The 57671-nt window shown below is 61.5% G+C and carries 44 protein-coding genes and 1 other RNA gene (2 of these 45 cut by a window edge); 18 read left to right on the top strand and 27 right to left on the bottom strand.

Features of this window, described 5'->3' with window-relative positions:
* The 5 genes from nirB to VLA07_RS22930 all read right to left on the bottom strand — a co-directional run.
* A protein-coding gene (gene nirB, locus VLA07_RS22950) for a nitrite reductase large subunit NirB (RefSeq protein ID WP_333991599.1) crosses the window boundary here: on the bottom strand, window positions 1-2065 show its 5' portion. Its footprint begins 389 nt before the window's first position; the window shows 2065 of its 2454 coding nt (coding positions 1-2065); the start codon lies at window positions 2063-2065; the stop codon falls past the left edge of the window.
* Window positions 2066-2484: 419 nt separating this feature from the next.
* The gene (locus VLA07_RS22945) at window positions 2485-4155 is read right to left on the bottom strand and encodes a bifunctional protein-serine/threonine kinase/phosphatase (protein ID WP_333991597.1); all 1671 of its coding nucleotides are present in this window, start codon (window positions 4153-4155) and stop codon (window positions 2485-2487) included.
* A gap of 7 nt (window positions 4156-4162) precedes the next feature.
* Entirely contained in the window at window positions 4163-5374 is a 1212-nt protein-coding gene (locus VLA07_RS22940; RefSeq protein WP_027613284.1) for a nitrate/nitrite transporter, read from the bottom strand.
* Between the two features lie 365 nt (window positions 5375-5739).
* Complete coding sequence (locus tag VLA07_RS22935) at window positions 5740-6315, bottom strand: ANTAR domain-containing response regulator (RefSeq protein ID WP_027613283.1); 576 nt, start codon at window positions 6313-6315, stop codon at window positions 5740-5742.
* A 15-nt stretch (window positions 6316-6330) separates the two neighbouring features.
* The gene (locus VLA07_RS22930; protein WP_333991595.1) at window positions 6331-7542 is read right to left on the bottom strand and encodes a CmpA/NrtA family ABC transporter substrate-binding protein; all 1212 of its coding nucleotides are present in this window, start codon (window positions 7540-7542) and stop codon (window positions 6331-6333) included.
* A gap of 222 nt (window positions 7543-7764) precedes the next feature.
* Here VLA07_RS22930 and VLA07_RS22925 point away from each other — a divergent pair, with 222 nt between their 5' ends.
* Window positions 7765-8784, top strand: coding sequence for a quinone-dependent dihydroorotate dehydrogenase (locus tag VLA07_RS22925; RefSeq protein WP_123587775.1), 1020 nt, complete (start codon window positions 7765-7767; stop codon window positions 8782-8784).
* Between the two features lie 240 nt (window positions 8785-9024).
* Here VLA07_RS22925 and rmf read toward each other — a convergent pair whose 3' ends face one another.
* Window positions 9025-9240, bottom strand: coding sequence for a ribosome modulation factor (gene rmf, locus VLA07_RS22920; protein ID WP_003223300.1), 216 nt, complete (start codon window positions 9238-9240; stop codon window positions 9025-9027).
* Window positions 9241-9772: 532 nt separating this feature from the next.
* Between rmf and rlmKL the strand changes: the two genes are divergently transcribed.
* Window positions 9773-12043: a bifunctional 23S rRNA (guanine(2069)-N(7))-methyltransferase RlmK/23S rRNA (guanine(2445)-N(2))-methyltransferase RlmL gene (gene rlmKL, locus VLA07_RS22915; RefSeq protein ID WP_333991553.1), complete on the top strand. Its 2271-nt coding sequence runs from the start codon at window positions 9773-9775 to the stop codon at window positions 12041-12043.
* Between the two features lie 147 nt (window positions 12044-12190).
* Complete coding sequence (locus VLA07_RS22910; protein ID WP_333991552.1) at window positions 12191-14578, top strand: sensor domain-containing diguanylate cyclase; 2388 nt, start codon at window positions 12191-12193, stop codon at window positions 14576-14578.
* A gap of 158 nt (window positions 14579-14736) precedes the next feature.
* Here VLA07_RS22910 and dacB read toward each other — a convergent pair whose 3' ends face one another.
* Window positions 14737-16197: a D-alanyl-D-alanine carboxypeptidase/D-alanyl-D-alanine endopeptidase gene (gene dacB, locus VLA07_RS22905; protein WP_333991550.1), complete on the bottom strand. Its 1461-nt coding sequence runs from the start codon at window positions 16195-16197 to the stop codon at window positions 14737-14739.
* 235 nt (window positions 16198-16432) lie between these two features.
* Here dacB and VLA07_RS22900 point away from each other — a divergent pair, with 235 nt between their 5' ends.
* Entirely contained in the window at window positions 16433-16777 is a 345-nt protein-coding gene (locus VLA07_RS22900) for a YggL family protein (RefSeq protein WP_003223308.1), read from the top strand.
* 37 nt (window positions 16778-16814) lie between these two features.
* Here VLA07_RS22900 and VLA07_RS22895 read toward each other — a convergent pair whose 3' ends face one another.
* Window positions 16815-18011, bottom strand: coding sequence for a benzoate/H(+) symporter BenE family transporter (locus VLA07_RS22895; RefSeq protein WP_333991545.1), 1197 nt, complete (start codon window positions 18009-18011; stop codon window positions 16815-16817).
* 359 nt (window positions 18012-18370) lie between these two features.
* On the opposite strand from VLA07_RS22895, the gene VLA07_RS22890 reads away from it, so the two are divergent.
* Window positions 18371-19135, top strand: a complete 765-nt coding sequence (locus VLA07_RS22890; RefSeq protein WP_083366480.1) for a GntR family transcriptional regulator — start codon at window positions 18371-18373, stop codon at window positions 19133-19135.
* A 157-nt stretch (window positions 19136-19292) separates the two neighbouring features.
* On the opposite strand, the gene guaD is transcribed toward VLA07_RS22890, so the two are convergent.
* The 4 genes from guaD to xdhA all read right to left on the bottom strand — a co-directional run bounded on the left by guaD (window position 19293) and on the right by xdhA (window position 25434).
* Window positions 19293-20597 carry a guanine deaminase gene (guaD, locus tag VLA07_RS22885; protein ID WP_123533139.1) on the bottom strand — a complete coding sequence of 435 codons (1305 nt, stop codon included), beginning with the start codon at window positions 20595-20597 and terminating at the stop codon, window positions 19293-19295.
* 13 nt (window positions 20598-20610) lie between these two features.
* Window positions 20611-21468 carry a xanthine dehydrogenase accessory protein XdhC gene (gene xdhC / locus VLA07_RS22880; RefSeq protein WP_333991541.1) on the bottom strand — a complete coding sequence of 286 codons (858 nt, stop codon included), beginning with the start codon at window positions 21466-21468 and terminating at the stop codon, window positions 20611-20613.
* 119 nt (window positions 21469-21587) lie between these two features.
* Entirely contained in the window at window positions 21588-23987 is a 2400-nt protein-coding gene (xdhB, locus tag VLA07_RS22875) for a xanthine dehydrogenase molybdopterin binding subunit (RefSeq protein WP_333991539.1), read from the bottom strand.
* Window positions 23980-25434 (bottom strand): xanthine dehydrogenase small subunit, encoded by a 1455-nt coding sequence (xdhA, locus tag VLA07_RS22870; protein ID WP_333991536.1) that lies wholly within the window; start codon window positions 25432-25434, stop codon window positions 23980-23982. Before xdhA ends, xdhB begins: the two co-directional genes overlap by 8 nt.
* Window positions 25435-25702: 268 nt before the next feature.
* Between xdhA and VLA07_RS22865 the strand changes: the two genes are divergently transcribed.
* The 7 genes from VLA07_RS22865 to VLA07_RS22835 all read left to right on the top strand — a co-directional run bounded on the left by VLA07_RS22865 (window position 25703) and on the right by VLA07_RS22835 (window position 37322).
* The gene (locus VLA07_RS22865) at window positions 25703-26362 is read left to right on the top strand and encodes a GntR family transcriptional regulator (protein WP_007961062.1); all 660 of its coding nucleotides are present in this window, start codon (window positions 25703-25705) and stop codon (window positions 26360-26362) included.
* Between the two features lie 2 nt (window positions 26363-26364).
* A complete protein-coding gene (gene smc / locus VLA07_RS22860; RefSeq protein WP_333991532.1) occupies window positions 26365-29853 on the top strand; it encodes a chromosome segregation protein SMC in 3489 nt (1162 codons plus the stop codon).
* A 259-nt stretch (window positions 29854-30112) separates the two neighbouring features.
* A complete protein-coding gene (zipA, locus tag VLA07_RS22855) occupies window positions 30113-30976 on the top strand; it encodes a cell division protein ZipA (RefSeq protein ID WP_027613270.1) in 864 nt (287 codons plus the stop codon).
* Window positions 30977-31159: 183 nt separating this feature from the next.
* Window positions 31160-33517 carry an NAD-dependent DNA ligase LigA gene (ligA, locus tag VLA07_RS22850; protein ID WP_333991530.1) on the top strand — a complete coding sequence of 786 codons (2358 nt, stop codon included), beginning with the start codon at window positions 31160-31162 and terminating at the stop codon, window positions 33515-33517.
* Between the two features lie 252 nt (window positions 33518-33769).
* A complete protein-coding gene (locus tag VLA07_RS22845; protein WP_333991529.1) occupies window positions 33770-34936 on the top strand; it encodes a zinc-binding metallopeptidase family protein in 1167 nt (388 codons plus the stop codon).
* 111 nt (window positions 34937-35047) lie between these two features.
* Window positions 35048-35144: signal recognition particle sRNA small type (ffs, locus tag VLA07_RS22840), an RNA gene on the top strand.
* Window positions 35145-35372: 228 nt separating this feature from the next.
* Window positions 35373-37322 (top strand): hypothetical protein, encoded by a 1950-nt coding sequence (locus VLA07_RS22835; protein WP_333991528.1) that lies wholly within the window; start codon window positions 35373-35375, stop codon window positions 37320-37322.
* 121 nt (window positions 37323-37443) lie between these two features.
* Here the strand turns inward: VLA07_RS22835 and VLA07_RS22830 are convergent, their stop codons facing one another.
* Complete coding sequence (locus VLA07_RS22830) at window positions 37444-38193, bottom strand: substrate-binding periplasmic protein (RefSeq protein ID WP_333991526.1); 750 nt, start codon at window positions 38191-38193, stop codon at window positions 37444-37446.
* Window positions 38194-38336: 143 nt separating this feature from the next.
* On the opposite strand from VLA07_RS22830, the gene dnaX reads away from it, so the two are divergent.
* From dnaX to VLA07_RS22805, 5 genes are all read left to right on the top strand, one after another.
* Window positions 38337-40418, top strand: a complete 2082-nt coding sequence (gene dnaX, locus VLA07_RS22825; protein WP_333991524.1) for a DNA polymerase III subunit gamma/tau — start codon at window positions 38337-38339, stop codon at window positions 40416-40418.
* A 67-nt stretch (window positions 40419-40485) separates the two neighbouring features.
* Complete coding sequence (locus VLA07_RS22820; RefSeq protein ID WP_003223337.1) at window positions 40486-40824, top strand: YbaB/EbfC family nucleoid-associated protein; 339 nt, start codon at window positions 40486-40488, stop codon at window positions 40822-40824.
* Window positions 40825-41088: 264 nt separating this feature from the next.
* Window positions 41089-42123: an NADP-dependent oxidoreductase gene (locus VLA07_RS22815; RefSeq protein WP_135295317.1), complete on the top strand. Its 1035-nt coding sequence runs from the start codon at window positions 41089-41091 to the stop codon at window positions 42121-42123.
* A gap of 66 nt (window positions 42124-42189) precedes the next feature.
* Window positions 42190-42792, top strand: coding sequence for a recombination mediator RecR (gene recR, locus VLA07_RS22810; RefSeq protein WP_003223341.1), 603 nt, complete (start codon window positions 42190-42192; stop codon window positions 42790-42792).
* Between the two features lie 209 nt (window positions 42793-43001).
* Window positions 43002-44150 (top strand): acyl-CoA dehydrogenase family protein, encoded by a 1149-nt coding sequence (locus tag VLA07_RS22805; RefSeq protein ID WP_333991515.1) that lies wholly within the window; start codon window positions 43002-43004, stop codon window positions 44148-44150.
* A gap of 110 nt (window positions 44151-44260) precedes the next feature.
* On the opposite strand, the gene VLA07_RS22800 is transcribed toward VLA07_RS22805, so the two are convergent.
* The 10 genes from VLA07_RS22800 to VLA07_RS22755 all read right to left on the bottom strand — a co-directional run bounded on the left by VLA07_RS22800 (window position 44261) and on the right by VLA07_RS22755 (window position 53787).
* Complete coding sequence (locus VLA07_RS22800) at window positions 44261-44809, bottom strand: adenine phosphoribosyltransferase (RefSeq protein WP_003223345.1); 549 nt, start codon at window positions 44807-44809, stop codon at window positions 44261-44263.
* A 78-nt stretch (window positions 44810-44887) separates the two neighbouring features.
* A complete protein-coding gene (gene fnr, locus VLA07_RS22795; RefSeq protein WP_003223347.1) occupies window positions 44888-45622 on the bottom strand; it encodes a fumarate/nitrate reduction transcriptional regulator Fnr in 735 nt (244 codons plus the stop codon).
* Between the two features lie 159 nt (window positions 45623-45781).
* Window positions 45782-47164: an oxygen-independent coproporphyrinogen III oxidase gene (gene hemN / locus VLA07_RS22790; protein WP_333991512.1), complete on the bottom strand. Its 1383-nt coding sequence runs from the start codon at window positions 47162-47164 to the stop codon at window positions 45782-45784.
* Window positions 47165-47359: 195 nt separating this feature from the next.
* Window positions 47360-48043 (bottom strand): sulfite exporter TauE/SafE family protein, encoded by a 684-nt coding sequence (locus tag VLA07_RS22785; protein ID WP_103368393.1) that lies wholly within the window; start codon window positions 48041-48043, stop codon window positions 47360-47362.
* Window positions 48036-48248: a cbb3-type cytochrome oxidase assembly protein CcoS gene (gene ccoS, locus VLA07_RS22780; protein ID WP_007965536.1), complete on the bottom strand. Its 213-nt coding sequence runs from the start codon at window positions 48246-48248 to the stop codon at window positions 48036-48038. The genes VLA07_RS22785 and ccoS overlap by 8 nt, the downstream gene beginning before the upstream one ends.
* A gap of 22 nt (window positions 48249-48270) precedes the next feature.
* Entirely contained in the window at window positions 48271-50721 is a 2451-nt protein-coding gene (locus VLA07_RS22775) for a heavy metal translocating P-type ATPase (protein WP_333991508.1), read from the bottom strand.
* 212 nt (window positions 50722-50933) lie between these two features.
* Window positions 50934-51473, bottom strand: coding sequence for a FixH family protein (locus tag VLA07_RS22770; protein WP_096797655.1), 540 nt, complete (start codon window positions 51471-51473; stop codon window positions 50934-50936).
* Between the two features lie 11 nt (window positions 51474-51484).
* The gene (gene ccoG, locus VLA07_RS22765; protein WP_098967982.1) at window positions 51485-52900 is read right to left on the bottom strand and encodes a cytochrome c oxidase accessory protein CcoG; all 1416 of its coding nucleotides are present in this window, start codon (window positions 52898-52900) and stop codon (window positions 51485-51487) included.
* Window positions 52901-53122: 222 nt separating this feature from the next.
* Window positions 53123-53533 carry a type II toxin-antitoxin system VapC family toxin gene (locus tag VLA07_RS22760; RefSeq protein ID WP_333991504.1) on the bottom strand — a complete coding sequence of 137 codons (411 nt, stop codon included), beginning with the start codon at window positions 53531-53533 and terminating at the stop codon, window positions 53123-53125.
* On the bottom strand, window positions 53533-53787 hold the full coding sequence (locus VLA07_RS22755) for a type II toxin-antitoxin system Phd/YefM family antitoxin (RefSeq protein WP_047599120.1): 255 nt from the start codon (window positions 53785-53787) through the stop codon (window positions 53533-53535). Before VLA07_RS22755 ends, VLA07_RS22760 begins: the two co-directional genes overlap by 1 nt.
* A 626-nt stretch (window positions 53788-54413) precedes the next feature.
* Here VLA07_RS22755 and VLA07_RS22750 point away from each other — a divergent pair.
* Window positions 54414-55418, top strand: coding sequence for a metallophosphoesterase family protein (locus VLA07_RS22750; protein ID WP_103368397.1), 1005 nt, complete (start codon window positions 54414-54416; stop codon window positions 55416-55418).
* Between the two features lie 55 nt (window positions 55419-55473).
* On the opposite strand, the gene ccoP is transcribed toward VLA07_RS22750, so the two are convergent.
* The 4 genes in view from ccoP to ccoN are tightly spaced (at most 6 nt apart) and all read right to left on the bottom strand, a layout consistent with a single transcriptional unit that may run on beyond the window.
* On the bottom strand, window positions 55474-56457 hold the full coding sequence (gene ccoP / locus VLA07_RS22745; RefSeq protein WP_027613250.1) for a cytochrome-c oxidase, cbb3-type subunit III: 984 nt from the start codon (window positions 56455-56457) through the stop codon (window positions 55474-55476).
* Window positions 56454-56639: a CcoQ/FixQ family Cbb3-type cytochrome c oxidase assembly chaperone gene (locus tag VLA07_RS22740; protein ID WP_003175465.1), complete on the bottom strand. Its 186-nt coding sequence runs from the start codon at window positions 56637-56639 to the stop codon at window positions 56454-56456. Before VLA07_RS22740 ends, ccoP begins: the two co-directional genes overlap by 4 nt.
* 6 nt (window positions 56640-56645) lie before the next feature.
* Window positions 56646-57254, bottom strand: a complete 609-nt coding sequence (gene ccoO / locus VLA07_RS22735; RefSeq protein WP_024164411.1) for a cytochrome-c oxidase, cbb3-type subunit II — start codon at window positions 57252-57254, stop codon at window positions 56646-56648.
* Window positions 57254-57671, bottom strand: the 3' end of a protein-coding gene (gene ccoN / locus VLA07_RS22730; protein ID WP_007969186.1) for a cytochrome-c oxidase, cbb3-type subunit I. 1025 nt of this gene lie beyond the right edge of the window; the window shows 418 of its 1443 coding nt (coding positions 1026-1443); its start codon lies off the right edge, out of view; the stop codon is at window positions 57254-57256. The genes ccoO and ccoN overlap by 1 nt, the downstream gene beginning before the upstream one ends.

Below are 57671 nucleotides of genomic sequence, written 5' to 3'. Positions count from 1 at the left end.
CTTCCGAGCAGTTGCGTGGGCATCCGGAGACAGCGAGTTTCACTTTGTGCGGCGACCACATGTTGAACAGGTCGTGCTCAAGCTCAATGCCCAACTGCGTCGAGTTCTGCGTGCCGAAGCGGCAGAACTCGCTGCCGACGCAGGTTTTCACGGTGCGAATGGATTTGCCGTAGGCGTGGCCGGACGGCATGTCGAGGTCTTTCCAGACGCCCGGCAAGTCCTGCTTCTTGATCCCCAGCAGGTCGATGCGCTGACCGCCGGTGACCTTGACCATCGGTACGTTGTACTTGTCAGCCACGTCGGCAATCCGGCGCAATTCCGAGGGGTTGGTCACGCCGCCCCACATCCGTGGCACCACCGAATAGGTGCCGTCCTTCTGTATGTTGGCGTGGGCGCGTTCGTTGATCAGGCGCGATTGCGGATCGTCCCTGGCTTCGCCGGGCCAGGTGGAAATCAGGTAGTAGTTCAGTGCCGGCCGGCAGGTGGCACAGCCGTTCGGGGTGCGCCAGTTGAGGTAGCTCATGGTGCCGGCGATGGTCAGCAGATGCTGTTCGCGGATCGCCTGGCGGATCTGCCCGTGGTTGAGGTCGCTGCAACCGCAGATGGCTTTTTCGCTTTTCGGTTTGACGTCCGCCGCGCCGCCGACGGTGTTGATCAGGATCTGCTCGACCAGCCCGGCGCAGGAGCCGCAGGAACTGGCAGCCTTGGTGTGCTTCTTCACGTCATCGACGCTGAACAGGCCGTGTTCCTGAATCGCCTTGACGATGGTGCCTTTGCACACGCCGTTGCAGCCGCAGACTTCGGCAGTGTCAGCCATGCTCATGGCTTTGTCCTGGCCCTGATGTCCTACGTCGCCAAGTGCGTTTTCTCCGAACATGAGGTGATCGCGGATCTCGCCGATGGCGTGATTCTCACGAATCTGCCGGAAATACCAACCGCCATCTGCCGTATCGCCGTACAGACAGGCGCCGACCAGCACGTCATCCTTGATCACCAGTTTTTTGTACACGCCGCCGATCGGGTCGGAGAGGGTGATGGTTTCGGTGCCTTCGCCGCCCATGAAATCACCGGCGGAAAACAGGTCGATGCCGGTGACTTTCAATTTGGTCGAGGTCACCGAGCCCTGATAGCGGGCGAAACCCAGTTGTGCGAGGTGATTGGCGCAGACCTTGGCCTGTTCGAACAGCGGCGCCACCAGGCCATAAGCGATGCCGCGATGGCTGGCGCACTCGCCGATGGCATAGATGCGCGGATCGTAGGTTTGCAGGGTGTCGTTGACCAGAATCCCGCGATTGCAGGGGATGCCGGCGCGTTCCGCCAGTTCGGTATTGGGGCGGATGCCGGCGGCCATCACCACCAGATCGGCGGGGATGATCTCGCCGTTCTTGAATTGCACCGAGCCGACCCGGCCGTTGCCTGCGTCGTGCAGGGCCTGCGTCTGTTCGCACAGGCGAAAATGCAGGCCACGGGCTTCGAGCGCCGTTTGCAGCAGTTGGCCGCTGGTCTTGTCCAGTTGTCGCTCCAGCAGCCATTCGCCGATGTGCACCACGGTGACGTGCATGCCGCGCAGCATCAGGCCGTTGGCGGCTTCGAGGCCGAGCAGGCCGCCGCCGATGACCACCGCGTGCTTGTGGGTTTTGGCGGTGTCGATCATCGTTTGGGTGTCGGCGATGTCGCGGTAGCCGATCACACCCTGCAAGTCATTGCCCGGAATCGGCAGGATGAACGGCGTCGAGCCGGTGGCGATCAGCAGGCGATCATATTCAGCCTCGGTGCCGTCATCGGCGATCACCCGGCGTTTGACTCGGTCGATCTGCACCACCTTGCGGTTGAGCAGCAACTTGATGTGGTTTTCCAGGTACCAGTCGAGGTCGTTGAGCACGATCTCTTCGAAGGTCTGTTCACCGGCCAGCACCGGCGACAGCAGGATGCGGTTGTAGTTGGTGTGCGGTTCGGCACCGAAGACCGTGATGTCGTACAGCTCGTTGCTCAGCTTGAGCAGTTCTTCCAGGGTGCGAACCCCAGCCATGCCATTGCCGATCATCACCAGTTTGAGTTTTTTCATCAGGTTCTCCGGGGAGCGGTGGCTGGCCTCTTGTGGGCAGTCAGGCCGTGCTCGACAAATGTTGCGCAAACAAAAAAAGGCGTCCCGCTAGTTGCCTAGCGAGGACGCCTTTGTCCTGGTCCCGTTCTCTCGGGAAGCGCAGCCTTCGTCGTTGAGGGCTGGGCTTTATGTATGGTGAAACGGGTAATGCAGTGGTTGTGCCAAGTGTGGGGGTGGCGGGTTTATTGCGTTTTGTCGGCGTTCATCATGGTTTTTTGCACCTTATCGAAGCGGGCTGCCCATTCGTGGAGCGTTCAAACAGAAGGATTTGTAGTGATTGGACGGACGCCTTCGCGAGCAAGCCCGCTCCCACAGTGGATCGGTGTCGTTCACAAATCCCCTGTGGGAGCGGGCTTGCTCGCGAAGGGCGCGACGCGGTATCAGCGGTGAAACAACACCACCAGCAGCACCAGATTCCCCAGCAAGGCCAACAACGCCACCGTCCGCCAGACCGTCAACGGCTCACGCTCCAGCAAAGGCCTGGGTCGCACACTCAAACTGCGCCGCTCACCTTGTTCCAGCACCAGCAACCATTCCTCAGCCGTTTCAAAGCGCTGTTGCGGATCCGCCGCCACGCCACGCTCCAGACTCTGCGCAATCCATTCCGGCACGTCCGGGCGGTAGCGACCAGCACTCACCGGCAGGCCGAATCGCGGCCGCTGGAACGCTTCGACCTCGCCATAGGGAAAATGCCCGGTCAGCAGGAAAAACAGGGTCACGCCCACCGCGTACAGATCCTGTTGCGCACTCGGTGGCTCGCCGCGAAAGGCTTCCGGGGCGATATAGCTGGGCGTTCCCGGCAGCGTTGACGGGGTGTCTTCGGACAGACCGGGGCAGTACGCCAGACCAAAATCCAGCAGGCGCAACTCGCCATCGTCACCCAGATGCAGGTTTTCCGGCTTGATGTCGCGGTGCAGAATCTGCCGCCGATGCAGCAGGCCTACCGCCCGCAGCAAGCGCTCGGCAATCTCCTGCCACTGCGCAAACGGCAACGGGTTGCTGTTTTGAAACAGCTGCGCCAGGGTCATCCCGGAATATTCGCGCATCACGTAGTACAAATGCTGACGCTGAGTGCCGGCATGGACTTCAGGAAAATGCCGACCGGCGACACGCTTGAGGAACCATTCTTCCGACAGCAAGGCTTGCCCGGCCTTGGGATCATCGGCCAGCCGCGCCGGCAGGGTTTTCAACAACCAGCCCCGAGCTTGGCCATCCAGCACTCGATACAGCAGCGATTGCTGGCTCTGAGCGACAACGCCTTGCACCTGCCAGCCTTCAAACATCTGCCCGGTTTTCAGCGCTGGCGGCAGCGGCCATTGCTGTAAGTGAATCAGCGCATCGCCGATGTTCGCTTCGCCGAGCGCATCCACCCGCACCAGCAACGCACTGGCGTTGTCCTGACTGCCGGCCAGATGCGCGGCATTGACCAGTGTGTGTGCGGCGCGGTCGAGATCCGGCTGATCGCGCAGAATCGCCGCGATTGCGGTATCGCCCAAGGTCGACCAGACGCCATCGCTGAGCAGCACGAAACATTCGCCCTCGCGTAATTCACCGTCGAGAAAATCCAGTACCAGATGCTGATCCAGCCCCAGCGCGCGTTTGAGCACGTGCTGCATGCCCGGCTGCTCCCAGACATGATCCTGCGAAATCCGCTGCAAAGCGTCGGCCTGCCAGCGATAGACCCGGCAATCGCCGACGTGGGCCAGGGTGAAACGCCGACCGCGCAGGACCAGCGCGCTGACCGTGGTCAGCAACGGTTGCCCGCCGCCATTGGCCTGTAACCAGCGATTTTGCGCGAGCAGCAGGCGATCCAGCGCCTGGGCCACGCTCCAGGTTTGCGGTGTGGCGTAGTAATCCATCGCCAGTGCTTGCAGGGTCGAGCGCGCGGCCAAGCCGCCGTCGGCGCATTGGCTGACACCGTCGGCGATGGCGACCAGATAGCCTTTGCTGGCGGCCAGCGCCGGGGCGGGCGTCACCAGGCGCAGGGCGTCCTGATTTTCCGCGCGCGGGCCGGTGGCGCTGGCCTGGGCAAAGCTCAGTTGCAGGGGCATCGACGCCTCAGACTCGCGCAGCGGTGACCGCCGCCGAACCCCAGGTGGTTCTCCAGCGACGCTTGACCCCGTGCAGACCGAACCACGCCAACACGCCGAGGCTGGCGAACAACCACAGCGCCAGTTGATAGCTGCCGGTACTTTGCTTGATCGCGCCCATGCCGGCCGCCAGGGCAAAACCGCCAATGCCGCCGGCCATGCCGATCAGCCCGGTCATCACCCCGATCTCCAGGCGAAAACGTTGCGGCACCAACTGGAACACCGCGCCGTTGCCGGCGCCGAGACCGAGCATGGTGCAGACGAACAACGCCAGTGCGGCGTAGGAACTGGGCAGGTTGAAACCGACAGCGGCGATGCAGATTGCCGCTACGGTGTACATCGCCAGCAAAGTGCGGATGCCGCCGAAGCGATCAGCCAACGCACCACCGAGCGGACGCATCAGGCTGCCACCGAACACGCAGGCAGCGGTGTAGTAACCCGCCGTGACAGGACTCAGGCCGTATTGGTCGTTGAAGTAGCCGGGTAGGGCGCTGGCCAGGCCGATGAAGCCGCCGAAGGTCACGCTGTAGAAAAACATGAACCACCAACTGTCGCGGTCGCCAAGGGCCTTGAAGTAGTCGGCCATGGCTTTGGCCTTGGGCCGCTGCGGGGCGTTTTTTGCCAGCCAGGCGAACAGCACCAGCGTCAGGATCAATGGAATCAGGGCGAAACCGAACACGTTGCTCCAGCCGAACGCCGCAGCCAGCACCGGGGCAATCAGTGCGGCAAACACGGTGCCGGAGTTACCGGCGCCGGCGATGCCCATGGCCTTGCCCTGATGCTGCGGCGGATACCATTGCGAGGCCAGCGGCAGGGCCACAGCAAACGAAGCACCGGCCATGCCGAGGAACAGTCCCAGAATCAGCGCCTGTTCATAACTGTGGATGCCGAGTTTCCACGCGCCGAACAACGCGCAGATCACGATCACCTGACCGATCAGGCCAGCGGTTTTCGGCGACAGACGATCGGCCAGCATGCCCATCACAAAGCGCAGCACCGCACCCGCCAGAATCGGCGTCGCCACCACCAGACCACGTTGTTGCGTGGTCAGGTGCAGGTCGGCGGCGATCTGCACCGCTAACGGGCCGAGCAGGTACCAGACCATGAAGCTCAGGTCGAAATACAGGAACGCTGCGAACAGGGTCGGGGTGTGGCCGGATTTCCAGAAGCTTGAATTCATCGCGCACCTCAGCTGAAAAGAGTCTCGAAAGGAGTCACAGCAGGTGGCGCGCCGCCACGGCCGCACCACCGGCCCCGAGCTGTGGGGCCAAAACGCAAAAACGCCGCTACCTGGTTCGCCGATGTGGGCGAGCGGGGTGAGCGACGTCTTTGTCGTGGGTGGGGCAACCGCCGTTGGTTACCTGTGCTGAATGCTTAGCCAGATTTGTGCCAATAAGTGAAACCGCGTCGCGGCCTTCGCGAGCAAGCCCGCTCCCACAGGGAATGCCTTTCAAAGTGGAACCCCGACCTGCTTCACAGGAGATTGCGTTCCAAATGTGGGAGCGGGCTTGCTCGCGAAGGGGCCGGGAAAGCCAGCGCAGGCCTTCAGCCGAGCAACTCACTCATGGCAATGATCTGCTCCGCCACCTGAATCAGCTTCTGCTGGCGACTCATGGCCTGTCGGCGCATCAGGGTGTAGGCCTCTTCCTCGTTGCAGTCCTTCATTTTCATCAGCAGCCCTTTGGCCAGTTCGATGCGTTTGCGCTCGGCCAATTGCTGGTCGCGGGCCAGCAGTTGCGCGCGCAAGGCCTGATCGCTTTCGAAGCGCGCCATGGCCACATCGAGAATCGGCTGCAGGCGCTGGGCGTGAATGCCCTCGACGATGTAGGCACTGACCCCGGACTTGATCGCCTGGCGCATCACCCCCGGGTCGTGTTCGTCGGTGAACATCACGATCGGCCGGGGCTGGTCGCGGCTGACCAGCACCACTTGCTCCATGACATCGCGGCTCGGTGACTCGGTATCGATCAGAATCACGTCCGGGCGCACCGTTTCGACGCGGGCCGGCAGGTCGATGGTCAGGCCGGATTCATCGATGACCTCGAAGCCGGCCTCGGTCAGCGCGGCCTTCAAGCGGCCGACTTTTTTCGCGGTGTCGTTGATCAGCAGAATGCGCAGCATATTGGCGGTCTCCTGTCAGCGGCGGGCGAGAAGGGGGGCGCTGTCGCTTAGGGCGTGCAACTTGAAGCTGCGGGCGTAAGCGGCCGGATCGCTGCCGTCCCAGACTTTGCCATCGAGCAACTGGCTGCTGCGCATCTCCTTGCCCCAGGCCGCGACACCGACGGCGGTGGCTGCTTCGCGGTAAATGTCCAGTTGCTGAACCTGGCGGGCCACCGCGAGGTAGTCGGGATCCTCGCGTAACAGGCCCCAACGGCGGAATTGGGTCATGAACCACATGCCGTCGGACAGGTACGGCAGATTCACCTCGCCGTTGCCGTGAAAGCGCAAGGCGTGCGGGTCCTGCCAGCGATTGCCGAGGCCATCGGCGTAATCACCGAGAAAACGCGGCTCGATGCAGGACAGCGGAGCGTCGAGATACTCCGGGGCGCTCAGCATCTGCGCGGTGCTGCGGCGGTTTTCCGGGTTTTGCTCGATGAAGCGGCTGGCCTCGAGGATCGCCATCACCAGCGCCCGGGCGGTGTTGGGGTATTGCTCGACGAACGCGCGGGTGCAGCCAAGGACTTTTTCCGGGTGGTCAGGCCAGATGCTCTGGCTGGTAGCGAGGGTGAACCCCAGATCCTGTTGCACGGCGCTGGCCGCCCACGGCTCACCGACGCAGAAGCCATCGATACGCCCGGCTTGCAGGTGAGCGACCATTTGCGGCGGCGGCACCACCACGCTGTCGACGTCCTGCAACGGATGAATGCCCTGACTCGCCAGCCAGTAATACAGCCACATCGCATGGGTGCCGGTGGGAAAGGTCTGGGCGAAGGTCAGTTTTGCGCGGGTTTGGTGCGCCTGCCGATCGAGTGCTTCAGGACTGGTCACGCCCAGTTGCTGCAAACCGTGAGACAGGTTGAGGCTCTGGCCGTTCTGGTTCAGCCCCATCAGCACCGCCATGTCGCTCGGCGCCACGCCACCGATGCCCAGATGCACGGCGTAAATCAGCCCATACAGGCTGTGGGCCACATCCAGTTCGCCGCTGACCAGTTTGTCGCGCAAGGTCGCCCAGGACGCCTGGCGCTTGAGGTTGATCGTCAGGCCGTTGGGCTGGGCGAAGCCCTGTGTCGCGGCAACGACCACCGAAGCGCAATCGCTCAGGGCCATGAAGCCGAGGTTGATCACGCTTTTTTCCGGAGCATCACTGCCGTTGACCCAGGCCAGCGGCCCGACGGATGAATCACTCATATAAAGCCACCCTCAAAAAAAACGCCGTCCCAGGCTTTGCTAAGGCAAAACCTGCGAACGACGCCATTGTCCGTGCCCGCACGCCGCCATTGGCCTGTGGGCTGATACCCTGAAAGTGCAAGGCATATGCCAGTCAGGCTGATTTACCTGTGTGCCTCGCGCCGGGGGACGTTGCCCGGCTATAATCGCCGCCTCTTTTCGCCGCCCGAGTCATCGCCGCCCATGTACACCCTGGCCCGTCAGCTGTTGTTCAAACTTTCCCCGGAAACCTCCCACGATCTGTCGCTGGATCTGATCGGCGCGGGTGGGCGTTTGGGCCTCAACGGCATGCTGTGCAAGAAGCCGGCGAATGTGCCGGTGACGGTCATGGGCCTGGACTTCCCGAACCCGGTGGGGCTGGCGGCCGGTCTGGACAAGAACGGCGCGGCCATCGACGGTTTCTCGCAACTGGGTTTCGGTTTCGTCGAAATCGGCACCGTGACCCCGCGTCCGCAGCCGGGCAACCCGAAACCACGGATCTTCCGTCTGCCGGAAGCCGAGGCGATCATCAATCGCATGGGCTTCAACAACCTCGGTGTGGATAACCTGCTGGCGCGGGTCGCGGCGGCCAAATACAAGGGCGTGCTGGGGATCAACATTGGCAAGAACTTCGACACTCCGGTCGAGCGCGCGGTGGACGACTACCTGATCTGCCTGGACAAGGTGTATGCCCACGCCAGCTATGTCACGGTCAACGTCAGCTCGCCGAACACCCCGGGCCTGCGCAGCCTGCAGTTCGGTGATTCGCTCAAGCAGTTGCTGGCGGACTTGGCCACGCGCCGCGCCGAACTGGCCCTGCGTCACGGCAAGCACGTACCGCTGGCGATCAAGATCGCTCCGGACATGACCGACGAAGAAACGGCGCAGGTGGCTCAGGCGCTGATCGAAACCGGTATGGACGCAGTGATCGCCACCAACACCACTCTGAGTCGCGTTGGCGTCGAAGGCATGGAGCATGGTGACGAGGCGGGCGGTCTGTCCGGCGCCCCGGTGCGTGACAAGAGCACGCATACCGTGAAGGTGTTGGCGGCGGAGCTGGGTGGTCGGTTGCCGATCATTGCGGCCGGTGGCATCACCGAAGGCAAGCATGCGGCGCAGAAGATCACGGCGGGGGCGAGCCTGGTGCAGATTTACTCGGGCTTCATCTATAAGGGCCCGGCGCTGATTCGTGAATCGGTGGACGCGATCGCCGCCTTGCGCTGATCCGATTGTGGGAGCGGGCTTGCTCGCGAAAGCGCTGTTTCAGTCAACATTTGCGGTGGCTGACACGACGCTTTCGCGAGCAAGCCCGCTCCCACAGGTTATGTGTGCAGTTCAAATGATTTGCGGGCATAAAAAAGGGCTCCTCGAAGGAGCCCCTGGGCCGTAGCCCGCCGTCCGGGAAGGACGTGCATGGTAAGTCGCTAGAAATTCAGATTGTCGTGTTGCAATAAGTGCCCTGTGTCAGCCGACGGCGTGAAGTTCGTTGAGTCTGTGGATTCCCGCAGTGCCGGTCATACCGTCCCAGTTGTCGCCGCGTCCTTCTCGCCAGCCGTTGATCCAGGCTTGGCGTACCGACGGTAGAGTAAATGGGCAAAGCTCGCGGGATTTGCCACCAACGCCATATTGATATCCGCGCAAAAATGCTCTTTCCAACGGATCACGCTTAAGTCTTCTCATAGGGTGTTTCCCTCACTTGTTGACTGTTTTCGTCGCGTTGACCTCAACCGAGGTCTGGCAGAAAAAACTCTGCCGTTGGGCGGCTCGCTGCCGGCGTGGCGAGCCAAGGTGTTGACGCCGTTGCGACGTCAACCTGTGGTCAGTTCTAACCAATGAGTCACACCGAGGGAATGATCGTTTTGTCATAAGGACGTAACGAAAATAGTGCTACAGCCATAAGTAACGACGGGTTTCATGAACGTTTTTTCAGCAAACCCCGGTATGATCGGCCCCGCACTGGATGATGGGGTTAATCCTTTAGTGAGAATGACCCACGTTTACGCTGGGGTAATATTCGACGAAGGGTTGCTTTGAGTCATTTTGTTTCATCAACTTTAATACCTGTCCTTGCATCTAAGCTCTTTTAACCCGAGCAGCGGGGATGGAACGGCACACCTTCGTGCCACGCGGGCGCTCTTTTAGAAAAGCGCCTGATTGAAAACCGGATCGGCAATGCGTTGCCGGTTCACTAGCCAAAGGCTCTGGAAATACCATGTCCGACCGTTTCGAACTCTTCCTCACTTGCCCCAAAGGCCTTGAAGGCCTGCTCATCGAGGAAGCCGTCGGGCTTGGCCTTGAAGACGCCCGCGAGCACACCTCCGCCGTGCGTGGCATGGCGACCATGGAAACCGCTTATCGCCTGTGCCTGTGGTCGCGTCTGGCCAACCGGGTGTTGCTGGTGCTCAAGCGCTTCCCGATGAAAGACGCCGAAGACCTGTACCACGGCGTGCTTGACGTCGAGTGGCAGGATCACATGCTCGCCGACGGCACCCTGGCCGTCGAATTCAGTGGCCACGGCTCGGGCATCGACAACACCCACTTCGGCGCGCTGAAAGTCAAGGACGCCATCGTCGACAAACTGCGTACCCAGCAAGGCGACCGTCCGTCGATCGACAAGCTCAACCCGGATCTGCGCATTCACCTGCGCCTGGATCGCGGCGAAGCGATCCTGTCCCTCGACCTTTCCGGCCACAGCCTGCACCAGCGCGGTTACCGCCTGCAGCAGGGCGCGGCGCCGCTGAAGGAAAACCTCGCGGCAGCGATCCTGATCCGTTCCGGCTGGCCGCGCATTGCGGCCGAAGGCGGCGCGCTGGCTGACCCGATGTGCGGTGTCGGTACGTTCCTCGTCGAAGCCGGGATGATCGCCGCCGACATGGCGCCGAACCTGCGCCGCGAGCAGTGGGGCTTCACCGCCTGGCTCGGCCACGTTCCGGCGCTGTGGAAAAAACTCCATGAAGAAGCCGTCGAGCGTGCCGCTGCCGGTCTGGCCAAGCCGCCGCTGTGGATTCGCGGTTACGAAGCCGACCCGCGCCTGATTCAGCCGGGCCGCAATAACGTCGAACGCGCTGGTCTGAGCGAGTGGATCAAGATCTATCAGGGCGAAGTCGCGACCTTCGAGCCGCGTCCGGACCAGAACCAGAAAGGTCTGGTGATCTGCAACCCACCGTACGGCGAGCGTCTGGGCGACGAAGCCAGCCTGCTCTATCTCTACCAGAACCTCGGCGAGCGCCTGCGACAGGCCTGCTTGAACTGGGAAGCGGCGGTATTCACCGGCGCCCCGGATCTGGGCAAGCGCATGGGCATTCGCAGCCACAAACAGTATTCGTTCTGGAACGGCGCGCTGCCGTGCAAACTGCTGCTGATCAAGGTGCTGCCGGACCAGTTCGTCACCGGCGAGCGGCGGACTCCGGAACAGCGTCAGGCCGAGCGCGAGCAAGCAGCCTACGATCAGACCCCGAACGAGCCGCAAGAGCGCAAGTTCAACAAGAACGGCAACCCGATCAAACCGACGCCAGCCCCGGCGCCAGTGGTCGAGCAGCCGCGCCTGAGCGAAGGCGGGCAGATGTTTGCCAACCGCCTGCAGAAAAACCTCAAGGCGATGAGCAAGTGGGTCAAGCGCGAAGGCATCGACTGCTACCGCGTCTACGATGCCGACATGCCGGAATACGCCATGGCCATCGACCTGTACCACGACTGGGTGCACGTGCAGGAATACGCCGCGCCGAAGTCGATCGATCCGGAAAAGGCCTCGGCGCGCATGTTCGATGCCCTGGCGGCGATCCCGCAGGCGCTGAACGTCGACAAGAGCCGCGTGGTGGTCAAACGCCGCGAGCGTCAGAGCGGCACCAAGCAATACGAGCGTCAGGCGGCGCAAGGCAAGTTCAATGAGGTCAGCGAAGGTGGCGTCAAGCTGCTGGTGAACCTCACCGACTACCTCGACACCGGGCTGTTCCTCGATCACCGGCCAATGCGTATGCGCATTCAGAAAGAGGCCGCCGGCAAGCGCTTCCTCAATCTGTTCTGCTACACCGCGACCGCCAGTGTGCACGCGGCCAAGGGCGGCGCGCGCAGTACCACCAGCGTCGACCTGTCGAAGACTTACCTCGACTGGGCGCGGCGCAACCTGTCGCTGAACGGCTTCTCCGACAAGAACCGTCTGGAGCAGGGCGACGTGATGGCGTGGCTGGAAAGCAGCCGCGACGAGTACGACCTGATCTTCATCGACCCGCCGACCTTCTCCAACTCCAAGCGCATGGAAGGCATCTTCGACGTGCAGCGTGATCAGGTGCAGTTGATCGACTTGGCCATGGCACGTCTGGCGCCGGGTGGCGTGCTGTATTTCTCCAACAACTTCCGCAAGTTCCAGCTGGAGGAGAACCTGGCCGAACGTTACGCGGTCGAGGAAATCAGTGCGCAGACCATCGATCCGGATTTTGCGCGTAACACCAAGATCCACCGCGCCTGGAAAATCACGGCTCGTTGACGCTTGGGCGGGTTGGATCCACAGAGCCTTGATTTTTAAAGGCTCTTGGATCCGATCAGCGCTAGCCAAATTAATGGCTAATAGCTATAACTCAACTCATGGCCAATGGGGTTTTCCCCCGAAACAATGGCGTCGTGAGTTGCCCCTATGTCGTTGCACCCCGTGCGCCCAAAGATTCTGGGTTTTATCAGCGAAGACGTCTCGGCCTGGTTGGTCGCGCTGCTGGTATTGCTCGCCGGCGGGATTCTCACGGGGCTGCTCGCCTGGGCCACCCTCAATCAGTTTCACCATCAACTGCGCCAACGCTTCCAGCTGCTGGCCAATGAGCGTTACAGCCGCATCGAAGAACGTTTCCAGGATCAGGAACAGCGTCTCGACGGCCTGCGCCGTTTCTTCGCCAACTCCGATTCGGTCTCACGCAGCGAATTCGACGGCTATGCCAAACCGCTTCTATTACGCACCCAGGCCTATTCCTATGCGCCGCGGATCAGCCGTGCCGAACGCCCGGCGGTCGAACAGGCCGTGCGTAACGAAGGCTTCAGTACCTTCACCTTTCGTGAACTGAACGCTGACGATCAGTTGCAGACCGCCGCTGATCGCCCCGAATACGTACCGGTGATCTACACCCAGAGCCTCAGCCGCTTGCCCACACCGCTGGGTTACGACTTGCTGGCGCAACCGTTGCGCCGGGCGACGCTGGAACGCGCCGACCGCACCGGGCACATGGTGGTGTCGCAGCCATTGCATCTGGTGGGGATTGATCCGGCGTATGCCCGGGGCGTGTTGCTGCTGGCGCCGGTCACTCGTGAAGGGGCACCGAAAGGGCCGCCGCAAGGCTATGTGATGGCGGTGATCAGCATGCAGCAGTTGCTGGCCGACGGACTGCCGGAGGAGCACCAGGATTTCCTCAATGTACGCATTCTCGACCTGTCCACCGATGAACAGCATGAAGTGCTCTACGAGTCCGCCAACCAGGCCGGGGCCAGTGATCTGTCCGCCACACGTCTGTTGCGCATGGCCGACCATGACTATCAAGTGGACATGCAGCCCAGCGAAGCCTTTCTGCAGGCCAACCATTCGTCGATCAGCAGCCTGGTGGTGCTGGGGGCGCTGCTGAGTCTGTTGCTCAGCGCACTGCTTTACGTGCTGGTCAGTCAACGCCAGCGCGCCTTGCGCATGGTCGAACTGCGCACCCAGGAACTGCACGCCCGCGAGCAGGAATTGCGCGGCACCCACGGTCAGTTGCGCGGCGTGCTGAATGCCGCGACCCAAGTGGCAATCATCGCCACCGACCTGCGCGGGGTGATCAACACCTTCAACCCTGGCGCCGAACAGATGCTCGGCTACAGCAGCGCCGATGTGGTCGGGCACATGACCCTGGAAAACCTGCATCTGCCGCGAGAACTGGCCGCGCGTTCGGCGGAGTTGAGTGCGCGTTACGGCAAGAGCATTCCGACCTGCCACGCGATGTTGGTCGAGGGCGGCGAGGTCGGCGGTCATGAGGCGCGCGAATGGACGCTGGTGCGCAGCGACGGCAGTCATCTGCCGGTGAACATGCTCGCCACCCCGGTGCTCGATGAGCAGGGTTTGTGGGTCGGGCATCTGGCGATCTGCATCGACATCACCGAGCGCAAGCGCGTGCACGAAGCGCTGGCGGCGCGCGATGTATTGCTGAAAAAGCTCAGCGCCCACGTGCCCGGCGGCATCTACCAATTCAAGATGGAGTTCGACGGGCGCTTCAGCGTGATCTACGCCAGCGATGGCATCCGCGAGATCTACGAGCTGGAGCCGGACGTGCTGCTGCTCAATGCCGAGGCGATTTTCACCCGCATCCATCCACAAGACGTCTCGCGAGTGCGCAGCTCGATCCGTGCTTCGGCGGACAGCCTCAGCCCATGGCGCGAGGAATACCGTGTGCAGTTGCCCGAGCGCGGCCTGCGCTGGGTGCGCGGCGAGGCGACGCCGGAAGAGCTGCCGGGCGGCGGCGTGCTGTGGCACGGCTACATCTCGGACATTTCCGATTTGAAACGGGTGGAGGAGGAATTGCGGGCGCTATCGGTCACCGACTCGCTGACCGGTATCCACAACCGCCGCTACTTCCAGGAGCGCCTGACTACCGAAATGGCCCGGGTCGAGCGCGGCGGCGGTGAGCTGTCAGTAATCATGCTCGATATCGATCACTTCAAACGCATCAACGACCAGTACGGCCATGCCGTGGGCGATCGGGTGCTGCAGGCGGTGTGCGAGCGCATCGGCCATCGTTTACGGCGGACTGATGTGTTCTGTCGTCTCGGTGGTGAAGAGTTCATGGTGCTGTGCCCGGACATCGACGGCGAGCATGCGTACATGCTGGCGGTGGAGTTGTGGCAAGGCCTGCGCAGTGCGCCGGTGGATGTGGTCGGGGTGGTGACGGCCAGTTTCGGCATCGCCAGCTGGCGCCCGGGGGAAGGCGCGGATGCGCTGCTGCTGCGGGCGGATTCGGGGGTGTATGCGGCGAAGCAGGGCGGGCGCGATCGGGTCGAGCAGATGAGCTGAGCCGTTACACCAATCCCCTGTGGAACCCTGTTTTGTGGCGAGGGAGCTTGCTCCCGCTTGAGTGCGTAGCGCTCACAAAAACATTGGGGCCGCTGCGCAGCCCAGCGGGAGCAAGCTCCCTCGCCACAGAGAGTTGCATCCACAGGTTCGACGGTGGTTTACAGGGCCGAAGCCGTCTGCGGCAGGCGCGGCTGCTTGTACAGATCCAGCAGCACCTGATCCAGCACCGACGACGCGCCGAACGGGGCCTTGTCGTTGAGGATCGCCACCACCGCCCAGGTATTGCCGTTGACGTCGCGGCTGAAGCCGGCGATGGCGCGCACGGTGTTCAGGGTGCCGGTCTTGACGTGGGCCTCGCCGCGCATCGCGGTGGTCTTCAGGCGTTTGCGCATGGTGCCGTCGGTGCCGGCAATCGGCATGGAGCTGATGTACTCGGCGGCGTACGGGCTATGCCAGGCGGCTTGCAGCATGTTGGCCATCTCGCGGGCGCTGACGCGTTCGGCGCGCGACAGCCCGGAGCCGTTTTCCATTACCAGGTGCGGCGCGGTGATGCCTTTTTTCGCCAGCCACTGACGAACCACCCGTTGCGCGGCCTTGGCGTCGTCACCGTCGGCTTCGTTGCGGTACTTCTGACCGAGGCTCAGGAACAACTGCTGGGCCATGGTGTTGTTACTGTATTTGTTGATGTCGCGGATAATTTCCGCCAGATCCGGCGAGTAGGCGCGGGCCAGCAGCTTGGCGCCGCTCGGGGTCGCGGCGAGGCGATCCTTGCCCTGGATGCTGCCGCCCAGTTCTTTCCAGATCGCGCGCACGGCACCGGCGGTGTAGGTCGCGTGGTCAAGCAGCGACAGATAAGTCTGCGAGCTGCAGCCTTCGCCCAACTGACCGGCGACGGTCACGGTGACGCTGCCGTCCGCCTGGGTCACCGGGTTGTAGCGCACACCCCCGGTGCACTGTTTGGAGTTGAGCGCCTTGACCGTGTTTTCGATGCGCACGCTGGCAATCGGCGGCTCCACCGAGATCAGCACCCGGCCTCCATCATTGCGCGCGACGAAGCGCAGGGCCTTGAGGTTGACCAGCAGCGAGTCGGGTTTGACCAGGAATGGCTTGTTCTCGTCGTTGCCGTCGTCGTTGAACTCGGGCAGTTGCGGCTGGATGAAGAAGCCGCGGTCGAGGATCAGGTCGCCGGTGACCTGGGTCACGCCGTTGGCGCGCAGGTCGCGCATCAGCAGCCAGAGTTTTTCCATGTTCAGCTTCGGATCGCCGCCGCCCTTGAGGTACAGGTTGCCGTTGAGAATGCCGCCACTGAGGTCGCCATCGGTGTAGAACTCGGTTTTCCACTGATGGTTGGGGCCGAGCATTTCCAGCGAGGCGTAGGTGGTGACCAGTTTCATGGTCGAGGCCGGGTTGACCGAGACGTCGGCGTTATACACGGTCGGATTGCCCGGGCCGTCGAGCGGAATCATCACCAGCGACAGCGCAGTCGGCTGCAGCTTGCTGGCCTTGAGGGCTTTTTCGACGTTAGGGGTGAGGGCGGTGTTGATGGTGGCAGCGGCAACCGGCAGGGCCAGGGGCAGAAGAAGGCCGGCGAGAAAGAGAGGACGCAACGATTTGATCATATGAAATAAAACCCTGCAGAAGAGGGGAAAAATAACGAGAGCATGGATGAAAAAGCCCTCAGTGGTCATGAAAGTGTCGGCATTATGCCCCAAGGTGTAACAGCTTGTGCCTTGCCCGGGGCGGCCATTTCGTTATTTTTTTTACAGGCGGTCGGCCACCGTACCCAGAGAGTCGGGCAATTGACCGCTTAAACTGGTAAAGTGCCGGCCGTTATTACTTAAGAGGATTGTTCCAATGGCGACTAACCGTTCCCAGCGTCTGCGCAAAAAACTGTGCGTTGATGAATTTCAAGAGCTGGGTTTCGAACTGAACCTGGACTTCAAAGAAGACTTGTCCGAAGAAGCCATTGACGCTTTCCTCGAAGCATTCATCAAAGAAGCCATGGAAGCCAACGGTCTGGGTTATGTTGGCGGCGATGACTTCGGTCTGGTTTGCCTGCAGAAGCGTGGCTCGGTCAACGAAGAGCAGCGCGCTGCCGTTGAAGCCTGGCTGAAAAACCGTAGCGAACTGACTGGCATGACCGTCAGCCCGCTGCTGGACGTCTGGTATCCGGAAAAGCCGATCAACGCGGCCAAGTGATACTGAAAAAAACGGCGACCTGAGGGTCGCCGTTTTTTTATGCCTGGGCTTTGCGCCAATTCAAAATCAGTAACGTCAAAACCCCCGCGACAATCCCCCAGAACGCCGAGCCGATGGAAAACAGCGTCAACCCCGACGCCGTGACCATAAAGGTGATCAGCGCCGCCTCGCGTTCCTTCACTTCGGTCATGGCAATGCTCAGGCCGTTGATGATCGAACCGAACAGCGCCATCGCGGCAATCGACAGCACCAGTTCTTTTGGCAACGCGGCAAACAGCGCCGCCAACGTAGCGCCGAATACGCCGGCAATCCCGTAAAAAATCCCGCACCAGACGGCGGCGGTGTAGCGTTTGTTGCGATCCTCATGGGCGTGCGGCCCGGTACAGATCGCCGCGCTGATGGCCGCGAGGTTGATGCCGTGGGAGCCGAATGGCGCCAGCAACAGCGAGGCGATGCCGGTGCTGGTGATCAGTGGCGAGGCGGGCACGTTGTAGCCGTCGGCGCGCAGTACGGCGATGCCGGGCATGTTCTGCGAAGTCATCGCCACCACGAACAACGGAATGCCGATGCTGGTGGTTGCGGCCAGCGAGAAGTGCGGCGTGGTCCACACCGGCGTTGCCAGTTCCAGATGGAAACCGCTGAAATCCAGCAGGCCCATGAAGCCCGACAGCGCGGTGCCGATCAGCAACGCGGCAAGCACCGCGTAACGCGGCGACAGGCGCTTGACCAGCAGATAGGTGAAAAACATGCCTAGCACCAGCCCGGTGCGATGCTGCGCGGCGACGAAGATTTCGCTGCCGATCTTGAACAGAATCCCCGCCAGCAACGCTGCCGCCAGCGACGCGGGGATCTTTTTCACCAGGCGTTCGAAGCTGCCGGTCAGCCCGCAGATGGTCACCAGCACCGCGCAAGTGATGTAGGCGCCAATGGCCTCGCCGTAGCTGACGCCACCGAGGCTGGTGATCAGCAGGGCCGCGCCGGGTGTCGACCAGGCAATGGTGATCGGTGTGCGATAGCGCAGCGACAGACCGATCGAACACACCGCCATGCCGATGGAAATCGCCCAGATCCACGAGGAAATCTGCCCGCTGCTCAGGCCCGCCGCTTGCCCGGCCTGGAACATCAACACCAGCGAACTGGTGTAGCCGGTCATCATCGCGATGAAACCGGCGACGATCGCCGAGGGCGAAGTGTCGGCGAGGGGGCGCAGGCGGGTGTAGGTGGCGTCGTTCATGACGGCGGTGTTCCTTATACAGATGAAGATCCCCGCAATTACCTGAACCCCTGTGGGAGCGGGCTTGCTCGCGAAAGCGGTGGGTCAGTAAAAGCAGATGTGGTCTGACACACCGCTTTCGCGAGCAAGCCCGCTCCCACAGGGGGATTTGTGTTCTGGCTGCGGATTCTGCGATCAAGCCTAAACTCAAACCTGACGGATCGTTGCAATACAGCCGTGGTCACAAACAGCCGTACAGTCGTGTTGCCACCATTCATTGTGTACAATCGCGCTGTTTTTTACGCGATACTTGCCAGCGACCTACTGTGCCGTATTACAGTCACGGTCTATTCGCCGCAGTTCTCCCGACTCGAGTGCCCATGAACGAACAGTTGCAACCCCTCAAGAAACAACCGCGAGCAGGCAAAGCCGGCCGCAGCGGAACCCAGGACGATATTGTCTACGCGCATATCTTCGAGGCCATCCTCGAACAGCGTCTGGCGCCCGGCACAAAATTGAGCGAAGAAGCGCTGGGGGAAATCTTCGGGGTCAGCCGCACCATCATTCGCCGCGCGCTGTCGCGTCTGGCTCATGAAGGCGTGGTGTTGTTGCGACCGAACCGCGGCGCTGTAGTCGCCAGCCCGAGCGTTGAAGAAGCGCGTCAAGTGTTCATGGCCCGCCGTCTGGTGGAGCGCGCGATTACCGAACTGGCCGTGCAGCACGCCACCGCCGAGCAGATCGCCGAATTGCGTCAGATGGTCAACGACGAGCGCGACAGTTTCTCCCGTGGCGATCGCGGCGCCGGTATCCGTCTGTCGGGCGAATTCCATCTGAAACTGGCCGAAGCGGCGAAGAACGCGCCACTGATCAGCTTCCAGCGCAGCCTGGTCTCGCAGACCTCGCTGATCATCGCCCAGTACGAAAGCGGCAACCGCTCGCATTGCTCCTACGACGAGCACACCCAGTTGATCGACGCCATCGAAGCGCGCAACGGTGAGCTGGCGGTGGACCTGATGATGCATCACATGGATCACATCGACAGCAAGCTCAACCTCGATGAGGAAAGTGCGTCGGATGATCTGCATGCGGTGTTCTCGCATTTGCTGCAGACCAAGAAGCCTGGGCGTCCAAGCGCCAAGCTCTGAGCTGACACCGAGTCGACCCCATCGCGAGCAGGCTCACTCCTGCATTTGAAATGCGTTCACTTGTAGGAGTGAGCCTGCTCGCGATAGCTTTTTGACAGGCAACAAAAAATCCCCCGGGGCTAACACCACCGGGGGATTTTTTATGCCTCGGAAAAACTCAGCGCTGATGCACCAGCGCACCCGCCGCATACGTCTGCTGCACCGTGCGGTCATCCCCGAGCGTCATCAGCACAAACAACGTTTCGGCAATGTTGTTGGCCTGTTTCAGGCGATAGCTGAGCAGCGGCGTGGCGTTGTAATCCAGCACTAGGAAGTCGGCGTCTGAACCCGGCTGCAGGTTGCCGATCTTGTCTTCCAGGCGCAGTGCCCGCGCACCGCCCAGCGTCGCCAGGTACAGCGACTTGAACGGACTCAGCCGCGCACCCTGCAGTTGCATGACTTTGTAGGCTTCGTTCAGCGTTTGCAGCAGCGAGAAACTGGTGCCGCCGCCGACGTCAGTGCCGAGACCGACGTTGAGCTTGTGCTTCTCGGCCATCGGCAGATTGAACAAACCACTGCCGAGGAAGAAGTTCGAGGTCGGGCAGAACGAGATCGCCGAGCCGGTTTCCGCCAGTCGCGCACATTCGTCGTCGCACAGGTGCACGCCGTGGGCGAACACCGAGCGTTCGCCGAGCAGCTTGTAGTGATCGTAAACGTCGAGGTAACCCTTGCGCTCCGGGAACAGTTCCTTGACCCACTCGATTTCCTTGAGGTTTTCGCTGATGTGGGTCTGCATGTACAGATCCGGGTATTCGGTCAACAGTTGGCCGGCGAGGGTCAGTTGCTCCGGGGTGCTGGTAGGAGCGAAACGCGGGGTGACCGCGTAGTGCAGGCGGCCCTTGCCATGCCAGCGTTCGATCAGCGCCTTGCTCTCGACGTAGCTGGACTCGGCGGTGTCGGTCAGATAGTCCGGCGCGTTGCGGTCCATCATCACCTTGCCGGCGATCATCCGCAGGTCGAGCTTCTCGGCGGCTTCGAAGAACGAATTCACCGATTGCGGGTGCACACTGCCGAACACCAGCGCGGTGGTGGTGCCGTTGCGCAGCAGCTCCTTGATAAAGATATCGGCCACGTCGTCGGCGTGGGCCTTGTCACCGAACTGGCTTTCGCACGGGAAGGTGTAGGTGTTGAGCCAGTCCAGCAGTTGCTCGCCGTAGGCCCCGACCATGCCGGTTTGCGGCAGGTGGATGTGGGTGTCGATGAAGCCCGGGGTGATCAGCGCGTCCTGATAGTGGGTGATCTCGATGTCCGCCGGCAGGGTCGGCAGCAATTCACTGGCGTGGCCGAGGGCGCTGATCTTGCCGCCATCGACCACCAGCAGGCCGTCCTCGAAATATTCGTAGGAGGCTTCGATCCCGACTTCGGCGGGGTCGGCGATGCTGTGCAGGATGGCGGCACGGTAGGCTTTGCGAGTCAGAGGCATGAGGGTTCTCTAATCAGTTTGAGGCTTTGAGTTTGGCGGCCTGACTGCGCCGCGAAACCGGCAGCAGTCTGGCAATCGGTTCGGCGCTGGCGCTGTGCTGGCCGAAATTGGCGTTATAGGTGGCGATGATTTCGCCGGCGATGGAGATGGCGATTTCCACAGGCAGTTTGCCTTTGACTTCGCCAATGCCCATCGGGCAGCGCATGCGTTGCACGACGCCGCTGTCGAAACCGCGATCCCGCAGGCGATGTTCGAACTTGGCCCGTTTGGTCTTCGAACCGATCAGGCCGAAGTAGGCGAAGTCGTTGCGCTTGAGGATCGCGGCAGTGAGTTCCAGGTCGAGCTGATGGTTGTGGGTCATGACGATGCAGTAGCTGCCGGCGGGCAGGTCGTCGATTTCATCCACAGGCTCTTCGGCGACGATTTTACGCACGCCGTGGGGGATCTGTTCGGGGAATTCTTCGTCCCGCGAATCGATCCAGCGCACCCGGCAGGGCAGGCTGGCGAGCAGCGGCACCAACGCGCGACCGACATGCCCGGCGCCGAACACGGCAATCTGCGCCTGCACCTGGCCCATCGGTTCGAACAGCAACACGGTGGCGCCGCCGCAGCACTGGCCGAGGCTGGCGCCGAGGCTGAAGCGCTCCAGATGGGTGTCCTGCTTGCCGCTGGCGAGCATCTCGCGGGCGATCTGCATGGCTTTGTATTCCAGATGCCCGCCACCGATGGTGTCGAAGGTCTGTCTTGCGCTGACGACCATTTTCGAGCCGGCATTGCGCGGGGTCGAGCCGAGTTCTTCAATGATCGTCACCAGAACACAGGGTTCGCCCTGGTTCTGCAGGTCGGCGAGGGCGTCGATCCAGTTGTACATAGTTCACCCCTACAACATCGTTGTCTGTTCGGGCCTCATCGCGAGCAGGCTCACTCCTACATTTGGAATGCGTTCCCCTGTAGGAGTGAGCCCTGCTCGCGATAGCCGCGCCTCGGTCTTTAGAGCGGAGCCAGCTCGGTTTCAGCTTCGACCGCTTTCACCGCTTTGAGCTGGCGCATCTGCTCACACCCCCACAACACCCGCTCCGGTGTCGCCGGCGCATCGATCTGCGGCTGATGCTTGTAATCACCGAGGCTCGCCACCGCGTCCTTGATCGCGCACCACGCGGCAATCCCGAGCATGAACGGCGGCTCACCCACAGCCTTGGAATGGAACACCGTGTCTTCCGGGTTCTTGCGGTTTTCCACCAGCTTCACCCGCAGGTCCAGCGGCATGTCCGCCACGGCCGGGATCTTGTAGCTGGCCGGGCCGTTGGTCATCAGCTTGCCCTTGTTGTTCCAGACCAGCTCCTCCATGGTCAGCCAGCCCATGCCCTGGACGAAACCACCCTCGACCTGACCGATGTCGATCGCCGGGTTCAACGAGGCACCGACGTCGTGGAGGATGTCGGTACGGAGCATCTTGTACTCGCCGGTCAGAGTGTCGACGATCACTTCGCAGCAGGCCGCGCCGAAGGCGAAGTAGTAGAACGGCCGACCGCGAGCCTGGCTGCGGTCGTAGTAGATTTTCGGGGTCTTGTAGAAGCCGGTGCTCGACAGCGAGACCTGATTGAAATACGCCAGTTGAATCAGCGCCTCGAAGGTCATGATGTGGTCACGCACGCGCACATGGCCGTTGTGGAATTCCACGTCTTCTTCGCTGACCTTGTAGTGCCGCGCGGCGAATTCCACCAGACGCTGCTTGATGATCTCGGCGGCGTTCTGCGCGGCCTTGCCGTTGAGGTCAGCGCCGCTGGAAGCCGCAGTCGGCGAGGTGTTCGGCACTTTGTCGGTGTTGGTCGCGGTGATCTGCACCCGATCCATTTCCACCTGGAACACTTCGGCCACCACCTGCGCGACTTTGGTGTTGAGACCCTGGCCCATTTCCGTGCCGCCGTGGTTCAGGTGGATGCTGCCGTCGGTGTAGACGTGGATCAGCGCGCCGGCCTGATTGAGGAAACTGGCGGTGAAGGAAATGCCGAACTTCACCGGGGTCAGCGCCAGGCCTTTTTTCAGGATCGGGCTGTTGGCGTTATAGCGACGGATCGCTTCGCGGCGCTCGGCGTACTGGCTGCTTTCTTCCAGTTCGGCAGTCATCTCTTCGAGCATGTTGTGCTCGACGGTCTGGTAGTAGTGGGTGACGTTGCGCTCGGTCTTGCCGTAGTAGTTGGCCTTGCGCACCGCCAGCGGATCGAGGTTGAGGTGACGGGCAATCGCGTCCATCACTTCTTCGATGGCGACCATCCCTTGCGGGCCGCCGAAACCCCGGTAAGCGGTGTTCGACGCGGTGTTGGTCTTGCAGCGGTGACCGTTGATGGTCGCGTCACCGAGGTAGTACGAGTTGTCCGAGTGAAACATCGCCCGGTCAACGATCGACGCCGACAGGTCCGGTGAGCAGCCGCAGTTGCCGGCCAGGTCCATGTTGATCCCGTGCAGACGTCCGCTGCTGTCGAAGCCGACGTCGTACTCGACATAGAACGGGTGGCGCTTGCCGGTCATCAGCATGTCTTCGACCCGTGGCAGGCGCATCTTGGTCGGCTGCCCGGTGAGGTGCGCGATCACCGCGCACAGGCACGCCGGACTGGCAGCCTGGGTTTCCTTGCCGCCGAAACCACCGCCCATGCGGCGCATGTCGACGACGATCTTGTTCATCGACACGTCGAGCACTTCGGCCACCAGTTTCTGCACTTCGGTGGGGTTCTGCGTCGAGCAGTAGACGATCATGCCGCCGTCTTCGGTGGGCATCACCGAGGAGATCTGGGTTTCCAGATAAAAGTGTTCCTGGCCGCCGATGTGCAGCGTGCCTTGAATGCGATGTTCTGCGGTGGCCAAGGCATTGGCCGAATCGCCGCGCTGATGGGTGTGGCTGTCGAGCACGAAGTGGCGTTTGCGCAAGGCTTCGACCACGTCCAGCACCGGCTCGAGATCTTCGTATTCGATGATCGCCGCCATCGCCGCTTTGCGTGCGGTTTCCAGGTCTTTCGCCGCCACGGCCAGTACCGGTTGCCCGACGAACTGCACGTCATCAATCGCCAGCAGCGGATCGCCCGGCAGCAACGGGCCGATGTCTTTCAGGCCCGGCACGTCTTCGTGGGTGATCGCAATGCGCACGCCTTCGAAGGCGTAGCAGGGCTTGGTGTCGATGCTGATGATTTTCGCGTGGGCGCGGTCCGACAGCCGTGCGTAAACGTGCAGTTGATTGGGAAATTCCAGACGATCATCGATGTACTGCGCTTCACCGGACACATGCTTGGCGGCGCTGTCGTGCTTGACGCTGCGGCCGACACCGGTGGTCAGGTCCTTGGCGAACAGTTCCGCCAGTTCGGCTTGAGTCTTCTCTACGGCGTGATGGTTAGACATAAGCGGTCACCCGAGTCTCGATGTGCGGTGTTTGCAGTTCGATGAAGTATTTGCGCAGCAGGTTCTGCGCACTGAGCAGGCGATATTCCTTGCTGGCGCGGAAGTCCGAGAGCGGCGTGAAGTCTTCGGCCAGCGCAGCGCAGGCGCGTTCGATCACGGCGTTGTTGAACGGCTGGCCGAGCAGCACGGCTTCGCAGTGGGCGGCGCGTTTCGGAATCGCGGCCATGCCGCCGAACGCCATGCGCGCATCGCTGATCACGCCGTTTTCCACGCGCAGATTGAATGCGGCGCAGACGGCGGAGATGTCATCGTCCAGACGCTTGGAAACCTTGTAGGCGCGGAAACGCTGTTCGGCGGTGGCGCGCGGGACGACGATTTTTTCGATGAATTCGCTTTCCTGACGGGCGGTGACCTTGTAGTCGATGAAGTAATCTTCCAGGTTCAGCGTGCGCCGGGTTTCGCCTTTGCACAGCACCACCTGCGCGCCGAGGGCGATCAGCAGCGGTGGCGAGTCACCGATCGGCGAGGCGTTGCCGATGTTGCCGCCGAGGGTGCCCTGGTTGCGGATCTGCAGCGAGGCGAAGCGGTGCAGCAGTTCGCCGAAGTCCGGGTATTCGGCGGTCAGCGCTTCGTAGCAGTCGGAGAGGGCGGTGGCGGCGCCGATTTCGATGCGGTCGTCGAAGGTTTCGATGCGCTTCATTTCGGCGACGTTGCCGACGTAGATCATCACCGGCAGGGTGCGATGGAACTGGGTGACTTCCAGCGCCAGATCGGTGCCGCCGGCCAGCAGCCGCGCTTGTGGGTAAGCGTCATACAGATCGGCCAGATCGGCGACGGTCAGCGGCACCAGGCAGCGCTTGTCGCCGCTGTTGAGTTCGCCGATATCGGTCGGGGCAATGGCTTTGAGGCGGGCGATGGTCTCCGCTTCGCGGGCATCGAACTGATCCGGTTGCTTGCCACAGCAGGATTGTTCGGCGGCGGCGAGGATCGGCCGGTAGCCAGTGCAACGGCAGAGGTTGCCGGCCAGCGCTTCATGCGCCTTGGCCTGATCCGGTGCATCGCTGTTCTTTTGCAGGGCAAACAGCGACATGACGAAGCCGGGGGTGCAGAAGCCGCACTGCGAGCCGTGGCACTCGACCATGGCTTGCTGCACGCTGTGCAGTTCGCCCTGGTGCTTGAGGTCTTCGACGCTGATCAGTTGTTTGCCATGCAGCGACGACACAAAGGTCAGGCACGAGTTGAGGCTGCGATAGCGAATGTGTTCGCGGCCGGCGTCATCCGTTTGCAACTCGCCGACCACTACGGTGCAGGCGCCACAGTCGCCGCTGGCGCAGCCTTCTTTGGTGCCGGATTTGCCCACGTGTTCGCGCAGGTAATTGAGCACGGTCAGATTCGGGTCCAGGGCGTGCTCGCTACGGAGTTCCTGGTTAAGTAAAAACTGGATCACGGAAGGCCTCGCAGACTCATTATTGTTGTTAACCGACTTGAGCCGAATTTAGCAGGTCTGACTTTTCGGTCAATGGTTTTCTGACTTAAAGGTCAGGAAAAGCGGCTTTGTCGATTAACGCGTGCTCTATTGAGTATTGACCCTGAGCGGATTCACTGCCTTTTTTGCTTGAATCGTGCCAAAAAGCGCCGTGCGGGCACTCCGCCATGCACCTGCATTTGCGCTACACTGCGCCGCTTGTGCAGATCGAAGAGTTTGAAGGACAACCATGACGTTCAAGGCGCCGGACAGCCTCGCCGAGCAAATTGCTCACCACCTCGCCGAACGCATCATTCGCGGCGAAATGAAGCCGGGAGAGCGCATTCAGGAACAGAAGGTCACGCTGGCCCTCAATGTCAGCCGCGGATCGGTCCGCGAAGCCCTGCTGATCCTCGAACGCCGTCACCTGATCGCGATCCTGCCGCGACGTGGCGCCCATGTCACCGAACTCACCGCGCACAAGGTGCAGAGCCTGTGCACGCTGATGAGCGAGCTGTACATCCTGCTCGGCAATGCAGTCGCCAATGGCTGGCAGACTCAGGCCGACATGGCGCCGTTCGTGCAAATTCAGCAGCGTCTGACCGCCAGCTACGAGCGTCAGGACATCCGCACCTTCGTCGACGACAGCTTCGCCGTGATGCGCGCCGCGTACCCGTTCGCCAACAATCCGTACCTGCAAGAGACCGTCGAGAACCTGCAGCCGGCCATGAGCCGCGCCTACTTCCTCGCCCTCGAACAGCGCAAGGCCGAAATGAGCGAGTTCCTCGAACTGTTCGAGCGCCTGCTGGCCGCTGTGCTCGCCCGTGATTTGCCGCAGATCCGCATCGTGCTGACGGCTTACGCCCAGCGCAGCTGCGATCTGGTGGTCTCCGCCCTGACGGTTGCCTGAGCGTGCGGCTGAAGTGCATCAAACTGGCGGGGTTTAAGTCCTTCGTCGACCCGACCACGGTGAACTTCCCCAGTAACATGGCGGCGGTCGTCGGGCCGAACGGTTGCGGCAAGTCGAACATTATCGACGCCGTACGCTGGGTGATGGGCGAGAGTTCGGCGAAGAACCTGCGTGGCGAGTCGATGACCGACGTCATCTTCAACGGCTCGACCAGCCGCAAACCGGTGAGCCAGGCGAGCATCGAACTGGTGTTCGACAACTCCGACGGCACCCTGGTCGGCGAGTACGCGGCTTACGCCGAGATCTCCATTCGCCGCAAAGTCACCCGCGACAGCCAGAACAGCTATTTCCTCAACGGCGCCAAGTGCCGTCGTCGCGACATTACCGACATCTTCCTCGGCACCGGCCTCGGCCCGCGCAGCTACTCGATCATCGAGCAGGGGATGATCTCCAAGCTGATCGAAGCCAAACCGGAAGACCTGCGCAACTTTATCGAAGAAGCGGCAGGCATTTCCAAGTACAAGGAGCGCCGGCGCGAGACCGAAAACCGCATCCGCCGCACCCACGAAAACCTGGCGCGTCTGACCGACCTGCGTGAAGAGCTTGAGCGTCAGCTCGAACGCTTGCACCGTCAGGCCGAGTCCGCCAAGAAATATCAGGAATACAAGAGCGAAGAGCGCCAGCTCAAGGCGCAACTGTCGGCCCTGCGCTGGCAGGATCTGAACGATCAGGTCGGCCAGCGCGAGTCGATCATCGGCACCCAGGAAGTCAGTTTCGAAGCGCTGGTCGCCGAGCAGCGCAATGCCGATGCGGCTATCGAGCGACTGCGCGACGGGCACCATGAACTGTCCGAGCGCTTCAATCTGGTGCAGGGCCGCTTCTATTCGGTCGGCGGCGACATCGCCCGGGTCGAGCAGAGCATCCAGCACGGCCAGCAGCGCTTGCGCCAGTTGCAGGACGATCTGAAAGAAGCCGAGCGCGCGCGTCTGGAAACCGAATCGCACCTGGGCCACGACCGCACGCTGCTGCTGACCCTTGGCGAAGAGCTGGACATGCTCATTCCCGAGCAGGAAGTCACCAGCGCCGCCGCCGAAGAAGCCGCCGCTGCGCTGGAAGATTCCGAAAGCGTCATGCACGGCTGGCAGGAGCAGTGGGACACGTTCAACCTGACCGCTGCCGAACCCCGGCGCCAGGCCGAAGTGCAGCAGTCGCGGATCCAGCAGCTGGAAACCAGCATGGAGCGTCTGGCTGATCGGCAGAAGCGTCTGGCCGAGGAGCGCGATCTGCTTTCCGCCGACCCGGAAGACGCGGCGATCATGGCGCTCAACGAGCAACTCGCCGAATCCGAAGCGACCCTCGAAGATTTGCAGACCAGCGAAGAAGCGCAGGTCGAAAAACTGGAACAACTGCGTCAGGAATTGCAGCAGGCACTGACCGCGCAGCAGCAGGCGCAGGGCGATTTGCAGCGCCTCAACGGGCGACTGGCGTCGCTGGAAGCCTTGCAGCAAGCCGCGCTCGACCCGGGCACCGGCACCGCCGAATGGCTGAACGAACACAACCTCGCCGAACGGCCGCGTCTGGCCGAAGGCCTGAAGGTTGAGGCGGGTTGGGAGCTGGCAGTGGAAACCGTGCTCGGCGCCGATCTGCAAGCGGTGCTGGTGGACGACTTCAACGGCTTCGATTTGTCCGCGTTCACCCAAGGTGATCTGCGTCTGCTCAGTCCCGCCAGTGATGGTGTGCGAGTGGCGGGCAGTTTGCTGGACAAGGTCGAGGCGCAGATCGATCTGTCGCCGTGGCTCAGCCAGGTCAAACCGGTCGACAGCCTTGAACAGGCGTTGGCCCTGCGCGGCCAGTTGAGTGCCGGGCAGAGCCTGATCAGTCGCGACGGTTACTGGGTAGGCCGACACTTCCTGCGGGTGCGTCGCGCCAGTGAAGCCGAGAGCGGCATGCTCGCCCGTGGCCAGGAAATCGAGACGTTGCAGGCCGAACGCGAAGAGCGTGAAGCCACGGTCGAAGCCATGGAAACCCGTCTGCAAACCCTGCGGGCGCAACAGCGGCAGCAGGAAAACGGCCGCGAACACTTGCGCCGTTTGCTGCAGGACGAAGCCCGCTCCCAAGGTGAATTGAAAGCCCAGTTGTCCGCCGGTAAAGCCAAGGCTGAACAGCTGACGCTGCGCCGCACCCGACTCGATGAGGAGCTGATCGAACTCGGCGAGCAACGCGAACTGGAACACGAACAGATCGGCGAAGCGCGCATGCAATTGCAGGAAGCGCTCGATGCCATGGCGCTGGACACCGAGCATCGCGAGTTGCTGCTGGCCCAGCGTGACAGCCTGCGCGAACGCCTTGATCGCGTGCGCCAGGAAGCCCGTCAGCACAAGGATCACGCCCATCAACTGGCGGTGCGTCTCGGTTCGTTGCGCGCGCAGCACGATTCCACGCGCCAGGCGTTGGAACGTCTGGAGATGCAGGCCGAGCGCCTGACCGAAAAGCGTGAGCAGTTGAGTCTGAATCTGGAGGAGGGCGAGGCACCGCTGGAAGAGCTGCGCCTGAAACTCGAAGAGCTGCTCGACAAACGCATGACCGTCGACGAAGAACTGAAGACTGCGCAGATTGCGCTGGAAGACGCCGACCGCGAACTGCGCGAGGCGGAAAAGCGCCGGACCCAGGCCGAGCAGCAATCGCAACTGATCCGTGGCCAGCTCGAACAACAGCGCATGGAATGGCAAGCGCTGACCGTGCGGCGCAAGGCGTTGCAGGATCAATTGCTCGAAGACGGCTACGATCTCAATGGCGTGCTCGCGACATTGACCCCCGAGGCCAGTGAACGCGCCGCCGAAGAAGAACTCGAACGGATCAATGCGCGGATTCAGCGCCTGGGCGCGATCAACCTCGCGGCCATCGACGAATACACGCAACAATCCGAGCGTAAACGTTATCTGGATGCGCAGGACGCGGATCTGGTCGAAGCACTGGAGACCCTGGAAAACGTCATTCGCAAGATCGACAAGGAAACCCGTAACCGCTTCAAAGATACCTTTGATCAGATCAATGGCGGTTTACAGGCGCTTTTCCCGAAAGTTTTCGGTGGTGGCAGCGCGTATTTGGAACTGACGGGCGAAGATCTACTCGATACAGGGGTGACGATCATGGCGCGGCCGCCAGGAAAGAAGAACAGCACCATCCATTTGCTCTCTGGCGGGGAAAAAGCCCTGACCGCACTGGCACTGGTTTTTGCGATCTTCAAATTGAATCCGGCGCCGTTCTGCATGCTCGATGAAGTTGACGCGCCGCTGGATGACGCTAACGTTGGACGCTACGCACGATTGGTTAAAGAGATGTCGCAGACCGTGCAGTTCATCTATATCACCCACAACAAGATCGCCATGGAAATGGCCGATCAACTGATGGGCGTGACGATGCACGAGCCGGGTTGTTCGCGACTGGTTGCAGTGGATGTCGAGGAGGCGATGGCGATGGTGGACGCCTGAGTCAGCGTGGTGTCGGAAGGGTATGAGTAGTCTGTAGGACTTTTTTACCGACTTCGACTTGCTGGCCAATCGACATATTCGCGCAAGCCAATGTGACAGACGGTGTAAAGTTGTCTTTGGTCGTGCTAGTTTAATGTCAATTTTTCGTATACGTGGGCAAAACGCCTGTCAGAACATAGAGTTGGCGCCACGTTTTAAAGCGGTTTGCACAATGTAAACCCCTTATTTTTCAGCATTTTTTATAGAGGCACGGGATTACATGGAAATCGGTCTGCGCGAGTGGCTGATCGTCATCGGCATCATTGTGATAGCCGGTATTCTTTTCGATGGCTGGCGCCGTATGCGCGGCGGCAAGGGAAAACTGAAATTCCGTCTTGACCGAAGTCTGTCCAACCTGCCGGACGAGGACACCAGTGCTGAGCTGTTGGGCCCGGCCCGCGTGCTGGACACACATAAAGAGCCGCAACTGGACGAACACGATCTGCCGTCGGTGAGCATGCCGGCCCGCGAAGCACGCGAGCCTCGCGAATCCGGTTCGAAACGTGGCAAGCGCGGCAGCAACGGTCCGGCCCAGGGCGACCTGAACCTCGACCTAGACCTGGACGGCGGCCCGAGCTTCAGCAGCCGTGATGATGACTTCGTCGACGACAGCAAGCCTGCGCCAGCGGTGGCCGACAAGGATCAGCCGCAAGCCGAAGAAGTCCTGGTGATCAGCGTGATCTGCCGCGACGCCGCCGGCTTCAAAGGCCCGGCGCTGTTGCAGAATATTCTGGAAAGCGGTCTGCGTTTTGGCGAGATGGATATTTTCCACCGTCACGAAAGCATGGCCGGCAACGGTGAAGTGCTGTTCTCCATGGCCAACGCGGTCAAGCCGGGTATCTTCGATCTGGACGACATCGACCATTTCAGCACCCCGGCGGTGAGCTTCTTCCTCGGCCTGCCAGGCCCGCGTCATCCGAAGCAGGCCTTCGACGTGATGGTGGCGGCAGCACGCAAGCTGTCGCAGGAACTGAACGGCGAGCTGAAAGACGACCAGCGCAGCGTGCTGACCGCGCAAACCATCGAGCACTACCGTCAGCGCATCGTCGAATTCGAACGCCGCGCCCTGACCCAGAAGCGCTAAGGCCAGAGCGCAGTTGTGGCGAGGGAGCTTGCTCCCGCTCGGTGGCGAAGCCGCCGTGATTTTGGGGCTGCTGCGCAGCCCGGCGGGAGCAAGCTCCCTCGCCACAATGTCCATAGCCCTGAGCCACTGTGATTTAGAGATTGAGCAGCCTCGGCTGCTCTTTTGCTTTATGAGAGAACACCCATGACCGCCGCCAAAAACCGCATTCTAGAGCTGCGCGCTGAACTCGATCAGCACAACTACCGTTACCACGTCCTCGACGAACCGAGCATTCCGGACGCCGAGTACGACCGGTTGTTCCACGAGCTCAAGGCGCTGGAAGCGGCCAATCCGGAACTGATCACCAGCGACTCGCCGACCCAGCGTGTCGGCAGTGTGGCGCTGACCGCGTTCACCCAGGTGCGTCACGAAGTGCCGATGCTCAGCCTCGGCAACGCCTTCGAAGAAGCCGACATGCGCGAGTTCGACCGCCGGGTAACCGAAGGTCTGGATCTGCCGGCCGGTGATCTGTTCGGTGGCGGCGCGGCGGTAGAGTACAGCTGCGAGCCGAAACTCGATGGCCTGGCGGTCAGCCTGCTGTATCAGGACGGCGTGCTGGTGCGCGGCGCCACTCGCGGCGACGGCACCACCGGTGAAGACATCAGCGTCAACGTGCGCACCGTGCGCAACATTCCGCTGAAGCTGCATGGCGAAGGCTGGCCGGCGACCCTCGAAGTGCGCGGGGAAGTGTTCATGTCCAAGGCCGGTTTCGAGCGCCTCAACGCCTCGCAACTGGAAGTCGGCGGCAAGACCTTCGCCAACCCGCGCAACGCCGCTGCCGGCAGCCTGCGTCAGCTGGATTCGAAGATCACCGCCAATCGCCCGCTGGAATTCTGCTGCTACGGCATCGGTCAGGTCTCCCACGATATCTCCGATACTCACATCGGCAACCTCAAGCAATTGCAGAAGTGGGGCATGCCGATCAGCCACGAGCTGAAGCTGGCCAAAGGCATCGGCGAGTGCCTGGATTACTACCGCGACATCGGTGAGCGGCGTAACGCGTTGGCCTACGAAATCGACGGCGTGGTGTTCAAGGTCAACAGCATCGCCGATCAGCGCGAGCTGGGCTTCCGTGCCCGCGAACCGCGCTGGGCGATCGCGCACAAATTCCCCGCCATGGAAGAACTCACGGAACTGCTCGACGTGGAATTCCAGGTTGGCCGTACCGGCGCCGTCACTCCGGTGGCACGACTGAAACCGGTCAAGGTCGCCGGCGTCACCGTCGCCAACGCGACCCTGCACAACATGGATGAAGTGGCGCGCCTGGGCCTGATGATCGGCGACACCGTGATCATCCGCCGCGCCGGTGATGTGATCCCGCAGGTGGTGCAAGTGGTCACCGAACGTCGCCCGGAGAATGCCCGTCCTGTAGCGATTCCAGAGAATTGCCCGGTCTGCGGCTCCCATGTCGAGCGCACGCAACTGGTCAAGCGCAGCAAAGGCAAGGAAACCATCAGTGAAGGTGCGGTGTACCGCTGCGTCGGCCGTCTGGCCTGCGGTGCGCAACTGAAGCAGGCGATCATTCATTTCGTCTCGCGCCGGGCGATGGACATCGAGGGCCTTGGCGACAAGAGCGTCGAGCAACTGGTCGATGAAGGTCTGGTCAGCTCGCCGGCCGATCTGTACGCGCTGAAGTTCGATGACATTGTCGATCTGGAAGGCTTTGCCGAGGTCTCCAGCAACAAGCTGCTGGCGGCGATTGAAGACAGCAAGCAACCGGGACTGGCGCGGTTCATTTATGCGCTGGGCATTCCCGATGTCGGTGAGGAAACGGCCAAGGTGTTGGCGCGCTCGCTGGGTTCGCTGGAGCGCGTGCAGCAGGCGTTGCCGCAAGTGCTGACCTACCTGCCGGACATCGGCCTGGAAGTGGCTCACGAGATTCACAGCTTCTTTGAAGATGCACACAACCAGCAGGTGATCACCGAGTTGTTGGGGCATGGCCTGCAGATTCAGGATCAGGGTGAACTCGGCGCCGAGTTCGCCGCCAGCACCACGCTCGGCGGTCTGCTCGACAAGCTGCACATTCCCTTTGTCGGCCCGGGCGGCGCGCAGAAACTGGCGGACAAATTCGGTTCGCTGGAAGCGGTGATGAATGCCGACTGGCTGGACATGCGTCAGGCGCTACCGGAGAAGCAGGCCAATTCGGTGCGCGAGTTTTTTGCTGTGCCCGAGCATCGGCAGATCGCCGAGGCCGCCGAGAAACAGCTGCGGGATTTCGGCATGCACTGGCTGAGCGAGAAGAAAGTCGTCGAAGGCCTGCCGCTGTCCGGCGAGACCTGGGTGCTGACCGGCAAGGTCGAATTGATGAGCCGCGATGTGGCCAAAGAGCACCTGGAGAGCCTCGGCGCCAAGGTCGCCGGCTCGGTATCGGCGAAAACTCATTGTGTGGTCGCAGGGCCGGGTGCTGGCTCGAAGCTGACCAAGGCCAATGAGCTGGGGGTGAAGGTGATGGATGAAGAGGCGTTTATCGCGTTCCTCAAAATCCATGGCATTTCTGCCTGATACAGTTTTGTTCGGCAGTCTGCTTTTGTGGCGAGGGAGCTTGCTCCCGCTCGGCGACGAAGTCGTCGCAAAACCACCACCCTCGGTATTTCAGGGTAAATGAGGTCGCATGGTTTTGGGGGCTGCTTCGCAACCCAGCGGGAGCAAGCTCCCTCGCCACATCGGCAGTGTCACTCAGTAGCTGCGTTGTATTCGGGAACATTGTTGACTTCAGGATGATCTAGTCTTGGCAAGCCCCAGGGAGAGATCGCCATGTACCGCTTTTTCGAGCAGCTCAGTTCTCGCATCGTCGCGCCGTTCATGGGCGAATCTTCACGCAACAGCAAAATCTGGCCGTGCCGCTGCGGCCAGTCGCTGTTCTTTCGCAACAGTCAGTGCCTGGCTTGCAGCGCCTTTTTGGGCTATCAGCCTGAAGAAAGTCGCCTGACCTCGTTGCAGCCCGGGCCACAGGACGGCAGCTGGACACTCGATGCCGATCCCGACGCCGGACTGTTTCGTCGCTGCGCCAACCTCGACACTCCCGCCGCGTGCAACTGGCTGCTGCCGGATAACGGCCACGACAGCCTGTGCATCGCGTGCAGCCTCAACCGCACCATCCCCGACCTCTCAGTGCCGGAAAACCCCGAACGCTGGCGCAAAGTCGAAATCGCCAAGCGTCGGCTGGTGGCGCAACTGATCACCCTCGGCCTGCCGGTCATCCCGAAAACCGTGGATGAGGCCACCGGTCTGGCCTTCGACTTCATCGGCGTCGATCTCGAAGGCAACGCGCCAATGACCGGCCACGCCAACGGTCTGATCACCCTCGATATCAAAGAAGCCGACGACGCCCATCGCGAGCAGGTGCGGGCGGCAATGCATGAACCCTATCGCACGCTGCTCGGGCATTTCCGGCATGAGGTCGGGCATTATTATTGGGATCGTCTGATCGCCAATGGGCCGTGGCTTGAACCTTTCCGCAACCTGTTCGGCGACGAGCGCGCCAGTTACGCCGAAGCGCTCGACCGTCATTATCAACAGGGCGCACCGCTGGACTGGGCGCAACACTACGTCAGCGCCTACGCGACCATGCACCCATGGGAAGATTGGGCCGAAACCTGGGCGCATTACCTGCACATGATGGATGCGGTGGATACCGCACTGGGCTTTGGCATGAGTGCGCGGGAAATGGACTTCGACTACCAGCCGTTCCCGTCCAGCACCCTGTACGACCCGGAGCACCCCGGCGGCGCGGCGTTCCTGTCGTTCGTCAATGCGTGGATCGAACTGGCGGGCATGCTCAACGAGCTGTCACGCAGTATGGGCCAGCCGGATTTCTACCCGTTCGTGCTGCCGGCGGCGGCGATTGCCAAGTTGCACTTCATCCATCTGGTGATCCAGCAGGCGGGCGGCAAGGCGGACGAGGTGTTGCAGGCGCAATAGCAAGTGCTTGAAGCCCTTCATGTTTTTAATCTGAAACCAACGGTTGTAACTTCGCTTCAGATAGGTACAATGGCGCGGCTCGCCGACAGGTGAGTGTCGTTATGGTGACCCCATCGGTCCCCCCGCAACGATTACCCGTGAACCTGGTCAGAGCCGGAAGGCAGCAGCCACAGCGGGAACATTGTGTGCCGGGGTGTGGCTGGTGGGGTTACCACCTTAACGAACGAAGAACGCTTCAACAGAACTGCATGGGTTTCGCCCACTGCGGTTTTTTTATGCCCGCGATTTGGGCTTTCACGCCAGCCCCTGTGGGAGCGAGCCTGCTCGCGAAGGCTGCCCCCCGATGCCTGTTCAGTCACCAAGGTTGAACAGTGGCATACTCCACCGTCTTGCTGCGCGCGTCGTTGACAAGTTCGCGCCCTGGCTACGAGGTTGTATGCACCCGGAACATCACGATTTATCCACCGCCGTGTACTTGCCCGTGACGGATGAGACCTGCGCCAGCCTGTTGCAGCCCGATGGCGCGAAAACCCTCGGCGAGCTGACGGATGCGCAGCTGGCCGCCGTGCTGGTCATCCAGAATCTGGCTCAGGCCACCGAAAAGGATCTCACCGCCGCAGCGGCGGAGAAGGTGCTGGCGCGCCTGATCGCCTGGGCGGTCGACGGCGGGGCAGGGCTGCTGTCCGAGGCGCAACGGCTGTTCGACCCGCGTCAGTTGTATTTCGGCCTGAACGCCATCAGGGGATTGAACCTGCGTTTGCTGTTGGCCGAAGAGGTGTCGGCGCAGGATTACCTGCTGCCCGATGGCAAGTGGGATGACGAGTTCAAGGCGCGCCACCACGCGATCAACAATCCGTTCAGCCAGCAGATGATCAGCCCCGCGCACCGCGAGCGCTGGCTCAGCGCCGCGCAGGACAAACTGGTCAGAACCTTCCGCGCCAACCTCGATGAAGACCTGCACGTGCAAGGCTATGCCGGGATCGGCAAGAGCCACCTGGTCGGTGCCTTGACCGAGTGCCTGGACCCCGGGAAAACCCTGTTGCTGGCACGCACCCCGGAAAAACTCGCGACCCTGTGCCAGCGCATGGGTGTTGCCAGTGAACGCAAGCCCGGCATCACCTTTGAGGCGTTCGCGCGCGGGCTGATTTATGGGCGCAAGCCACAGCCGGCAAGCGCCGCCGGCCGAGTCGCGAGCAAACAGAGTCTGGCGCAGGAGCTGAACATCCTCGGCTTTCGCGAGCATGACGCGCAACGCACCCTGAACGTCTGCCTGGAAACCCTCGAGCGCTATTGCCACTCCCGGGACTACAGCCTGTCGGCGCATCATCTGCCGTATTTCAAACTGTCCTTGTCCGGTCTTGAGTCCAAAGTGCTGCTGGAGTATTCGAGCCGCGTCTGGACTTACCTTGAGGCCAATCCGGCGTGGGGCCGGCAGAGCGGCTTTGAAGCCTTGTTGCTGATCAAGCGTGCAAGCCTTGCGGGCTGCGTGGTGCCGCCGCGTTATACCCACGTGCTGATTGACGAGAGTCAGGACATTCCCGCTTCGCTGCTGCAGATAATCGAGCGTGGCCGACAGGTGCTGATCACGCTGGGCGATGAGTACCAGCACGCCGAGCGCGATCTGGTGAAAAGAAAGCGTGAAGTGCGTCAGAGCGATATCACCTACTCGGTGCGTTCGGGACGAAACGTCGAGCGTCTGGTCAATCCGCTGATTTCCCGGCACTCGGAAAAGAGCAAGGTGCCGTTCGAAGGTGCGCGTGAGGCGGACGTCGGCATCGAGTTTTATCCGCAGGGCTTTGTCCCGCCGGAAGGTTGCGTGGTGCTGACGGCGTCCCCTTGGGACACCATGAAGTGGGCCATGCAACTGCACGATGCCAATTGCCTGTTCAGCTTTGCCGACATGACAGCGCAGCGCGACCTCGAGCACTTCATGACCAGCGCCATCGAGTTGTTCAAGGTCGATTACTACAGTTCCACGCACAGCGAGAAGGGCCCGCATCGCTATTTCAGCGATCTGCCCAAGTGGCAGCAGGTGCGCGATGCCAACCAGTTCGACGAAGCGTTTTTGTGGGTCGAGGCCGAGCTGGAGAAAGGCTTCAAGGTCGCTGATCTGACCCGGCTCAACCGGATGATCGGCGGCCCCGGCAAAAGCTGCCTGCTGATGCAGGCGCACGAGGCGGGCGGCATGGAGTTCGACCGCGTTCTGCTGACGCCCGAGCTGCTGACCAACGTGCAGTTCAAGGACGCCTACGCGTTCGATCAGCGGATCTGCGCCGTGTACATCGCCATCTCCCGCGCCCGGCAGCAGCTTTACCTGCCGTACGATGTGGTCGAATGGATCGAATTTCACGACTACCAGAAATTCCGTGAGTCGCACGGCTACTGAATAATTCTCTGTCGGAAATGTCCCCCTGAGGGAGCGGGCTTGCTCGCGAAGGCGGTGTGCCAGTTAACGAATCAGGTGACTGACACACCGTCTTTACGAGCAAGCCCGTTCCCACAATGGGTTATGGGGTGGCTTCAGCGGACCCGGTATACAACCGGATGATGTCATCAATCTCCCCCGACATTTTCATCCGCAGCAACGTGCGCAGGATCCGCTGCACTGGCACCTTTGGGTCATTCCTCACGTAGCAGCCCACATGCTGCTCCTGCAGCACCGCGACGCCGTGCAGTTGCTGCCCGGGCAGCAGGCGCTGATTGAACCAGTCCAGTGTCCATTGATTGCTCACCGCATAGCGGTAGCGGCCGGCCAGGAGTTTTTCCAGCACTTGTTCCTGATTACGCGCGTCCTCGCGTTGCAGGCGATCGGCGTCGAACAGCGGTTGCAGGGTCGGATAGGTATAGCCGAGCACGGTGCCGATCGATTGGCGGGGCAGGTCGGCAGGGTCGACGCGGGGCGGCTGAGCGTCGCGGCTGATCAGCAAATCGCGCTGGAACAGCAGCGGAAGGCTCCAGATATAGTCCCCGGACTGATTCGGCAGCCACGATTGTGCGGCATAGCAGCGCACGTCGACTTCGCCGTGCTCCATGGCGTTCTGCACCCGGGCGCGCGGCAGGACGTGGAATTCGGCCGGCACGCCGACCTGCGTCGCAAGGCTGAGCATGATGTCGTGGAGGATGCCCTGGGTCGGGCGGCCGTGGTCGATCTGCACCATCGGCATCGCCCAGCTGTCGGCCACGACGAAGCGCAGCGGCGGTTCGGCCGCGCTCACGCTCAGACTGATCCCCAACAAGGCTCCCAAGGCCCAACGCATACATGCTCCGATGAGTCCCGATCACGAGCGAAATTTCCCCGCCAACAGCAGCTTAGCCAGATTAGACGAGCACACCGGATGCAATTTTGCCCTTGCTCCGCTAGCATTAGCCGCTTCAGCTTCCTTCGTTGCGACGGTTTTCGATGAGTTATCAGGTTCTTGCACGTAAATGGCGTCCGCGCTCGTTCCGCGAAATGGTCGGCCAGACCCATGTGCTCAAGGCTCTGATCAATGCCTTGGACAGCCAGCGGCTGCACCACGCGTACCTGTTCACCGGTACCCGCGGGGTCGGTAAGACCACCATTGCGCGGATCATTGCCAAATGCCTGAACTGTGAGACAGGTATCACTTCCAGCCCTTGCGGCGAGTGTTCGGTGTGCCGCGAGATCGATGAAGGGCGCTTCGTCGACCTGATCGAGATCGACGCCGCGAGCCGGACCAAGGTCGAAGACACCCGCGAGCTGCTCGACAACGTGCAGTACGCGCCGAGCCGCGGGCGCTTCAAGGTCTACCTGATCGACGAAGTGCACATGCTCTCCAGCCATTCCTTCAATGCGCTGCTGAAAACCCTCGAAGAGCCGCCGCCGTACGTCAAGTTCATCCTGGCGACGACGGATCCGCAGAAACTTCCGGCAACGATTTTGTCGCGTTGCCTGCAGTTCTCGCTGAAGAACATGACGCCCGAGCGCGTGGTCGAGCATCTCACCCACGTGCTCGGCGCCGAAAACGTGCCGTTTGAAGACGACGCGCTGTGGTTGCTGGGCCGCGCCGCTGACGGCTCGATGCGTGACGCCATGAGCCTGACCGACCAGGCCATCGCCTTCGGTGAAGGCAAGGTATTGGCCGCCGACGTGCGGGCGATGCTCGGCACGCTGGATCACGGCCAGGTCTTCGACGTGCTGCACGCGCTGATCGAAGGTGACGCCAAGGCGTTGCTCGAAGCCGTGCGCCACCTGGCCGAGCAAGGCCCGGACTGGAACGGCGTGCTCTCGGAAATTCTCAACGTGCTGCACCGTGTCGCCATCGCCCAGGCCTTGCCTGAAGGTGTCGACAACGGTCATGGCGACCGTGACCGCGTATTGGCATTGGCTCAGGCGCTGCCGGCCGAAGACGTGCAGTTCTATTACCAGATGGGCCTGATCGGTCGCCGCGACTTGCCGCTGGCGCCGGATCCCCGTGGTGGCTTTGAAATGGTCCTGCTGCGGATGCTGGCCTTCCGGCCGGCGGATACGGCGGACGCCCCGAGGCAACCGCTAAAGCCAGTGGGGATCAGCCAGGCCACAGTTGATTCCGCAAACTCAGTGGCTGCCGCGCCCAAGCCTGCGCCGGTAGTCGCTGCGGCTGTTGCGCCTGCACCGGTGGTTGCGCCAGCGTCAGCTCCAGCGCCTGTGGTGGTGGCTGCGCCGGCACCCGCGCCAGAAGCAGAACCTGAACCGGTCGTCGCCGAAGCGCTGGTCGACCTGCCGTGGAACGACCCGGTCGAACCCGAGCCAGAACCTGAGCCGGTGCAGCAACCAGCCGTCGAGCCGGTACTGGAAACCGCCAGCGAGCAGCCCGAGTTGCCGCCGATGCCGCTGCCGACCCCGGACAGCGTGGTGCCGGATGCACCGGAGTGGGCCGCTGCGCCGATTCCCGAGCCGTCGGTCGCCGACGTCGATGCCGCCACTCCAGGCATGGACCTCGACGATGAGCCGCCGCTGGACGAAGACTACATCGAGCCGGACATGGATTCGGCCTACAGCTACCTCGACGATCTGGCCAGCGAACACACCGCCGAGCCGGCCCCGGAACCCGAGCCGGAGCCAGCCGCCGCGCCGGCCACCGGTCTGGCGTTGCAATGGCTGGAGCTGTTCCCGCAATTGCCGATCTCCGGCATGACCGGCAGCATCGCCGCCAACTGCACGCTGATCGCGGTCGATGGCGACCACTGGCTGATGCACCTGGACCCGGCGCACAGCGCGCTGTTCAACGCCACGCAACAGCGGCGCCTGAACGATGCGTTGAACCAGTTCCACGGTCGCACGCTGACCCTGACCATCGAGTTGATCAAGCCCGAGCAGGAAACCCCGGCGCAGGCCGCGTCCCGTCGCCGGGCCAACCGTCAGCGCGAGGCGGAGGAATCGATCCACGGGGATCCGTTCATCCAGCAGATGGTCCAGCAGTTCGGTGCAGTGGTGCGACACGATACTATTGAACCTGTCGACGCCTTGGTCGCCCAAGGCTAATTACTGAGGGCGTTCGGCGTTAAGTGCCGGGCGCTGTTTTGATCCAAGTACTTTTGAGGTGATTCCCATGATGAAAGGTGGCATGGCCGGCCTGATGAAGCAGGCACAGCAGATGCAGGAAAAAATGGCCAAGATGCAGGAAGAACTGGCCAACGCCGAAGTCACCGGCAAGGCTGGTGGCGATATGGTCACCGTGGTAATGACCGGTCGTCACGACGTGAAAAGCGTCAGCATCGATCCAAGCCTGGTTGAAGGCCTGAGCGAAGACGACAAGGAAATGCTCGAAGCTGTGGTCGCTGCCGCCGTCAACGATGCCGTGCGCAAGATCGAAGCCAACAGCCAGGAAAAAATGGGCAGCATGACCGCCGGCATGAACCTGCCAGCAGGTATGAAACTGCCATTCTGATTCGCCATCGCGAGTTGGATGAGCTACACAAAATGCCAGGCATCGCGCCTGGCATTTTTGTTTTTGCCTGAGTGTCATGTGTTGGCAGAGCTGACGCTTTCGCGAGCAAGCCCGCTCCCACATTTGGAATGCGTTCTTCCTGTGGGAGCGGGCTTGCTCGCGAAGGCGTCGGCTCGGACCAACTGAAGAAACATCGAACCCACCACCGCCGCCAAAGGTCTGCTCCCTATACCGCCGAATTCCCCATTCACAGGAGACGCTGACATGTCCGACCCTCTGACCCTCAACCAACGCTTCGTCCTCGCTTCACGTCCGGTGGGCGCGCCGACTCCGGAAAACTTCCGTCTGGAGCGCGAAGCGTTGCCGGATCTCGAAGACGGCCAGGTGCTGCTGAAAACCCTGTACCTGTCGCTGGACCCGTACATGCGCGGGCGCATGAGCGATGCACCGTCCTACGCCGCGCCGGTACAAATCGGCGAAGTCATGACCGGTGGCGCTGTCAGCCGTGTCGAGAATTCCCGTCATCCGAAATTCCACCAGGGCGATCTGGTGGTCGGCCTCACTGGCTGGCAGAGCCACAGCATCAGCGACGGCCGTAACATCATGCCGATTCCGTCCGGTCTGCCGAGCCCGTCGATGGCCCTCGGTGTACTGGGCATGCCGGGGATGACCGCGTACATGGGGCTGATCGACATCGGTCAGCCGAAAGAAGGCGAGACCCTGGTGGTGGCTGCAGCGTCCGGTGCGGTCGGTTCAGTGGTCGGTCAGGTGGCGAAGATCAAGGGCCTGCGCGCCGTGGGTGTGGCCGGTGGAGCCGACAAATGCAAATACGTGGTCGAGGAACTGGGGTTTGATGCCTGCATCGATCACAAGGCGCCGGACTTTGCCGAACAACTGGCCAAGGCTTGCCCGAAAGGCATCGACATCTATTACGAAAACGTCGGCGGGCATGTGTTCGATGCCGTGGTGCCGCTGCTCAATCCCAAGGCGCGCATTCCGCTGTGCGGGCTGATTGCCGGTTACAACGCCACTGAAGTGCCGCAAGGCCCGGATCGTCTGCCAATGCTGCAGCGTACGTTGCTGACCAAGCGCGTGCGGATTCAGGGCTTCATCGTGTTTGATGACTACGGCGACCGTCAGCCGGAATTCATCAGCCACATGGTGCCGTGGGTGCGCGACGGCAAGGTCAAATTCCGTGAAGACGTCGTGGAAGGCCTGGAGCAGGCGCCCGAGGCGTTTATCGGTCTGTTGGAGGGGCGCAACTTCGGCAAACTGGTGGTGAAGGTCGCCCAGGACTGAGCATTTGACGCTGGCCAGAGGCGCGGGTATAAACCGCGTCTCGTTGTTTTGTCGGACTTTTTACCCATGAGCTTCAGCCCTTTGATTCGCCAACTGATCGACGCCCTGCGCACTTTGCCGGGCGTGGGTCAGAAAACCGCCCAGCGCATGGCGTTGCAGTTGCTCGAGCGTGATCGCAGCGGCGGCACGCGCCTGGCCCAGGCCTTGAGCCAGGCCATGGAAGGGGTGGGGCACTGCCGTCAGTGCCGCACGCTGACCGAAGACGATCTGTGCCCGCAATGCGCCGACACGCGCCGCGACGACACGCTGCTGTGCGTGGTGGAAGGGCCGATGGACGTGTATGCGGTGGAGCAGACCGGTTTCCGTGGGCGTTACTTCGTGCTCAAGGGCCACCTGTCGCCGCTCGACGGTCTCGGGCCGGAAGCTATCGGTATTCCGCAGTTGATGGCGCGCATTGAAGAGGCGGGCACGTTTACCGAAGTCATCCTCGCCACCAACCCGACGGTGGAGGGGGAGGCGACCGCGCATTACATTGCCCAACTGCTCAGCAACAAAGGCCTGATCGCTTCGCGGATTGCCCACGGTGTGCCGCTGGGTGGGGAGCTGGAGTTGGTGGATGGTGGGACACTGGCGCATTCGTTTGCCGGGCGTAAGCCGATTTCCCTCTGACAGGTGTGTTGCCTGAACTGGCCCCATCGCTGGCAAGCCAGCTCCCACAGTGACTTCGGTCGTTCACAAATGTTGTGCACACCAAAAAAACCTGTGGGAGCTGGCTTGCCAGCGATGGGCGCACCTCGGTATGACTGATTCACACAAACTTATTGAAAACCAAGCAAGCGCTCGGTTAAGTTCGGTAAACCCTTCAGTGGAGTTCGCCGATGCCTGCTTTCCAGGATTACTTCGACCCCAGCCACCAAATGGTCCGCGACAGCGTCAGACGTTTCGTCGAGCGCGAGATCCTGCCGGACATCAATGCGTGGGAAGAGGCCGAAAGCTTTCCCCGTGAGCTGTACCTGAAGGCTGGGGTGGCGGGGATTCTCGGTATCGGTTATCCCGAAGCGCTGGGCGGCAGCCACGAAGGTGATGTGTTCGCCAAGGTTGCCGCCAGCGAAGAACTTATGCGCTGCGGCTCCGGTGGCCTGGCCGCCGGCCTCGGTTCGCTGGATATCGGCCTGCCACCGATCGTCAAATGGGCCCGGCCCGAGGTGCGCGACCGCGTGGTGCCAGCAGTGCTCAGCGGCGAGAAAATCAGCGCGCTGGCGGTCACCGAGCCCGGCGGCGGTTCCGACGTCGCCAACCTGCAAACCCGCGCCGTGCGTGACGGCGACGTCTACCGGGTCAGCGGCAGCAAGACCTTCATTACCAGTGGCGTACGCGCCGACTTCTATACCGTCGCAGTGCGCACCGGAGCGCCGGGTTTCGGCGGCATCAGTCTGTTGCTGATCGAGAAGGGCACCCCAGGCTTCACCGTAGGCCGCCAGTTGAAGAAAATGGGCTGGTGGGCCTCGGACACCGCTGAACTGTTCTTCGACGATTGCACGGTGCCTGTGGGCAATCTGATTGGCGCCGAGAACATGGGCTTCGCCTGCATCATGGGCAATTTCCAGAGTGAACGACTGGCGCTGGCGCTGATGGCCAACATGACCTCGCAGCTCGCGCTCGAAGAGGCGCTGAAGTGGGCGCGCGAGCGTGAGGCGTTCGGCAAACCGATCGGCAAGTTTCAGGTGATCAAGCATCGGCTGGCCGAGATGGCCACGGCGCTGGAAGTATCGCGCGAGTTCACCTACCGCCAGGCGGCGAAAATGGCGGCGGGGCAGAGCGTGATCAAGGAGATTTCCATGGCCAAGAACGTTGCCACGGACACCTCGGACCGGATTACCACCGAGGCGGTGCAGATTCTTGGTGGCCTGGGTTACATGCGCGAGAGTCTGGTGGAGCGGCTGTATCGGGATAACCGCATTCTGTCGATTGGCGGCGGGACGCGGGAGGTGATGAACGAAATCATCAGCAAGCAGATGGGGCTTTAGGTTCTGCGTTGAGGCGGCCGACGCCTTCGCGAGCAGGCTCGCTCCCACAGGAGAATGCATTCCAAATGTGGGAGCGAGCCTGCTCGCGAAAGCGGTCTGACAGGCGCTACTTACTTATCAGTCAGGGCAAACTGCGTCAGGCAGAAGGTAGGGATGCCCATATCTTCCAGACGCTGCGACCCACCCAGCTCCGGCAGATCGATAATCGCCGCCGCCTCATGCACCCGCGCGCCCATGCGGCGGATCAGGTTGGCCGCGGCGATCAACGTGCCACCGGTGGCAATCAGGTCATCGAACATCACCACCGAATCGCCTTCGCACAGGCTGTCGGCGTGGACTTCGAGGAACGCTTCGCCGTACTCGGTTGCGTAACCTTCGGCCAGCACGTCCGCGGGCAGTTTGCCTTGCTTGCGGAACAGCACCAGCGGCTTGTTCAGTTGGTAGGCCAGCACCGAACCGATCAGGAAACCGCGCGCATCCATCGCGCCGATGTGGGTGAAATCGGCTTCCACATAACGGTGGGCGAAGCTGTCCATCACCAGGCGCAGGGCCTTGGGCGACTGGAACAGCGGGGTGATGTCGCGAAAGATCACGCCCGGTTTCGGGAAGTCGATCACGGGGCGGATCAGGGATTTGATGTCGAAGGAGTCGAAGACCATCGTCGAGGTGTCCTGGCAGGGCTGCAAACGGCGCAGTATACCCGCGGCTGAAACGCTTCGCTCAACCGCGGATCGAGATCAGCCTTCGAGCGAGCCGCCGGCCAGGGCGCAGAGCTGGATCGGGTCGAGGATGTGGATCTCTTTGCCCTCGGCGGCGATCAGTTCGTTCTGCTGGAAGCGGGTGAACACCCGTGACACGGTTTCCACCGCCAGGCCCAGGTAATTGCCGATCTCATTGCGCGACATGCTCAGGCGGAACTGGTTGGCCGAGAACCCGCGAGCACGGAAGCGGGCCGACAGATTGACCAGGAACGTGGCGATGCGCTCGTCGGCGGTTTTTTTCGACAACAGCAGCATCATCTGCTGGTCGTCACGGATCTCGCGGCTCATCACCCGCATCAACTGACGGCGCAGTTGCGGCAGTTGCAGGGCCAGTTCATCAAGGCGTTCGAAAGGAATTTCACAGACCGAGGTGGTCTCCAGGGCCTGGGCCGACACCGGGTGTTTCTCGGTGTCCATGCCGGACAGGCCGACCAGCTCGCTCGGCAGGTGGAAACCGGTCAGTTGTTCTTCGCCGCTGTCGCTCAGGCTGAAGGTCTTCAGGGCGCCGGAGCGTACTGCATAGACGGAATCGAAGGTGTCGCCCTGACGGAACAGGAACTCACCCTTTTTCAACGGGCGGCCACGTTTAACGATTTCGTCCAGCGCATCCATGTCTTCCAGATTCAGAGAAAGTGGCAGGCAGAGAGGAGCCAGGCTGCAATCCTTGCAATGGGCCTGGTTGTGAGCGCGCAGTTTGACTGGCTCGGACATTTCTTAAATCCTTGTGGGAAAACACACATAAGCCGTAAGGGTAACCCACGGGAGGACATTCAGGCCAGTCTGCGGCGAGTTTGTCCCACGGGCATAAGGCCGCAGGGCAAATAAAAACACGGGGCGTTCGAGATACATCGGTTTCATAAGCAGGGCGTTTCAGATCACCCGCGAGAAGCGCTGGCGGTTCTGCTGTTCCAGATACGCGTCGAACACCATACACACCGAACGCACCAGCAGGCGCCCGGTCGGCAACACTTCGATCCGCTCGCGTTCCAGATTGATCAGCCCATCGTTGGCCATGCCTTGCAGTTGCGGCCACAGCGCGCCGAAGTAACCCTGAAAATCGATGTTGAACGCCTGCTCGATTTCGGCGAATTCCAGGCTGAAATTGCAGATCAGTTGCTGGATCACCGCGCGGCGCAGGCGATCGTCGGCATTGCACACCAGGCCACGGCTGGTTGCCAGTTGCGCGGCGGCGAGGGTGTTCTGGTACTGGTTCAGATCGCTGTTGTTCTGGCAGTAGAGGTCGCCGATCTGGCTGATCGCCGACACCCCAAGACCAATCAGGTCGCAATGACCGTGGGTGGTGTAGCCCTGAAAGTTGCGCTGCAGGGTCTGCTCTTCCTGGGCAATCGCCAGCTCGTCGTCGGGCAGGGCGAAGTGATCCATGCCGATGTAACGGTAGCCGGCGGCAGTCAGTTGTTCGATGGTGCGCTGAAGCATTTCGAGTTTCTGCGCAGGGCTCGGCAGCTCGTGGCTGTTGATCCGCCGCTGCGGCATGAAGCGCTCCGGCAAGTGCGCATAATTGAACACCGAGAGCCGGTCCGGTTGCAGGCTGATGACCTCCTCGACGGTGCGCGCAAAGTTCTCCGGGGTCTGCTTCGGCAGGCCGTAGATCAGGTCGATGTTGATCGAGCGAAATTGCAGGGTGCGCGCGGCGTCGATCACCGCGCGGGTTTCTTCCAGGCTTTGCAGGCGATTGACCGCCCGTTGCACCGCCGGGTCGAGGTCTTGCAGGCCGATGCTGACCCGGTTGAAGCCGAGTTCGCGCAACAGCCCCATGGTCGACCAGTCGGCCTCGCGCGGGTCGATCTCGATGCCGTAATCGCCGGAATCGTCATCCAGCAGATTGAAGTGTTTGCGCAGGTGCGCCATCAACTGCCGCAGTTCGTCGTGGCTGAGAAAGGTCGGGGTGCCGCCGCCGAAGTGCAGTTGCTCGACTTTCTGCGCCGGTTCCAGGTGGCAGGCGATCAACTGGATTTCCTGCTCCAGCCGTTGCAGATACGGTTGCGCTCGCCCGCGATCCTTGGTGATGACCTTGTTGCAGGCGCAGTAGTAGCAAATGTTCGCGCAGAACGGCACGTGCACGTACAGCGACAAGGGGCGCAACGCCTTGCGGCTGTCGCGCAGGGCGTGGAACAGGTCGAAGGTGCCGACCTGACTGTTGAATTGCACGGCGGTCGGATACGAGGTGTAGCGCGGCCCCGCCAGGTCGTAGCGGCGGATCAGATCAGTGTCCCAACGAATGGCGTCGAGCATGCGGGCATTCCCCCGGATAGGCTGGCAGTGTGGCGAGTCTAGGGGAGGGCGCGGCGGGGCATCTTGATTTGTATCAACGGGGAGGATTCGTATAAGTCACGCGGCCCCATCGCGAGCAGGCTCGCTCCCACAGGAGATTTGTGGCGTACACAAAACCTGTGGGAGCGAGCCTGCTGGCGAAGGCCGCGCCGCCGGTCAGTGGCCCATCAGCCAGTGCTGGTGCGGCCCCGGCAGGGTCCAGATGCCGAACAGGATCACCAGCAGACCGCCGGCCATGCGCACGCTGCGTTTACGCAGCAACGCCGTAACCCGCTCGGCCGCCAGCCCGGTAGCCAGCAGCACCGGCCATGTGCCCAGCCCGAACGCCAGCATCAACAACGCACTGTCCAGCGCATTGCCCTGGCTCGCCGACCACAGCAGCGTGCTGTAAACCAGTCCGCACGGCAGCCAGCCCCATAGCGCGCCGAGCAATAACGCACGGGGCAGTGTCGACACCGGCAGCAAGCGATTGGCCACCGGCTGAATGTAACGCCACAAACCACGACCCAGGCTTTCGATGCGGGTCAGGCCGCTCCACCAGCCGGCCAGATACAGGCCCATGGCAATCAGCAGCAACCCGGCGAGAATTCGCATGACCATCGCCGCCGGGCTGTTCGCCACCGCCCAACCGGCAAGGCCGATCAGCAAACCGGCGGTCGCGTAACTGAGGATCCGTCCGAGGTTGTACGCCAGCAGCAGACGAAAGCGTCGGCTGCGCTGTTCCTTGGGGATCGCCAGGGTCAGCGCGCCCATCAGGCCGCCGCACATGCCCAGGCAATGCCCGCCACCGAGCAGGCCGAGGATCAGCGCGGAAACCAGCAGCGGCGCCAGCTCAAGCATGGGGTGGCGCCTTGTCCTGCGGTTTGTCGGCTTTGGCTTCGTCCACGGCGGCGGTGTGGTTCGGGTCCTGATCGTCGAACAGGATGCTGTGGGCCGGACCATCGAGGTCGTCGTACTGCCCGCTGTCCACCGCCCAGAAGAAGATGTACACGGCGATGGCCACGATCAGCAGGGCGGCCGGGATCATCACGTAAAGAGCTGGCATCGGTACTCCAGGCCCGCGCGGCTCAGGCCGGCAACGGGCGGGTTTCTGAACGGGTGCCGGCGACCGGCGCGCTCGGCAGGCGAGTCAGGCGCAGGGCGTTGAGCACCACGGTCAACGAACTGATCGACATGCCGACCGCAGCCCACACCGGAGTGATCCAGCCGAGGGCGGCGAACGGCAACATGAGGCCATTGTACAGCGCCGCCCACAGCAGGTTCTCGATGATTACCCGACGGGTTCTGCGCGCTAAGGTAAAGGCTTGCACCAGCGCGTCGAGGCGGTTGGACAGCAGCACCGCGTCGGCGCTGGTTTTCGCCAGATCGGTGGCCGAACCCATGGCCACGCTGATGTCGGCAGCTGCCAGCACCGGCACGTCGTTCACCCCATCGCCGAGCATCAACACCTTGCGTCCTTCTTGATGAAGCTGTTGCAGCACTTGCAGTTTGTCATCCGGACGCAGACCGCCACGGGCCTCGTCGATACCCAGTTCGGCGGCGACGCTGGCGACCATCGGCGAGCTGTCGCCGGACAACAGCAGCGTGCGCCAGCCACGGGCCTTGCACGCGGCGAGCAGGGCGGGCGCATCGTCGCGCAGGCGGTCGTCGAGGACGAACCAGGCCAACGCTGCCGAGTCATCGCCGAGCAGCAGCCACTGACCCGGTTCATCCGGCATCGCCGGCAGCGGCGAACCGCTGAGGGCGCAGACAAATTCTGCCTGACCGATGCGCAAACGCTGTGTGCCAACCAGCCCTTCGAGGCCAAGTCCCGGCGTGCTGTGCACTTCTTCAGCCGCCAGTGGCGCACGACCGAAGGCGCGGGCAATCGGGTGTTCCGAACGATTTTCCAACGCGGCGGCAAGGCTCAGGCACTGGTCGCTGTTCAGCGTGCCCAGTGGACGGATCGAACGCAAAACCAGCCGCCCCTCGGTGAGGGTGCCGGTCTTGTCGAAGATCACCGTGTCGATCTGGTTCAGGCCTTCCAGCACATGGCCGCGCGTCAGCAACAGGCCGAGTTTGTGCAGGGTGCCAGTGGCGGCGGTCAACGCCGTCGGGGTTGCCAGCGACAGCGCGCAAGGGCAGGTCGCCACCAGCATCGCCAGCACGATCCAGAACGCCCGCGACGCATCCAGCTGCCACCACAACAGGCCGATCGCTGCGGCCGCAATCAGCGACAACAGCAGGAACCATTGCGCGGCGCGGTCGGCGATTTCCGCCAATCGGGGTTTCTCGGCCTGGGCGCGATCGAGCAGGCGGACAATGGCCGACAGGCGTGTGTCCTGACCCAGCGCCAGTACCTCGACAGTGAGTGCGCCTTCGACATTCAGCGTGCCAGCGGTGACCGCATCACCCAGCGTGCGCGGTTGCGGCAGGTATTCGCCGGTCAGCAGCGATTCGTCGATGCTCGACTGGCCGTCGAGGATCTTGCCGTCCGCCGGCAGGATCGAACCCGGTTGCACCAGCACCCGGTCACCCAGGCGCAATTCGCTGAGCAGGATGCGTTCGCTCTGGCCATTGGCGTCGAGGCGCAGGCACGAGGCTGGCAACAGGTTCACAAGCTGCGCGGTGGCCGCGGCGGTGCGCTCGCGGGCGCGGCGTTCCAGATAGCGCCCGGCGAGCAGGAACAGCGCGAACATCCCGACCGCATCGAAATACAGCTCACCGACGCCGGTGATCGAGGTCCAGATCCCGGCAATGTAGGCGCTGCCGATCGCCAGCGACACCGAGACATCCATGGTCAGGTGGCGGGTGCGCAGATCGCGCATCGCGCCTTTGAAGAACGGCGCGCAGCTGTAGAACACGATCGGTGTGGTCAGGAACAGCGCGACCCAACGCAGGATCGTGTGCAGTTCGGGGCTGAGGTCGATGTTGAATTCCGGCCAGGTCGCCATGGTCGCCATCATTGCCTGGAACCACAGCAATCCGGCGACGCCGAGCTGGCGCAGGGCGAGGCGGTTCTCGCTGGCCAGTTGTTCGCTGGCGCGGTCGGCCTGATAGGGGTGGGCGGCGTAACCGATGTGGCGCAGCTCGGCGAGGATCTGGCTCAGCGGCAATTGTGCGTCGGCCCATTGCACATGCAGGCGATGGTTGGACAGATTCAGCCGCGCCTCGGCCACTGCCGGCAGGCTGCGCAGGTGTTTCTCGATCAGCCAGCCGCAGGCGGCGCAACTGATGCCTTCCATCAACAGGGTGGTTTCGGCGAGTTCGCCCTCGTGACGGACGAAGGGTTTTTGCACGTCGGCGCGGTCGTACAGCGCCAGTTCATCGGTCAATTGCACCGGCAAGGCTTCGGGATTGGCCGAAGCTTCGCTGCGATGCTGGTAATAGCTTTCCAGACCACCGGCGACGATGGCTTCGGCCACGGCCTGGCAGCCGGGACAGCAGAACTCGCGGGACTCCCCGAGCACGACGGCGGTGAAGCGGCTGCCCGACGGGACGGGCAGAGCGCAGTGGTAGCAGGGGAGTGGGGTGGTCATGGCATCGTTGAGGGGGTAAGCCCTTGCATTGGGGTTGTCCGCTTGCCCTCACCCCAGCCCTCTCCCGGAGGGAGAGGGAGCCGATTGATGGAGGCCGGAAAAGAGGTGCATCCACGGATATCGTCACTGCCATACACAAGGCATGGGAGCGGCCGAAATCAGTCCCCTCTCCCTCCGGGAGAGGGTTAGGGTGAGGGGCTTCTGCAGTTTATTTATTTATCCAGGTCTTCGGCGCCCTGCAGCGGTTCGTCACCGAGCAGCAGATCCTTGTCGTGGCTGACCTGTTCCTCTTCGAACATGCGCCACACGTGGTCGTCCTGCGTGCCCAGCAATTCGACAAAACGCCGGCCTTCGACCTTGTCGCCCAACTGACCGATGTAACGGCCGGTTTCGGTTTCGCTGCGGGTCAGGACGATCTTGCGATCCTTCTCCGGTTGGGTCGGCGAGATCAGGTTCAGTTCCAGGGTTTTCGGCTGGCTGTCGCCGCTCAGGCGCAGGTCAACTTCGCCGGTCAGGTCATCCAGATGCACGCTGGCGCGCATCTTCAGCTCCTGCGCCAGCAGCTCGCGATCCAGTGAGCGGTTGATGCCTTTGCCGGCCTCGTAGTAGTTGTCGTTGACCAGGTTGTCCGGGTTGTTCACCGCAATGGTCACCATCGACAGGGTCAAGGTCACCGAACAGGCCAGAATCCCGATGATGATCCATGGCCAAAGGTGCTTGTACCAAGGGCTGGCGGCGTTTGCTGCGGGCATGTTCAGTTCTCTCAACGGGTTTGTGGGCCGATGAATCGGCTCTTGGCTTCAACGTGGACGCTATCATCGTCGGCATCCTTGAGGATGAATTTCACCTCGTTGGTGCTCGACGGCAATTGTTCCGGTGCGCTCGACAACTCCACCGGCATGCTGAAGATTTCGCCGGCCGGCACCTTGATCTCGCGTTTGCCTTGCAGGCGCAGATCCGGCAGGCCGGCGGCTTCCAGCACGTAGGTGTGGTCGCGCTGATCCTTGTTCATGATCTTCAGGCTGTAGACGTTTTCGATCCGGCCTTCGGCGTTTTCGCGGTACAGCACGCGGTCCTTGCTGACGTCGAAACCGACCAGCGAGCGCATGAAGAACGCGGTCACCAGCAGGCTGATCATCGCCAGCAGCACCACCGCGTAGCCAATCAGGCGCGGCCGCAGTTTATGGGTTTTCTGGCCGGAGAGGTTGTGTTCGGTGGTGTAGCTGATGAGGCCACGCGGGTAGTCCATCTTGTCCATGATTGCGTCGCAGGCGTCGATGCACGCGGCGCAACCGATGCACTCGATCTGCAGGCCGTCACGGATGTCGATACCGGTCGGGCACACCTGAACGCACATGGTGCAATCGATGCAGTCGCCCAGACCCATGGCCTTGTAGTCGACACCTTTCTTGCGCGGGCCACGGCTTTCGCCGCGACGCGGATCGTAGGAAACGATGAGGGTGTCCTTGTCGAACATCACGCTCTGGAAACGTGCGTACGGACACATGTAGATGCACACCTGCTCGCGCAGCCAGCCGGCGTTGCCGTAGGTGGCGAGGGTGAAGAAACCGACCCAGAAATACGACCAGCCATCGGCCTGACCGGTGAAGAATTCAAACACCAGTTCGCGGATTGGCGAGAAGTAGCCGACGAAGGTCATGCCGGTGACGAAGCCGATCAGCAGCCACAATGAATGCTTGGCGAGCTTGCGCAGAAATTTGTTGCCGGTCATTGGCGCTTTATCGAGCTTGATCCGCTGGTTGCGGTCGCCTTCGGTGACCTTCTCGCACCACATGAAAATCCACGTCCACACGCTTTGCGGACAGGTATAGCCGCACCAGACGCGGCCGGCGTAAACGGTGATGAAGAACAGGCCGAACGCCGCGATGATCAGCAGCCCCGACAGCAGGATGAAGTCCTGCGGCCAGAAGGTCGCACCAAAGATGAAGAACTTGCGTTCCGGCAGGTTCCACCACACCGCCTGATGCCCGCCCCAGTTCAGCCACACCGTACCGAAATACAACAGGAACAGCGCGGCGCCGCCGATCATCCGCAGATTGCGGAACAGGCCGGTGAAAGCACGGGTGTAGATTTTTTCTCGAGAGGCGTAAAGATCGACGCTGTTGTTCGCGTTTTTGCTCGGTGGTGTGACGTCGTGTACCGGAATCTGGTTGCTCATCATTGCATCCCACGGCAGTGGACAAATGCCTCGGTCGATACGTGCCGACCGCGGTCAGAAAGGGGTGTCGCAGTGGCGCAATGATACGCCTGTCGCTCTAACTCAAGGGTGCGACCTTTGGTCGCGTTGGGGAAAAAGCATTATTGGTGTAGCGAATGCAGCAAAGCCTGATGCAGATCAATTGACTTGTTGAGTATGGACGGTTTTGGAGTGGCGGCTAATTCAATGTTCCCATGGGTTGATCAGGGCGACGCCGCTCGAGCGGAAATCACCGACATTGCGCGTGACCACCGTGAGTCCATGCACCAGGGCAGTGGCAGCTATCAATGCATCGCTTTCATTGGCCTGGTCGGATACATGCAGGCTGGCACAACGCAGTGCCACCGCGGCATCAACCGGCAGGATTCGGGCTTCGAATGCCGGAATGACGTGACGCGTCAGCCAACTGCGCAACAGCTTTCCTTGAGCAGGATCACGCCGTTCCATTCGCAGTACTCCGGTTTCCAGTTCTTTCAAAGTAATGGCGGAAATGTACAGGCGCGGGGCGATGACGCCTTTGGCCCAACTGACCACATTGGCATCGGCCTGCGGCTTGCGAAGTTCGGAAATCACATTGGTGTCGAGTAAATACATCAGGACAGATCCACGGGACGATGAATGATGACTGCGCGCTCGGTTTCGAAATCGATGTCGGCAGCCTCCGGCATGACCAACAAATCGACAATGCTCGTGTTTGCGCCGCTCAGTTTCTGATATTCCTCAATGCTCAACAGAACATGAGAGGCCTTGCCACGGTCGGTGATGATCACTGGACCCAGACGCGCAGCCTTTTTGGCGCTGCTGGTGTCCTGATTGAATTCACGGCTGGAGATGGTGGTGATTGCCATCATGGTTGACCTCTCGCAATACAGATGTAGCAACGTTACTACTTCGCCTTGGGGGCGGCAATCGAGGAAGACAGGACTCAGCCGTCCGTTGGTCGGTCCGTGGCAGGCATCAGTCGAGCCAGCCTCGCACAAGGCGCAGACTGGCTCGGATTGATTCAGACGTGGCGTCAAGACTCAGGGAAGTCTGCCGCCGCCCAGGCTCTCGAGACTGCCGGTATTTCTGTGGGGCTTTGTGGTGCTTCTGGAGTCGGGTTGCAACGGATTACCCAGTGTCACGGCAATCGATTCCACGGGGTGGTTCGATGGATCGATTGCCTGATCGTTGTCTGTGAGTTTCTGATCAACCGGGAGAGGGTTTTGCTGTCATTCAACATAGCGGCTTCATCCTTGAAGTGGCTCCGATGAGGGTCAACGGGCTGTGGACGACCCTACAGAGCATAGCGAATCGAGTCCATCAGGCATGTGTCTCAAAGTATTAATTTCGAAGGCGGTTTTAATATTCCAGAAATATCATTAGTTAATTAATGGGTTTTGTTTTCTTGTTTTTTTCGAATAGCTTATTGGCTGTTCTGCAGCGTGTTAGTTGCATGTTCATGTTTTGAAATTTAACGGAATAATGGAGTGTTATGAAAATCAAGGAAGTTAAAAAGCTCTTCGCTTGTCTGTGTCTGGTGTCCCTGACTTCTCTCGCCAGTGCCAATGAAGGTATGCCGCAGCACATGGTATTTGCATCAGACCCGCAATACCCGTGGACAGAAAAGTCGGACAGTGGCGAGGATGAGTCGAGCGCGGATTTCGAAAAGCGCGCGAAATGGCTGGTGGAAACCCAGTTCGCGAGCATTGCCCAGTTCCGCACCGAGATGGGCGGGCAGGCTGCCGTGCCATTGATGATCAACGGTGACATGACCGCGTTTGGCCACGGCTGGCAGCGCTCTTTCATCGGTTCGATGCTGAAGAAACACTTTGGCGATCACGTGCTCTACGGATTGGGCAATCACGACTACCAGAACAACGTGAATGACTGTTTCAGTGAAAGTTGCGCAGCGGGCAGTATTGTTGATTACCGTGATCATCATGTCGGTAAAGTCGATGAATTTGATCTGGAAGTTACTGGAAGCTTTGTGAATAAACACTATCTGGGTAGTCTGGCTTATTCAAAGAATGTGGGTGAAGTGCATCTGGTGCAGTTGAACAATGAACCCACTTATGCGGTGAAGATTTCTCACGCGTTGAATCCGACCACATTCGATATCACGGCGTCGCTGGACTGGCTGGAAAATGATTTGCGAATAGCGCGAGCGCAGGGCTACGCGATCATTATCAACATGCACAAGCCCTATGAGTGGAAAGGCAGTTGGGATCAAGAGAAGCGCTTTCGCGAAATGATTGAAAAGTATCAGGTGACGGCGATGTTCGCCGGCCACTTCCACGACGAGGGTGGTAGCCAGACCTATATGGGGAGCGTGCCGATGTTTCTCAGCGGTTCAGCTTCTCAGCAGACGTACCTGACCGCCACTTTTTCCAAGGATCGCAAGCAATTGGAGGTGAGTCTGGTCGAGGACAATCAGTGGCGCAAACGTACGCCGGTGGCCACCGTGCCGGTGAAGTCGATCTGGGCCAGTAACCCATAAAAAATCCCCCGCCAGAGCACTGGCGGGGGATTCTTCATTACATCAAGCCCTGGCCTTATTGCGCCTCGGCCTCCGGCGCTTTTTCACCGTGAGACAGGCTGTACACGTACGCTGCCAGCAGGTGCACCTTGTCGTTGCCTTGCAGTTGTTCCTGCGCCGGCATCTGGCCCTGACGGCCGTAACGGATGGTCTGCTGCAGTTGGGCGAAACTCGAACCGTAGATGAACGCGGCCGGGTGGGTCAGGTTCGGTGCGCCCATCGCCGGGGTGCCTTTGCCTTCCGGACCGTGGCAGGCCACGCAGTTGGCGGCGAACAGTTTCTGGCCGTTGGCCGGGTCAGCCTTGGTGCCTTCCGGCAGTTTGCGGCCATCGAGCTGGGTCACCACGAAGGCTGCGACATCGGCTACGCCTTGTTCGCCAATGACTTCGGCCCAGGCCGGCATCACCGCGTGTCGACCGCCCATGATGGTGGTCTTGATGGTTTCCGGCTCGCCGCCCCAGCGCCAGTCGGCGTCGGTCAGGTTCGGGAAGCCATAGGCGCCCTTGGCGTCGGAACCGTGGCATACCGAACAGTTGGAGGCGAACAGACGGCCGCCCATCTTCAGTGCTTGCGGATCCTTGGCCACTTCTTCGATTGGCATCGCCGCGAACTTGGCGAAGATCGGACCGAACCTGGCGTCCGAGCGGGCCATTTCCTTTTCCCACTCATGCACGCCGGTCCAGCCGGTCTGGCCGTTGGCGAACGCGGTCTGCTTGTCGTTATCGAGGTAGTTGTAGCCCGGCAGCAGGCCTTTCCAGTTGCCCAGGCCCGGGTACAGCACCAGATAACCCAGGGCGAACACGATGGTGCCCACGAACAGCATGAACCACCATTTCGGCAGTGGGTTGTCGTACTCCTCGATCCCGTCGAAGGAGTGGCCGACCGTTTCGTCCGTCTGTTCGCTGCGCTGGCCCTTGCGGGTCGACAGCAGCAGCCAGGTTAGGGCGAAGATCGTACCGAGACTGAGGACTGTGACGTACAGACTCCAGAATGTAGTCATTCTTTGTTACTCCTAGAAGCTTGCTCGACGTGCTTGATGGCTTCGGGATCATCCGCAAAAGGCAGCAAGGTTGCGTCTTCAAACTCCGACTTGCGCTTGGGGCTGAATACCCACAACGCCAAACCGATGAAGGCCACCATCACGACAACGGTGCCCAGGCCGCGAATCATCCCGATATCCATGAAGAATCACCGTTTGCTTTTGATGATGGTGCCCAGGCCCTGAAGGTAGGCCACCAGCGCGTCCATTTCGGTTTTGCCCTTCACGGCATCTTTTGCACCGGCGATGTCTTCGTCGGTGTAAGGGACGCCGAGCGTGCGCAACACTTCCATTTTCTTGGCCGTGTCTTTGCCGTCGAGCTTGTTTTCCACGAGGAACGGATAAGCCGGCATTTTCGACTCAGGTACCACGTTGCGCGGGTTGTACAAGTGCGCACGCTGCCAGTCATCGGAGTAACGACCGCCCACGCGAGCCAGATCCGGGCCGGTACGTTTGGAACCCCACAGGAACGGGTGGTCCCAGACGCTTTCACCGGCGACCGAGTAGTGGCCGTAGCGTTCGGTTTCAGCGCGGAACGGACGGATCATCTGCGAGTGGCAGCCGACACAACCGTTGGCGATATAGACGTCGCGGCCTTCCAGTTCCAGCGCCGAACGCGGCTTCATGCCCTCGACCGGCTTGTTGGTGACGTCCTGGAAGAACAGCGGAACGATCTGGGTCAGGCCGCCAATGCTGACGGCGATGACCATGAAGAAGGCCAGCAGGCCAATATTCTTCTCGACAGCTTCATGCTTCATCAGTGAGCTCCAACAACAGCGATCTGGGCGGCGGCTTCGGCTTCAGCCGCGTTCGAGGCGCGCACGGTGCGCCAGACGTTGTAAGCCATCAGGAACATGCCGCTGGCGAAGAAAGCACCGCCCAGGGCACGGACGATGTAGCCCGGGTGGCTGGCCTGCAGCGCTTCGACGAACGAGTAGGTGAGGGTGCCGTCATCGTTGATTGCACGCCACATCAGACCCTGAGTGATGCCGTTGACCCACATCGAGGCGATGTACAGCACGGTACCGATGGTCGCGAGCCAGAAGTGCGCGTTGATCAGGCCGACGCTGTGCATCTGCGCACGACCGAACAGTTTCGGGATCATGTGGTAGATCGCGCCGATCGAAATCATTGCCACCCAACCCAAAGCGCCGGCGTGGACGTGGCCGATGGTC

The organism is Pseudomonas sp. S3(2024) (genome assembly GCF_036861315.1).
GTDB lineage: Bacteria > Pseudomonadota > Gammaproteobacteria > Pseudomonadales > Pseudomonadaceae > Aquipseudomonas > Aquipseudomonas putida_A.
This window is presented reverse-complemented; position numbering and strand designations above follow the sequence as displayed.

What these genes read in the sequence shown, in the direction of transcription:
- VLA07_RS22930 (WP_333991595.1), bottom strand. Translation starts at nt 7,542, where the DNA reads ATGAGTGATTCATCCGTCGGGCCGCTGGCCTGGGTCAACGGCAGTGAT.
- VLA07_RS22900 (WP_003223308.1), top strand. Translation starts at nt 16,433, where the DNA reads ATGGCGACTAACCGTTCCCAGCGTCTGCGCAAAAAACTGTGCGTTGAT.
- VLA07_RS22895 (WP_333991545.1), bottom strand. Translation starts at nt 18,011, where the DNA reads ATGAACGACGCCACCTACACCCGCCTGCGCCCCCTCGCCGACACTTCG.
- VLA07_RS22945 (WP_333991597.1), bottom strand. Translation starts at nt 4,155, where the DNA reads ATGCCCCTGCAACTGAGCTTTGCCCAGGCCAGCGCCACCGGCCCGCGC.
- VLA07_RS22845 (WP_333991529.1), top strand. Translation starts at nt 33,770, where the DNA reads ATGTACCGCTTTTTCGAGCAGCTCAGTTCTCGCATCGTCGCGCCGTTC.
- VLA07_RS22830 (WP_333991526.1), bottom strand. Translation starts at nt 38,193, where the DNA reads ATGCGTTGGGCCTTGGGAGCCTTGTTGGGGATCAGTCTGAGCGTGAGC.
- ligA (WP_333991530.1), top strand. Translation starts at nt 31,160, where the DNA reads ATGACCGCCGCCAAAAACCGCATTCTAGAGCTGCGCGCTGAACTCGAT.
- xdhB (WP_333991539.1), bottom strand. Translation starts at nt 23,987, where the DNA reads ATGTCTAACCATCACGCCGTAGAGAAGACTCAAGCCGAACTGGCGGAA.
- VLA07_RS22785 (WP_103368393.1), bottom strand. Translation starts at nt 48,043, where the DNA reads ATGCTTGAGCTGGCGCCGCTGCTGGTTTCCGCGCTGATCCTCGGCCTG.
- VLA07_RS22890 (WP_083366480.1), top strand. Translation starts at nt 18,371, where the DNA reads ATGAACGAACAGTTGCAACCCCTCAAGAAACAACCGCGAGCAGGCAAA.
- rmf (WP_003223300.1), bottom strand. Translation starts at nt 9,240, where the DNA reads ATGAGAAGACTTAAGCGTGATCCGTTGGAAAGAGCATTTTTGCGCGGA.
- VLA07_RS22815 (WP_135295317.1), top strand. Translation starts at nt 41,089, where the DNA reads ATGTCCGACCCTCTGACCCTCAACCAACGCTTCGTCCTCGCTTCACGT.
- VLA07_RS22940 (WP_027613284.1), bottom strand. Translation starts at nt 5,374, where the DNA reads ATGAATTCAAGCTTCTGGAAATCCGGCCACACCCCGACCCTGTTCGCA.
- VLA07_RS22740 (WP_003175465.1), bottom strand. Translation starts at nt 56,639, where the DNA reads ATGGATATCGGGATGATTCGCGGCCTGGGCACCGTTGTCGTGATGGTG.
- xdhC (WP_333991541.1), bottom strand. Translation starts at nt 21,468, where the DNA reads ATGTACAACTGGATCGACGCCCTCGCCGACCTGCAGAACCAGGGCGAA.
- dacB (WP_333991550.1), bottom strand. Translation starts at nt 16,197, where the DNA reads ATGATCAAATCGTTGCGTCCTCTCTTTCTCGCCGGCCTTCTTCTGCCC.
- VLA07_RS22760 (WP_333991504.1), bottom strand. Translation starts at nt 53,533, where the DNA reads ATGTATTTACTCGACACCAATGTGATTTCCGAACTTCGCAAGCCGCAG.
- VLA07_RS22835 (WP_333991528.1), top strand. Translation starts at nt 35,373, where the DNA reads ATGCACCCGGAACATCACGATTTATCCACCGCCGTGTACTTGCCCGTG.
- ccoS (WP_007965536.1), bottom strand. Translation starts at nt 48,248, where the DNA reads ATGCCAGCTCTTTACGTGATGATCCCGGCCGCCCTGCTGATCGTGGCC.
- VLA07_RS22775 (WP_333991508.1), bottom strand. Translation starts at nt 50,721, where the DNA reads ATGACCACCCCACTCCCCTGCTACCACTGCGCTCTGCCCGTCCCGTCG.
- VLA07_RS22935 (WP_027613283.1), bottom strand. Translation starts at nt 6,315, where the DNA reads ATGCTGCGCATTCTGCTGATCAACGACACCGCGAAAAAAGTCGGCCGC.
- dnaX (WP_333991524.1), top strand. Translation starts at nt 38,337, where the DNA reads ATGAGTTATCAGGTTCTTGCACGTAAATGGCGTCCGCGCTCGTTCCGC.
- VLA07_RS22865 (WP_007961062.1), top strand. Translation starts at nt 25,703, where the DNA reads ATGACGTTCAAGGCGCCGGACAGCCTCGCCGAGCAAATTGCTCACCAC.
- VLA07_RS22770 (WP_096797655.1), bottom strand. Translation starts at nt 51,473, where the DNA reads ATGCCCGCAGCAAACGCCGCCAGCCCTTGGTACAAGCACCTTTGGCCA.
- recR (WP_003223341.1), top strand. Translation starts at nt 42,190, where the DNA reads ATGAGCTTCAGCCCTTTGATTCGCCAACTGATCGACGCCCTGCGCACT.
- ccoP (WP_027613250.1), bottom strand. Translation starts at nt 56,457, where the DNA reads ATGACTACATTCTGGAGTCTGTACGTCACAGTCCTCAGTCTCGGTACG.
- VLA07_RS22750 (WP_103368397.1), top strand. Translation starts at nt 54,414, where the DNA reads ATGAAAATCAAGGAAGTTAAAAAGCTCTTCGCTTGTCTGTGTCTGGTG.
- ccoO (WP_024164411.1), bottom strand. Translation starts at nt 57,254, where the DNA reads ATGAAGCATGAAGCTGTCGAGAAGAATATTGGCCTGCTGGCCTTCTTC.
- guaD (WP_123533139.1), bottom strand. Translation starts at nt 20,597, where the DNA reads ATGCCTCTGACTCGCAAAGCCTACCGTGCCGCCATCCTGCACAGCATC.
- VLA07_RS22800 (WP_003223345.1), bottom strand. Translation starts at nt 44,809, where the DNA reads ATGGTCTTCGACTCCTTCGACATCAAATCCCTGATCCGCCCCGTGATC.
- VLA07_RS22910 (WP_333991552.1), top strand. Translation starts at nt 12,191, where the DNA reads ATGTCGTTGCACCCCGTGCGCCCAAAGATTCTGGGTTTTATCAGCGAA.
- zipA (WP_027613270.1), top strand. Translation starts at nt 30,113, where the DNA reads ATGGAAATCGGTCTGCGCGAGTGGCTGATCGTCATCGGCATCATTGTG.
- VLA07_RS22925 (WP_123587775.1), top strand. Translation starts at nt 7,765, where the DNA reads ATGTACACCCTGGCCCGTCAGCTGTTGTTCAAACTTTCCCCGGAAACC.
- VLA07_RS22820 (WP_003223337.1), top strand. Translation starts at nt 40,486, where the DNA reads ATGATGAAAGGTGGCATGGCCGGCCTGATGAAGCAGGCACAGCAGATG.
- VLA07_RS22805 (WP_333991515.1), top strand. Translation starts at nt 43,002, where the DNA reads ATGCCTGCTTTCCAGGATTACTTCGACCCCAGCCACCAAATGGTCCGC.
- hemN (WP_333991512.1), bottom strand. Translation starts at nt 47,164, where the DNA reads ATGCTCGACGCCATTCGTTGGGACACTGATCTGATCCGCCGCTACGAC.
- VLA07_RS22755 (WP_047599120.1), bottom strand. Translation starts at nt 53,787, where the DNA reads ATGGCAATCACCACCATCTCCAGCCGTGAATTCAATCAGGACACCAGC.
- ccoG (WP_098967982.1), bottom strand. Translation starts at nt 52,900, where the DNA reads ATGAGCAACCAGATTCCGGTACACGACGTCACACCACCGAGCAAAAAC.
- fnr (WP_003223347.1), bottom strand. Translation starts at nt 45,622, where the DNA reads ATGTCCGAGCCAGTCAAACTGCGCGCTCACAACCAGGCCCATTGCAAG.
- rlmKL (WP_333991553.1), top strand. Translation starts at nt 9,773, where the DNA reads ATGTCCGACCGTTTCGAACTCTTCCTCACTTGCCCCAAAGGCCTTGAA.